Origin of the sequence: Pseudomonas mucoides, assembly GCF_015461845.1 — a bacterium.
In the GTDB taxonomy this organism is placed as follows: Bacteria; Pseudomonadota; Gammaproteobacteria; order Pseudomonadales; family Pseudomonadaceae; genus Aquipseudomonas; species Aquipseudomonas mucoides.
In genome coordinates, this window is the sequence record NZ_JACOPW010000009.1 from 56,248 (window position 1) to 113,918 (window position 57,671).

Here is a 57,671-nt window from a genome sequence, read left to right on the forward strand (position 1 = left end):
GCAGAGCTGGATCAACTGACCCGCGAGTTTTTCCACACGCGGCTGTTCGGACTGCCGGCAGCGCTGGCCAGTTATGCATTGGTCGGCTGGTTCCTCGGCACCCAGAACGCCCGGGCGCCGCTGGCGATTCTGCTGAGCACCAACCTGGTGAACATCGCGCTGAACCTGTGGTTCGTCCTTGGGCTGGAATGGGGCGTGGTCGGTGCCGCCCGCGCCTCGGTGATTGCCGAATGGAGCGGCGCACTGATCGGTTTGCTGATGACGCGCAAAGCCTTGCACGCCTACCCCGGTCATATCGTCTGGGCCGCGTTGGCCCTGTGGCAGAGTTGGCGGCCATTGCTGGCGGTCAATCGCGACATCTTCATCCGCAGCCTGGCGCTGCAATCGGTGTTTTTCCTGATCACCGTGCAAGGCGCGCGACTTGGCGATGCCACCGTTGCCGCCAACGCACTGCTGCTGAACGGCTTACTGCTGACGGCCCACGCACTGGACGGTTTGGCGCATGCCGTGGAAGCCCTGTGCGGGCACGCCATCGGCGCCCGTGATCGAGGGGCGCTGCGGCGTTCTCTGGTGGTCGCCTGCGGCTGGTCATTGCTGGCGAGCCTGGGCTTTGCCGTGCTGTTTGCGTTCGCCGGGCATGTGTTTATCGAGATGCAGACGAACATCCAGAGCGTGCGCGACACCGCCTTCATCTACCTGCCCTACCTCGCCGCGCTGCCGCTGATTGCGGTATGGAGTTACCTGCTCGACGGGCTGTTCATCGGTGCCACTCGCGCCCGGGAAATGCGCAACGGCATGCTGTTGACCGTGGTTCTGCTGCTGCCTTTCGCCTGGGCGCTGCAAGGCTTGGGCAACCATGGACTGTGGATCACCTTTCTGCTGTTCATGGTGTTGCGCAGCCTGACCCTCGGTGCGTTTGCCTGGTACTTGCGCAAGAACGACGGCTGGTTCACTGGATGATGGGGTCAGGGCCCTCTCTGGGTTGAGCGTTCTGCCACAGGGTGCGCAGGCTATCGAGACGCGCCTGCTGGGTGGCGCCCGACAAAGGCAGTTCAGGCTTTGCGCCGGGGTGCTGCAAACGTAGCCACAACCAGCCGTCGAGCACCGGTCGCTCGCTGAAGCCCAGCGCCAGCCCTTCCCTCAGATGGGACCATAGACGGGTGTAATCGCGACCGGTGGATTGGCTCCAGCGCCAGGCATGCTGCTCCAGCAGGCAGGTTTGCAAAGCGTCGCGCTGACGCGCACTGAGATCTTCCTCAATCCCTAGCGGTTTGACGACAAGCCCTGGATTGAACAACTGCTGCCAGCCCTGACAACCGATGGCCCGATCAGCCCAGGTTCCACCGAACCAGCGTATCTGCCGGATCGGACCGAGCCAGCGACTCAGTTCCGGGGCATCGCAGGCATCGAAAAAGTAACTGGCCGTGTGGGAGTTGTAGAAACTCAGCAAGGCGCGGTGGTGCAGGCCAACAGTGACGGTGAGCATGCGGCGTAAATGCTCGAGCAACTGTGACGCAGGCGCCTGACTGACCAGCCACAACCCGCTCCAGAGGTGGGGTTCGCGCAGACAACGCTCGGCCAGCGCCGGGCATCCCTTGAGGTCGACCAGCACGGGCCCGTGATCCCGTAACGACTGCCATTCGGTGTCGTCAAACAGCCCGTACTGGCGGACGTGGGCAAAGGGTTGCCGCAGCGTTGCTCCGGCCCCGGGTACGCCCGGCACATCGAGCAAGAGCCATTGTGAAGTTGGATCGGGAGCCTGGGCGGCAATCATGGTGCACCGCTCTGGCCAAGCTGTGTCGCTGCCCGGCACGCGCAAAGGACTTGTGTGCAATGTACGAAACTGCCCCCGCCGGGTAGCAGACACAGCAACACCAACGGTTCGCTGGACTGTAACAGGCGCAACAATCCATCAACCGACACATTGTTATCCGCCACCACAGCGGGCTGCGCATCGGCCAAGCCTGGCGCCTGGGCGACTGGCGGGCCGCAAAGAAATCCGGTGATGAGCGGTTGATCGGGATCGCCTTCGATAAAGCTCACCAGCACCTCAAGACCTTCTCTCATTGGCAGGGTGTGGGCGCCGCTCAATTCAGGCGCTATCGACAACCAACAGTGGCTGGGGGCCGCGCCTTCGCCCTGATAGAGCCAGTCAAATTGCACCGCGACAGGTCTGGCTACATCGGGTTGAGGCTCATCGACTTCGACCACCCAAGCCCGTTGCAGGCTGTGCATTCGGGGGCCAGTGGACAAATTCATCGGAGGCAACTCTGTGCCGTCCTGAACATGCCCGTCACCCAAGACCAGACAATGACCACGCCTGCGGTGCTCGAAGTGGTAATGCAGGCGTTCCTGCGCGCATAGCCGCTGGAAAAACTGCAGGTCCGATTCCTGATACTGCGTGCAGAAATCCCGAGGCGGGTAATCGCCGGTCAACTCGAAACGCCGATCCTTGCCGGCAATGCCATGTTCCTTGAGTACCTGGGCGAGGATCTCCGGGACCGAACGGTTGCTGAAAATACGCTGGCTGAATCGCTGGGCCAGGCAGGCCAGTTTCGGCTTCAGGCGTACACGACAGCGCCTGGGTGTGGCGCTCTGTCCGGCCTGGACCAGTTCATGCAACTGTCCGTGAAAACCGTTTCCCGGTGGACCGACATGCAAAAAGGCCGGCCGGTACAACAGGCTTGCCAGGTCCAGTGCCGGATCGTCAATCAGCAGCTCCATGTTGAACTCAAAAGGTTCGCTGATCGCGTCACTGCCGCTAAAGGCCAAGACCGCAAAGGGATCAGGCAGACCCTCTACATCCAGACGAAATGACGGCTCGTTGGCTGGATCGAACATCGGCGATTCTCTACAGGAGGGGCGGCTGGGGATTCTCTCTGAGAGAGTTGGCCGAGTAGAGAGCTGAACTACAACTTAGGAAATGACCTACGCGAAAAGAAGACCACATCGCAGGGATAGACGAGGATGTGAGTCATTTCGCGGGAAATCAAAGACGCGTCGCACCAGGTCATCTGAAATTTCCGCAGCGTGCGGAACATTTTCAGACAACCTGATGGGAGCGGTGCCCTACCTTACGAAGACAGGTAAGACGAACGGGTCAGGCCCAGGCGCAGAGCGTCGAGGAACTGGGTGCGCTCGGCCGCGGTGATGCGTGCACTGGCGCACTTGTCGCGGTAGTGGGTCATCAACTCTTCCGGCGACAAGTGCACGTAACGCAGCATGTCTTCGATGGTGTCGTGGGTTTCGATACCGGCGTGGTACACGCTGCCGTCGGCGTTCTGGTAGATGTTCACCGAGTCGGTGTCACCGAACAGGTTGTGCATGTCGCCGAGGATTTCCTGGTAAGCGCCGACCAGGAAGATCCCCAGCAGGTAGTCTTCACCTTCGTTCAGTGCGTGTACCGGCAGGCTGGTTTCGATGCTCTGCTCGTCGACGTACTGCTTGATCTTGCCGTCGGAGTCGCAGGTCAGGTCTTGCAGCACGGCGCGGCGCAGCGGCTCCTCGTCGAGACGGTGCAGAGGCAGGATCGGCAGGACCTGGCCGATGGCCCAGGTGTCCGGCAGGCTCTGGAACACCGAGAAGTTGCAGATGTACTTGTCGGCCAGCTTGTCGTTGAGTTCGTCGAGCACCTGGCGGTGCGAACGCTGACGGGCTTTCAACGAGTTGTGCAGGCGACGGCACACGGCAAAGTAGCATTGCTCGGCCAGGGCTTTTTGCGCCAGGGTCAGCTTGCCGTCGGCGTACTGGGTGGCCACGTCGCTCATGTAGTGCGTCGCGCGCCAGTAGGTTTCGGTGACCATCTCGATGTCGGTCGGGCCCAGCAGGTCAACCAGCCATTGCACGGTTTCCGGCAGTTCTTCCTTGTTGTCGATCTGCGGCACGTCGTCGTTGTGTTTCTCGACGTCGGTGACCTGCACCACCAGCATGGCGTGGTGAGCGGTCAGGGAGCGCCCGCTTTCAGAGAAGATGTTCGGGTGCGGCAGGTTCTGCGCGTCGCAGAATTCCTTGAGCATCCCGACCACGACACCGGCGTAATCGTCCATGTCGTAGTTGATCGAACTGGCGTTACGCGAATGCGTACCGTCGTAATCAACGCCCAGACCGCCGCCCACGTCGATGTGATCCACTGGCAGGCCGAGGTTGCGCAGTTCGCCGTAGTAACGAATCGCTTCCTTGAAACCGTGCTGGTAGTCCGCCAGGTTGGCGATCTGCGAGCCCATGTGGAAGTGCAGCAGGCGAATGCCCTGATCCAGGCCCGCTGCGCGGAAACGCTCAACCACCGACAGCAATTGTGCCGCCGACAGACCGAATTTGGATTTCTCGCCGCCGGTGTCCGCCCATTTGGACGAGGCCAGGGACGACAGACGTACGCGCAGGCCGACCTGAGGCTTGACCTTCAGCGAGGCCGCTTCTTCGATCACCAGGCCGACTTCGGATTCTTTCTCGATCACGATAAAGACGTTGTGACCCAGCTTCTGGCCCATCAGCGCCAGACGAATGAACTCGCGGTCCTTGTAACCGTTGCAAACGATGGTGCCGCCCTTCGGCGCCAGCGCCAATACCGCTAGCAACTCTGGCTTGGAGCCGGCTTCCAGACCAATGGAGACGTCCTGGGTCGCAATGATGTTTTCAATCACCGCTTCTTGCTGGTTCACCTTGATCGGGTACAGCGCGGTGTACTTGCTCTGGTATTCCAGACGCTCGATGTTCGCATCGAAGGCGCCGGTCAGCTGACGCACGCGGTCTTGCAGGATATCCGGGAAACGCACCAGCAATGGCAAGGACAAACCGCTTTTGCGCAGTTGGTCGACTTGCTCGAACAGATCAATAGGCGAACTGGTCGGACCGTTCGGACGAACTTCGACGCGACCGGCGTCATTGATCGCGAAATACCCGGCCCCCCAATGGCGAATCCCGTAAACACTGCGGCTGTCCGCAACTGTCCATTGGCTGCCATCGTCTTTGCGTGTGCGTCGTACGGACATTGAAGTCCCCTATAAAGAAGTCATAGAGCGTCGCCTGGGTTCAGGCCGGCGCAGTCTAAAGAATGAAAATGACGATTAGCCTGCATGCAAGGGCGATAGACCTCACATTCAGGTTTGAGTTTAGAAACCAGTCAGAACAGGCTCTGTGAAAACCATGTAGACGACGCCAGACCCGTTTTCAGGACTGGATCAAGCCGAGGGTGGTTTTCACAGAGGCTGCTAGCCGCCGGACTTCTTCGCTTTGAAACCGAGTTTGATCAGCTCGCCCAAGAGTAGCTCGACATGATCGCCCTGGATTTCAATGATCCCGTCTTTCAACGCTCCGCCTGTGCCACAACGTTTTTTCAACGTGGTGGCCAGTTCCTTGAGCGCGTCTTCGGCCAACGGCACGCCGGTGATGGTGGTCACCGTCTTGCCGCCACGGCCCTTGCTTTCGCGACGCACGCGAGCGATGCCGTCGCCGGCCGGGATAACGGTCTGTTTGCAGATACAGGCGTCCACCGGTTTACTGCAATCCGGGCAATGACGACCTGCGTCGGTGGAAAATACCAGGCCACCAAGGGCGGCGAAGGATGCGGCTTTTTTGGCCACCGGCAATCCTCTTGGGAGGACAAAGACTGGTCGCGGCAACCTGGGCAGGAGCCATCGACCGCGAAGCCCCACTCAGGCAGGGGCAGCGCTACTGAACCAGACGTGCGGGTTCAGCTTGAAAAGGTCGCGCAGTGTAACGGCAAAAAGCCGACTTGCTAAGAGCCAATCGGCGCCAATTTACAGCTCTTTTGCGACGCCATCCCGTTGCGCGCGCAGATAGCGCTTCAACGCCGCCAGAGAGTCCGGGCAATAAGGCTTTTGCTGGATTTCCAGCATGACCTGATCGATGGGCATAAAGCACGCTTCAAGCACCTCTTCGGGCTGCAGAATCAACGGCCCGTCCCAGACCGCCGAAAACGCCGAACACCAGAGCCGGTTGCCGGTGTCTTCAAAGAAGAAGTGATCGTGGGCGGTCAGTTCCACACCGCTCACGCCCAGCTCTTCTTCCAGCTCGCGGGCAGCTGACTCGGCGTAGGTTTCGCTGGCGAGCACCATGCCCCCTGCCGCCACATCCCAGTACCCCGGATAAATGGCTTTGCTCAAGGTTCGGCGGTGCACACAGAGATCACCGGCCGAATTGAACAGCATGATGTAGGTGCCGCGCCCGATCAGCCCACGCTCGCGCAAATCGGAACGGACCAGGGCGCCAAGCAGGTTGTCCTGCTCGTCGACCCAGGCGATCTGTTCGGCATCCGAGGCCGCGCGATGGGCGGCCTCTTTGGCGTTATCAACCATGACTCAGCCTTGATTGAGCAATTGACGCAGATCGATCACTGCAGCGTTGGCCCGGGAAATATAGTTGGCCATAACCAGCGAGTGGTTAGCCAGTACACCGAAGCCGCTGCCGTTGAGGATCATCGGGCTCCAGACCGGCTCCTGCGATGCTTCCAGCTCACGGATGATCTGGCGCACGCTGACCGTGGCGTTTTTCTTGGCCAATACGTCGGCGAAGTCGACTTCGATGGCGCGCAGCAGGTGAGACAGTGCCCAGGCCTGACCGCGAGCCTCGTAGAACACATTGTCGATCTGCATCCACGGCGTCTCGACGATTTCTTCGTCCACCTGTGGCACTTGCCCTGGCGTCAGGACTTCGGTTTTCAGCGAAGTGTTGAGTTTGACCCGACCGACGCTGGCCGACAGGCGTTGCGACAGCGAACCCAGGCGGGTGCCGACGTCACCGAGCCAGTTGTTCAGGTTGTCGGCGCGGGCATAGAACAGGGCGCTTTTCTGGTTAGGATCGGACAACCGCGCCTGATAGCGGCTCAGCGAATTGATGCCTTCCTGATACTCGGACTCACTGGAAGGCAGCACCCAGCTCTTGTTGTCGAAGTTGAAACGCGGTTCGGCCTTGGCCAGGTCGGCGTCTTCGGCCGATTGCGACTGGGAGCGGGCGAAGTCTTTACGCAGTGCACGGCTCAGGTCGCGAACCTGGACCAGCACGCCATATTCCCAGCTTGGCATGTTGTCCATCCACAGGCCCGGCGGGAAACGGTCGTTGGAAATGTAGCCACCCGGTTTGGTCAGCAACGTACCGGCGACGGTCTTGAGGGTTTCCACTGTGGTGTAGCCGACGACCATCTGCTTGCCTTCTTTCTCGGCAGCGATCTGGGCATTTTGCTGGACCGGGAACAGCGCGGGCTCCTCGCTCCAATACCAACCCAGGGCAATCGCCACCAGCAGGTAAAGGCCGATCAAGGTGGCCAGCGCCCGGCTGAACAGCAGGCCGCCGATATAACTGCGGGTGGCCGACTTCGGTTCAGCGGCACGTTCAGGGGCACTGCCCGCGCGGTTCTTCCAGTCCAGCATGGCGATATCCTTTCAATCACTTGAGTTCATCGGTTCGACCACAACCCTACGCCATCGTGCCTCGTTTTGCCGCGTATTAATCGGCGCGCTGCTGTGAGCCAGGATTGCATCGTCGAGGCGCCACTATAAAGGAAGCACACGCCTTGAGCCTATCCGACCAGCCGGTCACAAACTGAATGACGCCGCATTACAGATTATTGACGTACGACACTCGTGCAATTGCAAAGAGGTGCTAGCATAGAGCCACCAGTCGATCTCAGCTTTTACCCTAACTAGTAGTCAGGATATGACCGAGCCAGAAGACCCCAGCCGTGAGCGCCTCAAGCACCACTTTGCCCAGCGGGTAATTCATCAGGCACGTCAAATTCTTGAGATCTGGCAGCGCCTGCAACGCAGTGAGTGGTCCATCACCGACTTATCGGAACTGAGCGAGGCGAACCTGCGCCTGTTGCGGTTTGCCGAGCGCTTCGAACAACCGGAACACACTCAACTGGCGCGCCACATCGGCCAGTCGCTGGAGGCTGTCGACGCCAATCGCGGACGCCTGAGCAGCGGGCTGATCACCGACCTCAATCGCTTGATGCAGCGCCTGTCGCGTACCGGCCTGCGGCATGGCGATCAGTACGAACAAACCTTCCTGCCGCCGTTGCGCAAGCCGATCTACGTGATGCTGCAGGATCACGACCGCGCTGAGCGCCTGGCCAAGCAACTGGAATTTTTCGGGCTCAGCGCCCAATCCCTCGACAGCGTTGCCGCGTTCCGCGCCTCGATGGTCGAGCGTTTGCCCGCTGCAATCGTCATGGACGTGGACTTCAGTGGCCCCGGTATCGGCCTGAAACTGGCCGCCGAAGCCCAGGAAGGTCTCGATCATCGCCTGCCGCTGTTGTTCTTCAGCCTGCACGAAACCGACACCCCAACCCGTCTGGCCGCCGTGCGCGCCGGCGGCCAGGAGTTTCTCACCGGCACCCTGGAGGCTTCGAGCCTGCTGGAGAAAATCGAAGTCCTGACCTGCGTCGCCCAGTACGAACCTTATAAAGTGCTGATCATTGACGACTCCCGCGCCCAGGCCCTGCACACCGAGCGCCTGCTCAATAGCGCCGGGATCGTCACGCGCACGTTGATCGATCCGATTCAGGCCATGGCCGAACTCTCGGACTTTCAGCCTGACCTGATCATCCTCGACATGTACATGCCGACCTGCACCGGTACGGAACTGGCCAAGGTGATCCGTCACAACGACCGTTACGTCAGCGTCCCGATCATTTACCTGTCGGCCGAAGACGATCTGGACAAGCAGCTCGACGCGATGAGCGAAGGCGGCGACGACTTCCTGACCAAACCGATCAAGCCGCGCCACCTGATCACCACCGTGCGCAACCGCGCGGCGCGGGCACGCAATCTGAAAGCCCGGATGGTCCGCGACAGCCTGACCGGCTTGTACAACCACACGCACATTTTGCAATTGCTTGAAGACTGCAGTTTCCGCTCCCGCCGTGAGAACAAGCCGCTGAGCTTTGCGATGCTCGACATCGACCACTTCAAACGGGTCAACGATAGCCACGGGCATCCTATGGGCGACCGGGTGATCAAGAGCCTGGCGCTGTTCCTGAAGCAACGCCTGCGCAAGACCGACTTCATCGGCCGCTATGGCGGTGAAGAATTCGCAATCGTCATGCCTGACACCGACCTCGCATCGGCTTATGCCGTGCTGGATGAAATTCGTCAGCGCTTTGCCGAAATCCACTATCCGGCGCAGCCTCAAGACCTGTGGTGCACGTTCAGTGCCGGCGTGGTGGAGTTGTGCGAGCACTCCGACAGCCTGATGATGGCCAGCCAGGCAGACGAGGCGCTGTACCGCGCCAAGGACGCCGGACGAAATCGTGTTCAGGCGGCGCGAACGTCACAGCAAAGTGCCACTTTTTCATCAGAATCCACCGATTCGGTCATAACCCTGTAACACAAACGCAATAAATTCAGGCGCTTACCATTCTGCCGTTGGTAGACCCGCTATGCGCCTGAAGCTGCTGACCAATCTCAACACCCTCCTTTTAGTCGCTGTGTGCTTGGCCCTTGGCGCCACGCTGTGGTGGTCGCAAAAGGCCTTGGAGCGCCCCTATCTGTTGATGGAGCGTTACCTGGGGCTGTCCCAGCAATTTCAGAATGAAGTCGCGCGCAATATCGAGGACTACCTCGCCAGTGGCGATGCCCTGCGCCTGAGCAGCGCCAGCCAGGCGATTGATGTCTTGCAAAAAGATCTGGCCGAGCTGCCACCGGCACTGGCCGAGACCTTGCGCCCGAGCCTGTCGACGCTGGATGAGTTCAGCAAAACCGACCTGTTGGCCGCCGGCAAACTCGCGGGCGACCCGCAGGCATTGCTGCTGCAAGCCGAGCGCGAACTCGGCGCCAGTCTTGACCAGCTCAACCAGTACGCCAGCGCAAACGCGGCTTACCTGACGCCGCTGCTCGCCGCTTCTCAACATCTGGGCAAACTCTCTCTGGCCCGGGACAAACTGGTCAGCAGCGGCCGCAGCGAACTGGCCGCCGACGTCGAGCGTGAAGTGGCCAGCATCCGTGCTCAGGCGGAACTGCTGGCCAGCTTGCCGTTGCTCGGCGTAGCCGCCAAGACAGAATCCAGCACCGATGATTTCGCCTCGATGATGGGGTTGGAGAACAACGAGAAAGCCGCCGCGGAAGACGCTGGTGTCGGCCTCAAGCGTGAACTCAACAGCCTGCTCACACGCTACCCGGCCGAGCTGTCGCGCACCCGTGATCAGATCCAGAAACGCACCGACCTCAGTGCCGCCACACACCTGAAAATCGCCGCCGTGCAGCAAGCGATTGCCGGACTCGAACCGGTGGTCCGCGCGCAGCACGGGCAGATTCAGGGCGAAGTGCGCTTGATGCAGGGTGTGATGATCGGGCTGATCCTGCTGATCGCACTGCTCATCGATACCCTGCAACGACGGCTGGCCCGAACCCTGACCAACCTGGCGCCAGCCCTGTCCACCTGGGCCGAAGGCGACTTCAGCCGCGACATCGAGCTGGGCAATACCAATCGCGAATTGCATGACATCCAGGCGTCGCTCAATCGCTTGCGCGCCTACCTGGTGGATCTGGTCGGGACCATTCGTCTCAACGCCGAGCAGGTCGCCGGCAGCAGCCGAACCCTGGCCGACCTGAGTAACGACCTGCACAGCGGTGCCGAACATCAAGCCGGCGACACCGCCCTGATCCGCGATTCCCTTGGTGAACTGGAGGCGACCATTCAACAAGTCGCCGGCGATGCCAGCCAGGCCGCGGATGCCAGTCGCCATGCTGGCCTGGCGGTGGAACACGGTCAGAAAGTCATTGGCCTGAGCCTGACCGGCCTGCATGCGCTGGTGGGTGAAGTGCAGGGCAACGCGCAGATGATCGAGCACCTGGCGGAAGAGTCGGCGACCATCGGCGGCGTGCTGACAGTAATCCGCTCGATTGCCGACCAGACCAACCTGCTGGCCCTGAACGCCGCCATCGAAGCGGCCCGCGCTGGCGAGATGGGGCGCGGGTTTGCGGTGGTGGCGGAAGAGGTTCGCTCACTGGCGCAACGCACCGCAGGCGCGACAGCAGAGATCCAGACACTGATTGCCGGCCTGCAAACCGCCGCGCGTCAGTCGGTAGAGGGCATGCGCGCGCAGGTCGAACACGCCGAAGCCACGGCCAGTCAGGCGCAGGCGGCAGATGGTGCGCTGGATAAAATCGTCGGCGCGATCCAGACCATTGCCGACACGGCTGTGCGCATCGCCGATGTCACCGCCCAGCAGAGTGGCGCGGTCAGCGAGATTCGCGATCACAGTGAGCGCATCCATCAATTGGGTGGGGATAACTTGCTGCGCATTGGTGAAGGGCGTGAGCAAGGGGAGAATCTGTTGGTGCTGGGCGGGCGGCTGCGTACCGCCGTTCAGGCTTTCCGCGTCTGATAGACCCCTTTCGCGAGCAAGTTCGCTCCCTCAGGGATATGCGTTCCCCCTGTGGGAGCGAGCTTGCTCGCGATGGCGTCGGTACAACCACCACCGAACGCCCCGCCCTGCACACCCGCGCGCCGTCCGCTATCATGCCCCCAATTCCGATACGCGAGATTGTCATGCGCCGTTTGCTCTGCCTGCTGCTTTTAGTGCTCGCCCTGCCGGCCACCGCCGCCGGGTTGCTGGACACCCGACCCAGCTCCACCCTGGGCTCGATCAACAACAGCGCCGACTTCCTGCCGGTGCGCGAAGCCTTTCAACTGAGCCTGGTAGACAGCACGCCGCAATCGATCAAGCTGCGTTTCGTCGCCACCGAAGGCTATTACCTCTATCGCCATCGTTTCCAGTTTCGGGCTGACCCGGCCGAGGTAACGCTGGGCGTCGCCCAACTGCCCAAGGGCGAACAGAAGCACGACGAGTACTTCGGCGATGTCGAGGTGTATCACGGGATCATCGAGGTGGAACTGCCGCGCACCGATCAGCGCGCCTTCACGCTGGCCGTAACCTATCAGGGTTGCGCCGACAAAGGCCTGTGCTATCCGCCGGAAACCGAACGCCTGAGCATTAATGGCATCGGTGCTCCTGATCAGGCCCCGACGCAAAACTGGGGATGGCGTGAACTCGCGCTGTTTTTCCTCGCCGGCCTGGGTCTGACGTTCACGCCTTGCGTATTGCCGATGCTGCCCATTCTTTCCGGTGTGGTGTTGCGCGGTCAGGTCGGTGGTTTGCGCGGTTTCAATCTGTCTTTGGCCTACGTGCTGCCGATGGCCGCCTGCTTTGCCCTGCTGGGTGCACTGATGGGCCTGTTCGGCGCACAACTCAATCTTCAGGCGCGCCTGCAATCGGCCTGGGTGCTGGTGCCGTTCGCGACGTTTTTTGCGGTATTTGCCCTGGCCATGTTCGGCGTATTCGAACTCAAGCTGCCGCACGCCATCAGCAGTCGCCTGGATCGCATTGCCGGGCGCACGGAAGGCGGTTCGCTGTGGGGCGCCGCGGTGCTGGGCGTGGTGTCGAGCCTGCTGGTTTCGCCCTGCGTTTCGGCGCCGCTGGCCGGTGCGCTGCTGTACATCAGCGCCAGTGGCGATGCATTGGGCGGCGGTTTGAAGCTGTTCATGCTTGGCCTCGGCATGGGCGCGCCGCTGTTGCTGGTGGCTACCGGTGGCGCGGCCTGGCTGCCGAAAAGCGGGCCATGGCTGGTCTATGTGAAAAACGCGATTGGCGTGTTGTTACTGGGATTGGCGATCGGCCTGCTCAGCCGCGTACTGCCGGGCCAGATCACCTTGCTGCTGATCGGTTTGCTGGCCGGTGGTGTCGGCTTGTTCATGGGCGCGCTGGAGTTCGTCTACAAACCCCCTCGAAAACGCCTTGGCCAGTTGCTCGGGATGTTCCTGCTGTTTTACGCATTGGCCTGCTGGTTCGGGGCGTTCAGCGGACAGACCGATCCATTCAACCCCATCGGCCAATCGCGTGCGATTGCAGGTAACGCGCCTGCGCAAAACGCCGGTACCTGGCAAACCATCAACACGCCCTCAGAACTGGATCGCGTGCTCGCCGATGCTCAATCCTCCGGCACCCCGCTGTTGCTCGACTGGTACGCCGACTGGTGCATCAGTTGCAAAGTCATCGAACACGAAGTGCTCAACGACGCCAACGTCATCGAACGCCTGCAAGGCTATCGACTGGTTCGTTTCGATATCACCGCCAGCAATGCCGAACAACGCGCCCTGCTCGACCGTTACAAACTGTTCGGTCCTCCGGCCCTGATGTTTTTCGGCAAGGACGGTGTTGAGCGTGCCGATGTGCGAGTGATCGGCGAGATCAACGCCAAGGACTTCGCCGAACGTGTTGCGAAGGCAAATGACCGGATTTAATCAGCCGGTCACATATTTCGCGCAAACATCGGCTATCGTGCTGGCTATTGCATAGAACTGGACAGTCACAAAGGCTTTGCGGCATAGTCGCCGGGTTCTGACACTTGCACACAGATAACAAGGAACAGCAGATGGCGACCCTATTGGTGCTGCACGGCCCCAACCTGAACTTGCTCGGCACCCGTGAACCGGGCACCTATGGCGCTACGACACTGGCGCAGATCAACCAGGACCTGGAACGCCGCGCCCGTGAAGCCGGCCATCATCTGCTGCACCTGCAAAGCAACGCCGAGTACGAATTGATCGACCGCATTCACGCCGCTCGTGGCGAGGGTGTGGACTTCATTCTGATCAATCCAGCAGCTTTTACACACACAAGTGTCGCATTACGTGACGCGCTGCTGGCGGTGAGCATCCCATTCATCGAAGTGCATTTGTCTAACGTGCACAAACGCGAACCTTTCCGCCATCACTCTTACTTCTCCGACGTAGCGGTGGGAGTGATCTGCGGCCTTGGCGCCAGCGGTTATCGACTGGCCCTGGAGGCCGCCCTGGAACAGCTTGAACCACAAGCTATACGCCCCTGACCGACCCTTGGGAGTTGATGATTCATGGATATCCGTAAAGTTAAGAAACTGATCGAACTGCTGGAAGAGTCCGGCATCGACGAGCTCGAGATCAAGGAAGGCGAAGAGTCCGTACGTATCAGCCGTCATAGCAAGACGCCGGCTCAGCAATACTACGCACCTGCTCCAATGCAGCACGCTCCGGCACCTGCGCCTGTTGCTGCTGCTCCGGCTGCCGCCGCTGCACCTGCTGCACCGTCCGCACCTGTCCTGAACGGCACCGTAGCCCGTTCGCCGATGGTCGGCACCTTCTATCGCAAATCTTCGCCATCCTCGCCTTCGTTCGTTGAAGTTGGCCAGACCGTGAAGAAAGGCGACACCCTGTGCATCGTCGAAGCCATGAAGATGATGAACCACATCGAAGCTGAAACCAGCGGTGTGATCGAATCCATCCTCGTCGAAGACGGCCAGCCGGTTGAGTACGACCAACCGCTGTTCACCATCGTTTGAACCGCGGAGAAACTTTGATGACTGCGAAGTTGGAAAAAGTTCTGATCGCCAACCGCGGTGAGATTGCCCTGCGGATCCTGCGTGCCTGCAAAGAGATGGGCATCAAGACTGTCGCCGTTTACTCCAAGGCTGACAAAGAGCTGATGCACCTGGGCCTGGCAGACGAATCCGTCTGCATCGGTCCGGCCTCGGCCGCGCACTCTTACCTGCACATCCCGGCAATCATCGCCGCAGCTGAAGTGACCGGCGCTACTGCCATTCACCCAGGCTACGGTTTCCTTGCGGAAAACGCTGATTTCGCTGAACAGGTCGAGAACTCCGGCTTCGCCTTCATTGGCCCGAAAGCCGACACCATTCGCCTGATGGGCGACAAGGTATCGGCCAAGCACGCCATGATCGCTGCGGGCGTTCCAACCGTTCCGGGTTCCGACGGCCCGCTGCCTGAAGACGAAGAAACCGCTCTGCGCATCGGTCGCGAAGTCGGTTATCCGGTGATCATCAAGGCCGCTGGCGGCGGCGGTGGTCGCGGCATGCGCGTTGTGCATAAAGAAGAAGACCTGATCTCCTTTGCAAAACTGACCCGCACCGAAGCTGGCGCGGCGTTCGGCAACCCGATGGTCTATCTGGAAAAATTCCTGACCAACCCACGCCACGTGGAAGTCCAGGTACTTTCCGACGGCCAGGGTCACGCCATCCATCTGGGCGACCGCGACTGCTCGCTGCAACGTCGTCACCAGAAGGTTCTCGAAGAAGCGCCGGCACCGGGCATCGACGAGAAAGCACGCCAGGAAGTCCTCGCTCGCTGCGTCAAGGCGTGCATCGACATCGGCTACCGCGGCGCCGGTACCTTCGAGTTCCTTTACGAGAACGGCCACTTCTACTTCATCGAGATGAACACTCGTGTCCAGGTAGAGCACCCGGTTTCGGAAATGGTCACCGGCATCGACATCGTCAAGGAGATGCTCAGCATCGCCGCTGGCAACAAGCTGTCGTACACCCAGGACGACGTGGTGATCCGCGGTCACGCCCTGGAATGCCGTATCAACGCCGAAGACCCGAAAACCTTCATGCCGAGCCCAGGCACGGTCAAGCATTTCCACGCACCAGGCGGCAACGGCGTTCGCGTCGATTCGCACCTGTACAGTGGTTATGCCGTTCCGCCGAACTACGATTCGTTGATCGGCAAGCTGATCACCTACGGCGCAACCCGTGACGAAGCCATGGCGCGCATGCGCAATGCACTGGACGAAATCGTTGTCGACGGGATCAAGACCAACATCCCGCTGCACCGCGACCTGGTCCGTGATGAAGGCTTCTGCAAAGGGGGCGTGAACATTCACTACCTCGAGCACAAGCTGGCAGGCGAGAAGCACTAAGCTTCGACCCGATCAACAAAGCCGCCTTCGGGCGGCTTTGTTGTTTCTGGGTATTTCTTATGAGCTGCTACAGGGGCGCGTTGCACATGGCTTCTGCGTTTGGAGCCACCCCACTCCCACAAAACCTCCGCGCTCGCGTAAACTTGCGCGCTTCTCGCAGCCCGCTAGGCTGCAATCAATATTTTTCAAAGGTGCCCGCCATGCCTTGGCTGCAAGTCCGTCTCGCCATCAGCCCAGAACAAGCCGAAACCTACGAAGACGCTTTCCTTGAAGTGGGCGCCGTGTCGGTGACCTTCATGGACGCCGAAGATCAGCCGATCTTCGAGCCAGAACTCAACACCACGCCGCTGTGGTCGCACACGCACCTGCTGGCCCTGTTCGAGGGCGGCACCGAAGCCGCCAGCGTATTGGCCCACCTTGAGCTGCTGACCGGCAGCCCGCTGCCCGAGCATCACAGCGAAGTGATCGAAGACCAGGATTGGGAACGCAGCTGGATGGACGGCTTCCAGTCGATGCGTTTCGGTCAGCGCCTGTGGATCGTCCCGAGCTGGCACGCCGCACCCGAGCCTGACGCCGTGAATCTGCTGCTGGACCCGGGCCTGGCGTTCGGCACCGGCACCCACCCCACCACCGCGCTGTGTCTGGAATGGCTCGACGGTCAGGACCTGAAAGACTGCAACGTGCTCGACTTTGGCTGCGGTTCGGGGATTCTGGCGATTGCCGCCTTGCTGCTAGGCGCCAAGGAAGCCGTCGGCACCGACATCGACGTGCAGGCCCTGGAAGCCTCTCGCGACAATGCCGGGCGCAACAACATCGACGAAGCGCTGTTCCCGCTGTACCTGCCTGAAGACCTGCCACAGGTGAAGGCCGACGTACTGGTCGCCAACATCCTCGCCGGCCCGCTGGTTTCTCTGGCACCGCAACTGTCCAGCCTGGTCAAGCCGGGTGGTCGCCTGGCGCTGTCCGGGATCCTTGCAGAACAAGGCGAAGACGTTGCCGCCGCCTACGCTCAAGACTTCGATCTGGACCCGATTGCCAATCGCGATGGCTGGGTGCGCATCACCGGCCGTCGGCGCTAGAATGAACGCCTGCATAAACCGGATCGCCGCATGACCGACAGCTTCGTCACCCAGTGCCCGCATTGCCAAACCAGCTTCCGCGTCAGCCATGCTCAGTTGAGCGTGGCACGCGGAGTGGTTCGTTGCGGCTCGTGCTTGCAAGTGTTCAACGCGGCCAAGCAGCTGCTTGAGCAACGGGCCGACAAGGAAGCCGTCAAACCGGTAACCCCGGCCATTGTTGAGCCACCAGCGCCACGCGCGATCAGCCAAAAGCAGTGGACGGCCTCCGAACTGGATCTGGACAGCCTGGACCTGGACGAAGAACTCGCCCGGCTCGAACAGCGGGAGATCCAGCCGACCAAGGAGTTTGGCCGGCACCGCGAAGACGGCCTCAGCGCCCGGCGCGACTCTAGCGAGCACGACGAAGAACAGTGGTCCGACAGCCTCTTCAGCGAATCGGCCGCCGACCGCGCCCAACCGGTAGAGACCGAACACCCGGAAACAGCCCCCGAACCGGACAACCACGAACGCACCGAGCCTTCGTTTTCGCTGGAACCGGTTGATCTCGATGATGAACCCCAGGTGCCCCATCTGCGCCTGCACGACCCTCTCGACGCCCCGCTCAACCATGAACGCCTGTCGGCAACCGAGGCACTCGACGACGACCTGCCGTCGATCGAACCGCTGCGCAAACGTCGCGAGCGCAGCGAGCCGGGCGTGCGCGCCGAGGTATTGCAAGACCTGACCGATGACCCACTGCAACTGGACTGGCAAAAACGTCGCTCCCCCTGGGGCCGACGCTTGTTCTGGATGCTGCTGGTCTTGCTCGGCGCTGCGGCGCTGGCCGGCCAATACATTGCATACCATTTCGACGAATTGGCCCGCCAGGACCAGTACCGCCCCTGGTTCCAGCAGCTGTGCCCGCAACTCGGCTGCACGGTGCCATCCAAAGTCGACATTGCAAAAATCAAAAGCAGCAACCTGGTGGTCCGCAGCCATCCGGAGTTCAGTGGCGCGCTGGTGGTCGATGCGATTATCTACAACCGCGCGCCGTTCTCGCAGCCCTTCCCGCTGCTGGAGCTGCGCTTTGCCGACCTCAATGGCCACTTGATCGCCAGCCGTCGCTTCAAACCCGGCGAGTACCTCAACGGCGACCTCGAAGGCATGGCGGAAATGCCACCGCAAACGCCGATCCACATCGCGCTGGATATTCTCGACCCGGGCGCCAAAGCGGTGAACTACAGCCTGAGCTTCCACTCCCCCGAGTGAAACGCTTCACCGCTACAAGCCTGGCGGCAGATTTCTGACTGGGACCGTCCGTACCAAACTGCTGGCAATAACAGAATAACTGTTCAGATTTTGTTCAATTCAGCCTTTATCCAGTCATCGAGAGCGGGTATCATGCCAACCCTTTTTCGAACTCTAATGATCCGGCCCCACAACAGGGAAGTCCTATGTCGGCGGTACGCATCGGTCCATACACATTGCAAAACGGCTTGATTCTCGCCCCGATGGCGGGAGTCACCGACCAACCCTTTCGTCAGCTGTGCAAGCGATTGGGTGCGGGGCTGGTTGTCTCGGAAATGGTCACCAGCGACATGAGTTTATGGAACACCCGCAAGTCGCGGATGCGCATGATCCACGAAGGTGATCCCGAGCCACGCTCGGTCCAGATCGCCGGTGGTGATGCACAGATGCTGGCGGACGCGGCCCGGGCCAACGTCGAGCTGGGTGCGCAGATTATTGATATCAACATGGGCTGCCCGGCGAAGAAGGTCTGCAACAAGGCTGCCGGTTCTGCGTTGTTGAAGGATGAAGCATTGGTCACCGAGATCCTGCAGGCCGTCGTGGCTGCGGTTGATGTGCCGGTGACCCTGAAGATCCGTACCGGCTGGGACCGGGACAACAAGAATGGTTTGACGGTGGCGAAGATCGCCGAGCAGGCAGGCATTACGGCGTTGGCGGTCCATGGCCGCACCCGTGCCGACCTCTACACCGGTGAAGCCGAGTACGACACCATTGCCGCGATCAAGCAGGCGGTGTCGATGCCGGTCTTTGCCAACGGCGATATCGATTCACCAGAAAAAGCCCGGTACGTGTTGGACGCGACCGGTGCCGATGGCTTGTTGGTAGGCCGGGCAGCCCAAGGGCGGCCATGGATTTTTCGCGAGATCGACCATTTCCTGCGTACCGGCGAGAAACTCCCGGCGCTGGAATTGATCGAGGTGGAACGCATTCTGCTAGAGCATCTGGCTGCCCTGCACGTCTTCTATGGCGATGTCATGGGTGTCCGGATCGCTCGAAAGCATGTGGGCTGGTATCTCGCAACCTTGCCGGGCGCCAGGGAGTTTCGCGCCCACTTCAATCGTTTGGAAGATACGGAAGCACAATGCGCCAACGTTCAGGGCTTCTTCGCCGAACGTTACAAGAGCCTGACAGGGGACGGAGAAGGGGTGGCCGCATGACGATGATGACCGAGACTTTAGTGAGTGGAACAACACCCGTGAGCGACAACGTGAATTTGAAACAGCACCTCAATACGCCCAGCGAAGAAGGTCAGACCCTTCGCGGGAGTGTCGAGAAGGCGCTGCACAATTATTTCGCCCACCTTGAGGGCGCTGCCGTCACGGATGTGTACAACCTGGTGCTCTCCGAAGTCGAGGCTCCCCTGCTCGAGTGCGTGATGAACTACGTCAAGGGCAACCAGACGAAGGCCAGCGAGCTGCTCGGACTCAACCGGGGCACGCTGCGCAAGAAACTCAAGCAGTACGATTTGCTGTAAGCATTCAATCAAACCAGAAAGGCGCCCGCGTAAAAACGGTCGCCTTTTTTGCTGACTCCTTTGCTTTTGATGGAAATTGAAATGACCGACCAGACTACCCGCCTGCCGATCCGCCGCGCCTTGATCAGCGTTTCCGACAAGACCGGGATCCTCGAATTCGCCAAAGAGCTTGAAGCCCTGGGCGTCGAGATCCTCTCTACCGGCGGGACGTTCAAGCTGCTGCGTGACAACGGTGTTGCCGCAGTGGAAGTCGCGGATTACACCGGTTTCGCAGAAATGATGGACGGTCGGGTGAAAACCCTGCACCCGAAAATCCACGGCGGGATCCTCGGTCGTCGCGGTATCGACGACGCGATCATGAACGAGCACGGCATCAAGCCGATCGATCTGGTCGCGGTCAACCTGTACCCGTTCGAAGCCACCATTAACAAGCCAGGCTGCGACCTGCCGACCGCCATCGAGAACATCGACATTGGCGGCCCGACCATGGTCCGTTCCGCGGCCAAGAACCACAAAGACGTGGCCATCGTGGTCAATGCCAGCGATTACGCCAGCGTCCTCGAAGGCCTCAAGGCCGGCGGCCTGACCTACGCTCAGCGTTTCGACCTGATGCTCAAGGCGTTCGAACACACCGCCGCCTACGACGGCATGATCGCCAACTACATGGGCACCGTGAACCAGGCCGCTGACACCCTCAGCACCGAAGGTCGCAGCGAATTCCCGCGCACCTTCAACAGCCAGTTCGTCAAGGCTCAGGAAATGCGCTACGGCGAGAACCCGCACCAGAGCGCGGCGTTCTACGTGGAAGCCAAGCCTGCCGAAGTCGGCATCGCCACCGCGACCCAGCTGCAAGGCAAAGAACTGTCGTACAACAACGTGGCCGACACCGACGCCGCGCTGGAATGCGTGAAGAGCTTCGTCAAGCCGGCCTGCGTGATCGTCAAGCACGCCAACCCGTGCGGCGTGGCCGTGAGCCCGGACGCCGAAGGCGGCATCCGCCAGGCCTACGAACTGGCTTACGCCACCGACACCGAATCGGCGTTCGGCGGCATTATCGCCTTCAACCGCGAACTGGATGCCGAAACGGCCAAAGCCATCGTCGAGCGTCAGTTCGTCGAGGTGATCATTGCCCCGTCCGTCAGCGAAGAAGCCCGCGCCATCGTTGCAGCCAAAGCCAACGTGCGCCTGCTGGCCTGCGGCGAATGGTCGGCTGATCGCGCCGCTGCCTGGGATTACAAACGCGTCAACGGTGGCCTGCTGGTGCAGAGCCGCGACATCGGCATGATCAGTGCCGACGACCTGAAAGTCGTGACCAAACGCGCCCCGACCGAACAGGAAATCAATGACCTGATCTTCGCCTGGAAAGTCGCCAAGTACGTGAAGTCCAACGCCATCGTCTACGCCAAGAACCGTCAGACCATCGGTGTCGGCGCGGGTCAGATGAGCCGTGTGAACTCGGCGCGTATCGCTGCGATCAAGGCGGAACATGCTGGCCTGCAGGTAGCCGGTTCGGTAATGGCTTCCGACGCATTCTTCCCGTTCCGCGACGGTCTGGACAACGCCGCCAAGGCGGGCGTGACTGCCGTGATTCAACCGGGCGGTTCGATGCGTGATGCTGAAGTGATTGCTGCGGCCGACGAAGCCGGCATTGCCATGGTCTTCACCGGCATGCGCCACTTCCGTCACTGATTCAACTCGATCCAAATGTGGGAGCTGGCTTGCCAGCGATAGCATCCCCTCGGTCTAACTGATGAACCGAGTCGCCTGCATCGCTGGCAAGCCAGCTCCCACAGAAAAGCAGCTCCAACGCTGCCCACAGAATTTGCGTCATCCGAGGTTTTTGAAATGAATGTTTTGATCATTGGCAGCGGTGGCCGTGAACACGCACTGGCCTGGAAAGTGGCTCAGGATCCGCGTGTGCAGAAAGTGTTCGTGGCCCCTGGCAACGCCGGTACCGCCATCGAAGCCAAATGCGAAAACGTCGCCATCGACGTGTTGGCTCTCGAACAGCTGGCAGACTTTGCCGAGAAAAACGTTTCCCTGACCATCGTCGGCCCGGAAGTGCCCCTGGTGGCTGGCGTCGTCGATCTGTTCCGCTCCCGCGGCCTGGATTGCTTCGGTCCGACCGCTGGCGCTGCCCAGCTGGAAGGTTCGAAAGCCTTCACCAAGGACTTCCTCGCTCGCCACAAAATCCCGACTGCCGATTACCAGAACTTCACCGAGATCGAGCCAGCCCTGGCTTATCTGCGTGAAAAAGGCGCGCCGATCGTGATCAAGGCCGATGGCCTGGCCGCCGGTAAAGGTGTGATCGTTGCCATGACCCTGGCCGAAGCCGAAGACGCCGTGCGCGACATGCTCGCGGGCAACGCGTTTGGCGATGCGGGTTCGCGCGTAGTGATCGAAGAATTCCTGGACGGCGAAGAAGCCAGCTTCATCGTCATGGTCGACGGCAAGAATGTGCTGCCAATGGCCACCAGCCAGGACCACAAGCGCGTCGGCGACGGCGACACCGGCCCGAACACCGGTGGCATGGGCGCTTACTCCCCTGCCCCGGTCGTGACTGCCCAAGTGCACCAGCGGGTCATGGACCTGGTGATCTGGCCGACCGTTCGCGGCATGGCCGAGGAAGGCAACGTCTACACTGGCTTCCTGTACGCCGGCCTGATGATCGACAAGGCTGGTAACCCAAAAGTCATCGAATTCAACTGCCGTTTCGGCGATCCTGAGACCCAACCGGTGATGCTGCGTCTGCAGTCGAGCCTGGTATTGCTGGTCGAAGCGGCTCTGGCGCAAGCGCTGGACAAGGTCGAAGCGCAATGGGATCCACGTCCGAGCGTCGGCATCGTGTTGGCCGCTGGCGGTTATCCGGGTGACTACGCCAAAGGCGTGGCCATCAACGGTCTGGATGCAGCCGCCGCACTGGAAGGCAAAGTCTTCCACGCCGGTACTGCACTCAAGGACGGTCAAGTGGTCACGGCCGGTGGTCGGGTGCTCTGCGCCACGGCCATGGGCGCCAGCGTCGATGAGGCTCAGCAGCAAGCTTACAAACTGGCGGCAAAAATTGACTGGGAAGGCTGTTTCTATCGCAAGGACATTGGCTACCGTGCCATTGCCCGTGAACGTGGCGAAAGCCAGGAGTAAGGCCATTCATTCGGCCGGGCAAGGGCCGCTGGTCCTTGCCCCACTATTCCGGCACCGCGCATAGTTATAATCTGGCATCAACCTACGAAGGGATTTCGCCGTGCGCAGGCTCAGGATTGCCATCAGTCTCACCGTCACTCTGCTGACCTTGCTCTGCATGCTCCCGGCCCAGGCCGGTCAAGGCAGTGGCTGGGCAGTATTGCTCGACGAACAGGGCGACCTGCAGCTAAGCGACATTCGTTCTGCTCGCTACACCAATCAATTCAGCCCCATCGAACTCGATCGCCTCACGGCGGCCGAGCCCGATGGCGCGTTATGGCTGCGTTTCAGGCTGGCCCCCGGCAAGCATGAACAATTACTGCGGGTGTTCGCTCCCGACCTGTCGTCGCTCAAACTGTATGTACTCGATGGCGACAAACTGATCGATCAAGTGCAGACAGGAACCGTGCAACGCCAGGCTGACCGCCCCCTGCCCAGCAGCGATTTCATGTTGCCGCTGCCGCAAAGTGACACCCCCCTCGACGTCTACTTGCGACTGGTCTCCGACCATCAGCTACGGCCCTACATCACCCTGCAATCGGCGGTCATGACCGCGGCCGATCAGAATCAGACATTGCTCTATGGTCTGCTGTTCGGTTGCCTCGGCATGCTGATCCTGCACAACTTTGTCCGTTATGCCTACACACGCTCGCGCAGCAGCCTCTGGCTGGCCTGGTGTGAAGGGTTGTTGATGCTCAGCTTGCTAATGCTGCTGAACCTGGCCGGGCCATGGTTGCCGAACTGGCACGCCATCCAGACGCCTGGTGCCTACCTCGCGTTACTGATGACAGCGCCGAGCGGCCTGATGCTCGCCTGTCGCTTCTTCGCCCCGCTTGGCCCGCACCCGCTGAACAAACTGCTGCTGGCGGACATTCTGTTCATCATCGTCTGCGGCCTGCTGTTATTGTTCGTCAACACACTGCCGCTGAATATCATCACCTATGCCCTGGTTGCTCTGGCAGGCCTGAGCATGTTGTTCGTCAGCGCCTATCACTGGCAAAAAGGTTATCGTCCGGCGCGGTTTTTCGTTGCGGCGATGGTGGTGTTCAACATTGGCACCCTGATCATCCTGCCCGCCCTGTTGGGACTGACTCAGGTCGCGCCGCAAGGCCTGATCACTACGCTTCTGGTGTTCGTTTGCATCAGCGGCCTGCTGATGAGCATTGCCCTGAGCGAACGTCAGCGCAGCATCACTGAAGATCGCTTCAGCGTCAGTCGCGACCTGGCGGCCAGCAACGCGGAGATCAACGCCAAGGCCGAATTCCTGGCGAAAATCAGCCACGAAATCCGAACCCCCATGAACGGCGTGCTCGGCATGACCGAGCTGCTGTTGGGCACACCACTGTCGGTCAAGCAACGCGACTATGTGCAAACCATCCATAGCGCCGGCAACGAACTGCTGACGCTGATCAACGAGATCCTCGACATCTCCAAGCTCGAGTCAGGGCAGATCGAACTGGACGACGTGCAATTCGACCTCAACGCCTTGATCGAAGACTGCCTCAGCATCTTCCGCGCCAAGGCCGAGCAGCAAAATGTCGAACTGATCAGCTTTATTCAGCCGCAAGTGCCACGCGTCATCAGCGGTGACCCGACACGCCTGCGCCAGACTCTGCTGAGCCTGCTGGAAAACGCGCTGAAGAAAACTGAAGAAGGCGAGATCCTGATCGTTGTCGCCCTTGACGAACGCAGTGCCAAACCACGGCTGCGCATCGCCGTGCAGGACAGCGGTGTGCCGATGGAAGCCGAAGAACGCGATGCCCTGATGCACGCCGAACTGCACAGCAAGCACTTCCTCTCGGCGACGAGTCTGGGCGGCAATCTGGGGCTGGTGATCGCGCGCCAGCTGATCCGCCTGATGCAGGGCGAGTTCGGCATCAAGACCGGCGCCAACCAGGGCAGTACCTTGTGGCTGACGCTCCCCCTGGACCCGGACCGGCTTGAACACCCGACCTCCGACCTCGATGGTCCGCTGCAAGGGGCGCGCGTGCTGGTGGTGGACGATAACGACACCTGCCGCAAAGTACTGGTGCAACAATGCAGCGCCTGGGGCCTGAATGTCAGTGCCGTACCGTCCGGCAAGGAAGCCTTGGCATTGCTGCGTACCAAGGCTCATTTGCGCGACTACTTCGACGTGGTCTTGCTGGACCAGAACATGCCCGGCATGACCGGTATGCAACTGGCCGCCAAGATCAAGGAAGACCCGAGCCTCAATCACGACATTCTGCTGATCATGCTGACGGGCATCAGCAATGCACCGAGCAAGATCATTGCACGCAACTCCGGGATCAAACGCATTCTCGCCAAACCCGTGGCTGGCTACACCCTCAAGACCACCCTCGCGGACGAGCTGAATCAGCGCAACAAAGGCCTGGCGGTTTCACATCACCTACCTGCCGGCCCTGCACTTCCGGTCAAGGTCCCGAGCGACTTCCGCATCCTGGTGGCGGAGGACAACACGATCTCGACCAAGGTGATTCGCGGCATGCTCGGCAAGCTCAACCTGCAACCGGACACCGCCAGCAATGGCGAAGAAGCCTTGCAGGCGATGAAAGCCCAACGCTACGACCTGGTGCTGATGGATTGCGAAATGCCGATCCTCGATGGCTTCTCTGCCACCCAGCAACTACGCGCCTGGGAAGTCAGCAATCAACGCACCCGCACACCGGTGGTGGCATTGACGGCCCACATTCTCGCGGAGCACAAAGAGCGTGCGCGCCAGGCCGGCATGGACGGGCACATGGCAAAACCGGTGGAGTTATCGCAGTTGCGCGATTTGATCGAGCATTGGGTGGCGCAGCGGGATGAGCAAAACCGGGTAGCCGTTAATACGCCCTGAGCGGACAGTGCAGTAGTGCCAAAGCGACGAAACCTCGTCGGTAAGCGTGCCTTACCACTCGGTGTTTGGCGAGGACACCGCCCGTATCTGCTCTTCACGAAAAGGAGCCACAGCCATCGCAATCCGTCCACGCCACGAGTCATAAGCAGCTGAATCCAGCACAGCGACACACCCTTTAAACTCGATTTCCCCGACGATGTCATCGGTTAGAAAGTTTTGCTCGATGATCGAACTCGAAAACGCTTCACGGGTAATGAAACTTACCGTCAGATAGATTAGCCGAGCACCCGCCACGACAATTCCAAACTGCAACCGGACCGTGGTCAGTTTCGAGACCGGATCTTCGGCTATCGAATAATATCGCAGTAACGTACGGGCCAAATGGTGCGGTGAAAGTCTGGACACTTCGATAAACGCGCGACCCACAGCATCGACATATTCAGCGGAAAGAAAACGACGGACTTTGGACGCCACTGCCTGGCTGACCGTCTGGGGCAATAGATCTGGATCAGACCTGAACGAGCCTTCGAAATCCTGAATACGCGACCAACCAAATTTATTAAGCTGCGAGCGATAACCCCCCCACCACTGCTCATACCCGACCAATCCTGGCTGCTCTGCCGCCGCCGCAAGCTGCATGAATAACGTTGAATCCAGTACATCAGTACACTCACGCGCACTGAGCTCATGCGACAGGAGTAAAACGCTCCCACCATCAATATAAACGGCGTAATTAAAATCCAGCATAAGATTCACTTCCGGACTAAAAAAACCGGAGACAAATGCCTCCGGCCTTTTTGTTACTTACTGGCTAAAATGGCTTGAAACGCACGCTCATCAAGCTCGTCCAGATAGGCATTCACCGTCGTCTCCCTTGTACCAGGGTAGTCTTCCTCATGAATGACCAAATACGCCGTGTCCTGGTAAACGTCCACCTCGGAACTTTTCCATTCAACGAACAGCACACCGCCATCTTTACCAGGCTCTTTGGAATAGTTGACTGCTGCGACAGCCATGTTGACGGAACCCTCCTTGTCCTGTGCACAGGAGGCCACACCAAAGCGGCGACCCTGATCTTTCTCTACAGAGCGATTGAAAAGGTTGAGCGCCTTTTCATCCTGTTTGAGGGATCCCAGTGTGTCAGCGACAAGCGAGGGGATACCAATACCTCCAGCGACGCCCTTCACTACGCCGCTAATAATATCGACCGCTACATTGGCCATGGTCAGACTTTGTGTCTTCTTTTCATACGCCTTGGACACCTGAACGACTTTGGTCCACTTCATCGCTGTCAGTACACTGATCAGAAACTGAAAGCGTTGTTCGATCTGATGCTTGGCCGGGTACTTGTTAGTGGCCATGATTTCGGCAAACCGATAAGTATTTAGCGCGATTCGTTTGTTGCGCCGACTCATCCCGTCAAACATACCGATGACGTTAGGGCCGTCGACAACTGCTTGAATATCGTCGAGATTGATAATGCTCGACCCCGAACGTGCGGAAAAACCTGCAACCCGCGGTTTAGCCATTGAAGCAGGGTAACTTTTAACCAAGTCAGAAATAAACGCTGCTTGTTCCGACTCAGCCAACACTTGTACTTCATTCACAATTTAACTTCCTGTTAATTAATATGAGCAAATCCAGCTCGAAGACAACACTACCTAACCCCAGCCTACAACTCAACTCAGAACACATACAAATAATTACCGCCCCAGAAAACAGCACATGAACAACCAAACTAATATTCAACTAACTTGTTTGACCATGCGTTAGCCGCGAGACAGCAAATCCATAAACTCCTTACCCTCCAACTCCGTTAACGCGTCCTGCAACTCCTTGCGGTTTTGCTCAATGACCCGCTGCCGAATGGTAAATTGTCGAACACGGATATCCAGTTGCGCCATCGAATGCCCCACGCTCCAAAAGCCCGTGGACCAATCCAGTTTCAGTAGACGAACATGGCTCAAAAATATCCCCAGGGAGCCGTCCGGCTCACGGTCGGTGGGCAATACTTCAAACGCACCGAAGGCTCTCACTCTGGCGGCGAACGTTCCTTGCAACACTTCATCGCTCTGCAGCATGTTTAAGGCATTTTCAAGCGTTGCAAGCTTGCTGCGTGCAACCCTGCTGGACATGACGTCCAGATACGCTCGCGTCACACTTCCGGAGAACTTCCTGTCAATCACCTCCACCAGGGGTTGATCAAGCCCCCAGCCGATAGACCACATTACCCCGGAGTAGTATTCGAACCACTCAGCCGCCTGTTTGACACTGTTGTATTTTTGGTCCGCCCGGGCTTTGGCATATCGAACGCTGTTTTTGACGAACTGCCTGTCCTGACTCGACAGCTGAGCGCTTAAACCCAGCAAACTATTGTGCAAAACCGCGGCGCCATTTTGCGGCGTAATACCCCGAGTAATGTCTTGTGATGCAAATTCCATTTTGATGCTCCTTTTTTTCATTCCATTGATTGATTTAACGCTGCGCAGAATCTTCTCCTGCGATTGAAAAAACGCGGCACAACTCCCCGTCTGTTAGCCGACAGCCCCCGTACCGCCTGATAGACTCCCCTCGACTTCCCTGACCTGAGAGCGACCACCATGCTCCACGTGTTATTCAGCGTTTACCTGAAGATGCTGGTGCTCTACAGCCCGTTCTTCGTGTTGTCCTGCTTCATCAGCCTGACCCGCGGTTATTCACGCAAGGAACAGCGTCGGCTGGCCTGGAAAGTGGCCACCGCGACGCTGGTGTCCAGCGTCTTGCTGTACTTGTTCGGACGGGTGATTTTCAGTGTCTTCGGCATTACCGTGGATGCGTTCCGCATCGGTGCCGGCAGCGTGCTGTTTATCTCGGCACTGGGCATGGCCCAGGGCAAGTCGGCGGTGCAGACCGACAATGTGCAGCAGGACGTGACGATCGTCCCGCTGACGATTCCATTGACGGTCGGCCCCGGCACCATCGGTGCCTTGCTGGTGATGGGCGTGAGCCAGCCACACTGGGACGACAAACTCACGGCCATTCTCAGCATTGCCCTGGCCAGCTTCACGGTCGGCGTGGTCCTTTATTTGTCCAACCGCATCGAACGGATTCTCGGAGACCAGGGCTTGCAGATTGTCAGCCGATTGATGGGATTGTTTGTGTGCGCGCTGGCGGCACAGATTATCTTCACGGGTGTGAAAGGTTATCTGGTGCCGTAATCAGTGCGGGAACGCTACGCCCTGGATTTTGCCGGTTCTGCGACCACCTCGACCTGAGAACTCGACATCAGCTCCGTTAACGTGGCGCTGCCGGCAACGCCTTTTAGCCTCAGTAACTCGGTCACTATTTCCGAAACCGCCCGTGACCGATAGCCATTGAGCGAAAGGAACACGTCACCCCGCAACGCCACATCCGCAGAGTAAACACCGCGAAAAATCAGGCTGTGCCCGCTGTCCAGGCCGTTCATCACCAAGTGTTCATCGACCAGGCTGACCCATAACTGATCCATGATCGAAGGGTCCAGAATCAGTTTCCCGGGAATCGAGGGTGGCCGCTCAAGCGAATAACGACAATCGACGATGACCGATTCAAGTTTCAACCAGGCCGCTCGGGTCAGTCGGCTTGTCGTGGTCCCCTGACCCATTTTGAGCACCAGGATGCTGACATCATCAGCAATCAACGGCAGAAGGTCATGGGCCCTCTTCGGCCCCTCGACCACCAGCACTTGGGCGTTACGCTGGATATAGTCGAGCGGTCCGACCGTGCTTTTTTGCGGATAGATGTACAACAAACCATCTTCGCGTTCGTGCAGCATCGCACTGGTTTGATCCCGGGTGCCCACCAGCGTGTAGTGCGCAGTAACGGCGGCCTTCGGAATCCGGATCAATCGTCCGCTGCGGACCACATACCATTGAAGGCTGTCGGGGTCTTTGACGGACAGGAAATCGGCGCAGCGATATTCGTTCGCCAGCGCCGCCAGCCCCTCACTCAATGGCCCTTCCAGTGCCGCAACCCAGCGGCTGCCCACCCCCGTAATCCGGACCGGTTCGTTGTGCTGTAAATCCATCTCCAGGCCATCAAGCGTTGTTGCCTTCAGGCCGGCACCCTCCACTTTCACGTCGGTAAAGACCCAGGGCGCCCATTCCTGCATCGGAGCGGGCAATGCCTCAGCCTGCAAAAGCCGGGTTCCCGGGCCAAATGCAGCGTTCAAGTGTGTCGTTTCGATAAAGCGCTGGCTGAAAATCCTGCCCGTTGAAAGATCGAATAACCAGGCAGCCTGATTGTCCGGAACACTACTCAGCAACCGCACTTCTTTGCCATGGCCCAGGTCCGCGAGCAACAGCCGATCCTCCACATACCAGGCGCATAAATCGCCGCTACCCGTAAAGTTGCTCAACCCAAGAAGGGCGAGACTCGACACCGGATACTGCGTCGACACCGCAGGCAGTTCGGACCACCACCGGGCCCGATCCTTGAACCAGGTGCCCGTCAATCCGCCCAAGCGCAGATAGCCTTCCGACGTCATCGTGAAGAACAGGCCCGAGTCGGTCAGGGCAAGATGCCCCTGCTCGACCGCGACAACATTTTTCAGCCCTGTGGGGGCAATTTCTCTGGAAGACCATTGCACGCGCCCCTCGACCATCGACCTTTGCTGGCGCACGAGGCTTTGAATGTCCTTGTCGTAGGTCACAAACACCTCGCCCTCGGCACCGTCGGGCGCAATGAGTAAAAGGGTATCCAAGGCCTTGATCGAATCCTTCCAGCCTCGCACATGGTGACGCCGGGCGGGTGCACGGATGATCAACCCGTCAAGATCGCGGACCCAGACCAGATCACGGGAGTTGTCTTCGCGCTGCCAACAGATCGAAACCAGCGCACCGGGGCGCCAGTCCACGGTATCAACGAACGCTCCCGGCAACACATAATTGCCCAGTATCCGCTTCCAGTCCGTCAGCGTGTCAGCCTCTAAAACCGCCTGCAGTGCTGGATCCTGACCCAGGGTGATCGAGGCGAGCAACACCGTTTGCTGATGGATCAGGAAGGTCAGTTCATCGCGCTGGCCATCCTTGCGAACGTGCTGCTGCACGATCTGAATGCCGCCGTTGGCCACGGCCTCACAGCGGCCAATGGTCAAGCCATCCCTGAACAGCAAACGGTAGCGCTGAACCAGCGTGCCGGTGATCGCGTCGACCTGCCAGACATCAAAACTCGCGGGGTGATAGAAATAGGCCGAGCCCTCGACCACGGCGCCCAGCACGGCTTCATCGGCCAGCAGGACATTCGGGTCGCGGATATACAGAAAACGATCCTGCGCCGAGTCGTAATACGCAGCCACCGTTCTCGGTTCGTCCGGTTTTTCAAACGGCACCACGAAGTTGTGAACGGGGGTGTAAGGCATGGCCAGTCGATGTTCGCGGGCCAATGACTTGAAGTGATCCAGCAGCGCTTGTTCCCCGAGCGCCGGATCGGCGTCTTCCTCGACCACCTCCAACTTCAGGGCAACAAGATCAACGCGCACGATTGTGTTCCCCGCCAGCTTGAGCAACACATTGTGAACGCCGCTGCCACTGAACTTCACACCCAGCGTGTCCGAAACGAGCCTGCCCGCAGTGGCTATCCGGATGTCTGCCTCCGTCAACCAGGGCGCCTGCAACACCCAGCGCATGGCCGTGTGACCGGGTGCGTCGAGTACAAGGCTCACCCCGGGATTGAGCAGTACGGAACATTGGGCGCCGGCGCCTTCGATCCGGTAGGAAACCAGTCCGTGCCACGCTTTTGGCAGGGCTGGCACCACCAGCGAACGTTCGATGTTGTCGAGACGCACGTTGAACACCGTGGGCTTGTAGACCGGGTTCAGCCGGCTGACCACGTACTCGCCGGGAAACGAGTAGAACGAAAACAGAAACTGCCATTGTCCCTGTTCATTCTTTTTCTCCAGCCGACGGGCCGTATCGAAGCCGCCGGCATGACGAAACGTGACAAACGGCAGCAATGTGTACTCATAGCCGTACCAGGTTTTGGGTGTGCCGGGCAAAACGATCGCCTGCCCGGGCGGCGGCGCGAAAGGCGCCGAGTCGGGCAACCCGAGGCCCACGCGGATGTCGGTGGCGCGGTCGTAATCCACATCGAAATCGGGAACCCCGAAATGGTCCCGTAGCGGGAACAGCCTGGGGCTGTCGAAACGGACGCAGGATGCGTGCAAATCGAGCTCGGCAAATACCGGCAAGGGGTGCGCAAGCCAGGCGTTCGAGGCCTTGTCCAGATGATAGCCGCCCTCTCGATAAGCCTTCTCCACCCCCTCAAAAAACCGGGCGACCTCCTTGGCTTCTTCGGCAATGGTGGCAAACCCTTCGGCCAGCGCAGCGACGCCCACCGCCAGCCCACCCAGAATCACCCCGGCACCGCCCAGCACCGCCGCCACCGTTCCCGCCCCGGCCAATGCCGCACCCAGTCCGGCGGCGCCCAACATGGCGCTCGCGGAGTCGAACGCCAGCTGCGTGCCGAATTGCGCCTTCTCAATGTCATTGGTGGCACGGCTTAACTGGTAAATATCAAACCCGACATTCACCATCCCCAACACCGTGCCGACGCCTTCATTGGCCACATGCCCCAACGCCTTTTGCACCAACGGTGCGCTGGTGCGGGCGATCAGTTTTTCATCGTCCAGTGCCTGACGCACCAGCGTCACGACGCCAACCACATCCACCACGTTGCCGTGGACCAGTTGGGCGTAATTGACATAGGCATGCAAGCGAATGGCCGTGGTCAGCGCCTTGTCACCCCCGCTGGCCGCGCCCTCGTGATGACGCAGCGCATTCATCAAGGCTTGCACAGTGAAACCGGCATTGAGCGTATGGACGCTGCCCGCCTCCGTAGGGTCAGGCAAGCTGGCCGACTCATGCGGTTGCGCCGCCAGCGTACGGAAGGTTTCCGAGAGGTAATTCTTGATTCTCAGGAATCGCGGATCATCGGTGGTGACGCGCACAATGGTCTGCGCTGGATCGGTATCGACCAGACTGATTTTGTACTCGCCTGCGGGGGTGATCTCCAGCGTCTCGAACAACGCAACTGCGCTCGACGACAGCCCGTGCTGCGCCTGCAACTGCCGGGTCGCCTGGGCGATCTGATCACCCCACCAGTGGGCGTCCAGTTCCAGCAACGAACTGCCCAGCACCCCATTGCTGACCAACGACTGCCCTCGCGCGCTGGCCAGCCGCTGTCTTACCCGCGGCGCCTGGTCTGGCAGGCTGCCCGAATCGGAAAGACTCGACACCGGGACACCCGACGACAACACCTTTGCATTAAGACGGCCTGCGTCCAGCTCAATCAAATCAAAGGCTGGACGACCGGGCTCCCCATAAGCGGCGTAAGGCCCTGCCATCTCTTGGCTAATGAAAAAATGGGTCAATGCTGCACTGAGCGCTTGCGCGGTATTGAACTCGAAAACACCAAAGTTCGGATCGTAGAAATGATAAGTACTGCGCTCGTCCACCCTACTCTTGGCCAGCAGCATCGAGTGGTTATCCGAATTGAGCATCAACGTGCTGCTGCCGGTTTTCGCTTCAAGCGTCGCGATCACCTGTGCCAGATCGGAGCGCACGACCAGCCCGCCGAGGTCACGGATGTCGACGTCACGAAGTTCTTCGATAACGCTCACGAATGCATTCGAATCTCGGGTACCGGGTTCAATGACCGCCAGGTAAAACCGCTCGCGAAGCATGTTGGCCGCTTCGCTCCCCTTGCTGATCGCCGCCGCCATGGCCAATGCCAACGGATAGCAACGCCCGGCGATCCGGTCACCGGCGCCCTGGAGCAACAAATCCTGTGGCACCAGTTTGAAGGTGCCTTGATCGAAGCTTTCCAGTACATCGGTCATGCGCTCGCTGATGCGATCACGGAATTCGAGTTTGGCGACCTGCTGAATCCGGGCAACCTGGCGTCCCCATTGCAGCAAGGTCAGCGATTGCTCCAACGCCTGCTTCTTCAGTTCAATGCTGGTCTCGGACAATGTCACGGACGGTGTCGAGGCGCGGGCCAAACCGTCAACGAACGCCGGATGACTTTCTTTGAACAGCTCCCGTTCAATCGCCCCGTACCGGTGTGACACGCCCAATTCAGACACGTTGTTAGCGAGGTTTTCCAGCCGCGCGCGGACGTGATCAAAGTTGCGTTGATCCATCGCCCGCGCGCCCAGCAACGAACCGATCAGTAGCCGCTGTCGCGGATCAAGTTGCTCTACCTGCAACATCCCTCGGCCAATTCGGTGAAGCAATTCATCCAGAGCCAACTCCGCGGAGGCCGGCTCACCGACCAGCACCGGCGGTGGCGCGATCTCCTGCGCAAGGATGGATTGACGCTCGTCAAAACCCAGCTGCAATGGTTTGTCGAAAGCCACCTCACCGCTGGTCTGCTGACTCATTGCACGAAAGAAAGGTTCGCCAAGCTGTTCCGCCAGGGATTGCAGCAGTTCAGTCGACAACACGTGTCGACCTTCGATGACGGGCCAGCCATGGTCGAAAGAGAGCGTCTGGCTCTTCAGCAACTGATCCACTTTGCCCAGGTAACGCGCCTTGAACTGCCCGGTTTCCCACCGTTGTTTTTCGTTCTTGAACCACTCCTCGGTGTCGCTTTCGTTTTCTTTCCAGGAGTGGTCCAACTCCTCTTCGGTGGCCCGGTTCACCGTTGCGGCGGGGTCAATTGCCACATCCGTTCGCCAGGCGCCCGCTGCTCGTGGGGTGAAATGCCTGCTTGCGTAATCCGCGAGCGCATCGCGCATCGCAGCGGGCCCGGTCAGATAGATGGTCACTTCGCTTTGGGGGCGAATACCGTCGCTGTAGTAGGAAGCTGCAGCCAGAGCCAGAAGATACTGCGCAGGTTCTACATCCCCCGGCGAAGCACCCAAGAGGGCGAATTTTTCTTCGACGACATCCAACGCAATTTGACTGATGGCCTCAACATCGATAGCGGCGACTTGACGCTCCATGGCCAAACGGGCCGTGGCATCAACGATCTCATAATTGAGTTTGAAGCGATCAATCACGGCGCTGACCATCGCCGATCCTGGATGCGCCATGAGAAACGCATTACTCAGGCTGCCCCCTTCGGCAACCGCTCGCAGTCCGTCCGGTCGTACAAGGCGCTCTGCGGGCTCGCGAAAAACGCTATTCAACGGCGGATGACTGTTGGCGAACTGCTCCAGCGCCGGGCGATGTTCTTCAGGTATGCGCTCGAAGTAGCTTGTGTACTTGCTTCTTGATGCCTCACGACCCGGCATCCACTCCGGGTTCTGATCCAGCAACAACTGCAAGACGCCCAGGCGCGCATCGCTGCTGAATTGACTGATGTCCACCCCGCCCAGCGTCTTCAGAAGAGGCGGCAGGTTATCGACATCCGCATAACTTCCGCCTTCAGCCATCAAGGCCTCAATGCGCACCACATCGGAAGCCGCGGCAAAGTTGCCTCGCAGACTGATTTCCCGTTGGTAAATATCCTGCAAGTGCAACGGTGTTCCATTCGCTGCAATATTACGAAGCTCCACACCGCCCTCGCCCATTGCCGAAATACTTTGATTATTCTTGTCCCGCAAGGCTTTCAAGCTGGCTTCATTCTGACCATATCCACGGACCAGATAATCAATTCGTGCATCATCCGCATTAACACCACGCGCTACCGCTTTGTTGATATGCGCGAACATTTGTTGTTTGAGAACAATGGCCCGTTCCTCATATTTATCACTCAGATCAAGAAACGATTCGCTGCCATGACCGCCATTGACCATTGCATCGGCCTTCGCGGCCTCGACAATGATCCGGTTGGTTTCATAGGCCAGTAATGCATCGCTGTCGTACCAGAGCTTCACGGTATAGCCCTGCCCGGCCAACACCTTTTGCCAGACATTAATATAGTCGCGCTGAATGTTTCCCAAGCCGCCCCCCAGCCAGACGAAGTGGAGATTTTTCGGCACTTCGGTGGCGGCGGTACTCAGCTGCTCAATGCTATTGGACAAGCGCGAGTGAAAGCCTTCGACCCTGTCGCGGATCTCCGTCAGCCCCGGCGCTGCATCGCCCGGCTGTGCTGTGGGCCGCTCCACACCGGCTGCGCGTCGACGCCGGCGCTTGGGCTCGACAAAAGACCCGAGGGCCTCGCGCAGCAAACCCAGCGGCGCAAGCATTCTTGGAAAATCGAGCACTGAGATACAAGCAAAGTAATATCGAAATACTGCGTCATATTCCTCTGCACCTTTATGCTCTTGTAACGCCTGCTCAAGATCAGACAGTTTGAATAGATCGATAAAATCGACGTAGCCGTTTACATGACCAGTTGTTTGTTCACTCATAAAGATACTTCCCTGTAAAAATAAAAGCGGGCCTCCACCCGAACGGAGAACCCATCCGGTTATAAAACAACACTAACCGAACGATTTATCCGCTTCAAAGAAGAAAACAAACAATTAATGACCCGCCAAACATCCAGAAACTTTAGACATTCAAAAACAACAGAAAAAAGACCAGATAAAGGACAACCATCAACAAACTCGACAGTTTCCTTACACGTGAACAAAACATCGACTTACATCAACACATCGAACGACCTGCCGCAATGACATCCTGTTCATTAACGGCAGACCGTTATAAAAGCGGCTTCAGAACGAGGCCGCCGACTTTCACGAAGAGGGCTTGTCACCGTACCAGCGTGGCGTATACACCCACTGGCCACCCTCGGCACGCGGGAACACGCAGGTGGTGGAAGAACCGACCAGCACCATGGTGCGCATGTCGACCTGATCGGGGGTCAGATCACCCAGCGTGGTGACACGCAACGTCTGGCCCGGACGACCAATGTCCCGCCCCAACACCACCGGCGTTTCAGCGGAGCGGTGCTGCGCGACAATCTCCAGTGCCCGCCCCAGTTGCCACGGGCGCGACCGCGAAATCGGATTGTAGAATGCCAGCGCCAGGTCGGCCTGAGACGCCAGGTCCAGCCGCTTCTCGATCATTGCCCAAGGCTTGAGGTTGTCTGACAGGGACATCACGCAGAAGTCGTGCCCCAATGGCGCGCCGGCCTGAGCCGCGGTTGCCAGGGACGCGGAGACGCCGGGAAGAATCTCCAGATCGACGCTGTGCCAGCCCGGCTCACTCGACTCATGCAGCGCTTCGAGTACGGCGGCTGCCATGGCGAATACGCCCGGATCCCCCGACGAAACCACCACCACCGACCGCCCTTGGGCCGCCAGCTCAAAGGCGTGGCGAGCGCGCTGCATTTCCTCGCGGTTGTCGGTGCAATGCAGCACTTGATCCTCGCGAAATGGCCCGGCCATGCGCACGTAGGTTTCATAACCCAGCACGTCATTGGCGCGCGCCAGTTCGGCCTTGACCGCCGGCACCATCAGTTCGGCAGCGCCTGGGCCCAGGCCGATCACGGCCAGACGACCGCGTGCACGCCCGATCTGTGCAAGCTCCAGTGGCTCGTTGGCCACCGCGATGGCGATGCCCGTCTCCGCCGACACAATGGTAGCGTTCGGCACGGTGTGGCGGGCCAGCTCGCTGACGCCGCCGTTGAACGACGCAAACCGCAGCGGCACGCCCAGTTCAAGCGCCGCTTCGCGCAACGCAGGATCGGCCATGTGCCGATCGCTGGCCAGCAAGCACGCCAGCGATTGCACGGCGATGTTTGCCTGATGCAACGCCCCGCGAATCGCGTTCGGCAGATCCGCCACCTCGGCGCTCACCGCCACCAGCACGCTGCGCGGGTAGATCAGCAATTCATTGGCCGCCGGCGTGCGCTCGGCACTGCCAACATGAATCGACAACGGCGCCTCCGGGTCTTCCGGCAACTGCGCTTGTGCCAGCCAAGGGGCCGCCCCTTCGATGCGCACGCTGTGGCCCGCGAGCAGATCCGAAACAAAACGTTTGCCCAGTTCCAGATCGCCGAGGGCGTAGCCGTTGGGTGGATTGAGCAGGCAGGTGCCGAAGCGCAATTCACCGCTGGTGGTGATCGCCGCCGCCACGTCGAGACCGGCAGCAATCTGCCGCGCCATGACGTTCACGCCACCGAGACCGCCCAGCAGCGGCACCACGGCGCTGCCGTCTTCGGCCACCGCGAGCACTGGCGGTTCGGCGCCCTTCTCAAGCAGCAACGGCGCCAGGGTGCGGATCACGATCCCGGCCGCGCACAAGGCAATGATCGGTGTGTCCTGCTGATAGAACTCGCGCACGGTGGCGCCAAACTCGTGATAAACACGGTCCGCGCCTTCAACCCGTCCGGCCAGGCCATGAATCAGGGCGCCGGGGTAGACCTGCTGGATTTTGCGTGCGGTCGCGAGGCTGCCGTTGCCCAGAATGACAATCGCCGGAGCTGGACGGGCCATCAGCCTTGCCACCTTTCGCCGGGAACGATGATCAGCGAGAAGTATGGCGACGACATCGGCTCGACCTGGTCCAGTGGGACGATTTTCTGATTGGCCATGGTCGCGCGTTCGACGTAGAGCGCACGTTCCGCCAGACCGAGTTCTTCAAGCACTTGGCGGACCTTGGGGAAATTGCGCCCCAGCTTCATGATCACCGCCGCATCGGCATCGGCCAGCCGACGCTTGAGATCGTCGTGAGGCAGCACGCCGGACAGCACCGACAGACTCTGATTGCGGTACACCAACGGCGCACCCAGCACCGAAGCGCCGCCAAGCATCGAGCACACGCCCGGCACCACTTCGGCTTCATAGCGTTCGGCCAGCCGATCGTGCAGGTACATGTAGGAACCGTAGAAGAACGGATCACCCTCGCAAATCACTGCCACGTCACGGCCCGCGTCCAGATGCGCCGCGAGCTCTTCGCCGGCCGCATCGTAGAAATCGCTGATCACTTGCTCGTACGACAGCGGTGCCGGCAGTGCTTCGGTGGTCACCGGGTACACCAGCGGCAGCAGGGTTTGCGCGTCCTGCAAATGCGCCTCGATGATGCCGAAGGCGTTGCCCTTTTTGCCCTTGGCGACGAAGTACGCCACCACTGGCGATTCGCGCAACAGGCGCAGGGCTTTGACGGTAATCAGTTCCGGATCACCGGGGCCGACGCCCAGGCCGATCAAGCGTCCAGGTTGCTGCATCATTCGATCTCCGTGGCGAGGGCGTTGACGGCGGCGGCGGCCATGGCGCTACCGCCCAGCCGGCCTTGCATGATCACAAACGGTACACCGCGACTGTCGGCGGCGAGCGCAGCCTTGGATTCAGCGGCACCGACGAAACCCACCGGGAAGCCGAGGATCAGGGCCGGTTTCGGCGCACCGGCGTCGAGCATTTCCAGCAGGTAAAACAGCGCGGTCGGCGCATTGCCGATCACCACCACGCTGCCTTCCAGGTGCGGACGCCACAGCTCCAGCGCAGCGGCGGAGCGGGTGTTGCCCAATTCGCGAGCCAGCTCCGGAACGCTGTCATCGCGCAGGGTGCAGATGACCTGATTGTTCGCCGGCAACCGCGTGCGCGTGACACCTTCGCTGACCATCCGCGCGTCGCACAGGATCGGCGCACCGGCGGCCAGCGCCTCGCGCCCGGCCTTGCCCGCGCCTTCGGAAAACTGCAAGCCGTCGATCGCATCGACCATGCCGCAGGCGTGGATCACGCGTACCGCGAGTTTCTCCAGATCGGCGGGGATGCGTGCGAGGTTGGCCTCGGCGCGAATGATCGCGAAGGAGTTGCGATAGATCTCCTGACCGTCGCGGATGTAATCAAGCATCTAGGGGGCTCCGTGAGCGGTCGTCGAGTAAGGCTGCGACCGCTTCAATAGTAAGATTGCGTGCGTGCAGCGCGCCGAAACCGGGCTGTGCTGCGTCGCGAAAATAGAGGTCGTAATGACCGGCGGAAACCGCCAGCAAGGTCATCGGCGCGATGTGCGCAGCCGCGCAGGAGCGCGAGCAACCCGACAGGTGAACGTTCAGCGCCAGCCCTTGGCGTTGCAGCAGCGCGGCCAGTTGCCGGGCATCGCCCTTGGTGTCGGCCAGGCCTTTGCCGCAACCGATCGAGCCGGTGCAGGCGATCAGGTGGGCCAAGGCGTCATCGGCCGAGCAGCGCAGGCCGAGTTGTTCGAGGCTGTGGATAACTTGCGCTGCCTTGTCGAGCGGCACGCCGGGCAGCAACAGGCTTTGCCACGGCGTGAATCGCAGGCTGGTGTCACCGTGTTCCCGTGCCAGTTGTGCGACCCCGCGCAGCATCGCGGGGTCGAGACGTCCCAACGGCGGTACTGCGCCGATGTACACGCGCTCGGCGTCACGCTGCGCATGAGCGCCGATGTGCAAGGCATTCGGACCTGCGATACGCTGCCAACCCTCGATGGCTTTCAGCGGCACTCGCTCGGCCAGTCGAGCAAGAAACGCGTCGAGTGGACATTCAGCGAGCAAATGGCGCATGCGTGTCTGCTCGGGACGTGCCCCTTCAAGAAACAACTCCAGCACCGCCACGACCAGCGCATGGCCCTGATCCAGCGCCACCGAACCGGCAGGCACGTCTGTCGGGCACCCGGCCAGACCGAAGGCCCAGCGTTGTTCGCCGTCACGCTCAATCGCTGCCAGCCACAGGTCATGGGGATGTTCGAGCATCGCCAAGGCTTCGCCGCCATCCAGTTGCACGGCAAATTTGGCGCTGAGGTCATGCAAGCGTGCATCGCTTTGCAGCGTGGCGAGAACCTGCCCGGCCAACGGGCGCGTGTCGATCAACCGGTGCCGATCGATCCCGGCGCTCGGGCTGAGCATCAGGTTGCGCACATCATCGCCAGCGGCGCTGCTCGGGCCGAGTCCGGCCGCCATCAGGCTGTCGATCAAGGCTGCGTGTTCACCGCCAATCCCGCGAATTTGCAGGTTGGCGCGGTTGGTCGCCTCGATCACGCCCCCGGCATAGCGTTCGGCAGCACTCGCCACCGCGTCGGCCTGATCGGCGCTGATCGAACCACCATTCAACTTGATCCGGCAGATGCCGCCGTCCAGCGCCTGGACAATACGCAGCAACCCCGGGCAAGCCGAGGGGCGTAAGGCAGTGGACATCGGACGTTCGTTCAAGGGGGCGACCGGCTGTGTGGGAAAGGCGCTTCGCGGGCGAAGGCGCGGTATTATGCCTGCTTTGTCAGGCGGCATGAAAAGCCTGCCCGTCGGAACCGTCCGATTGAGGACTATTTTTAAGGACTGCAGATGTCACCCTGGCTGACAGTAGTGGGAATCGGTGAAGACGGCTTCAAGGGCCTGGGCAGAAACGCCCGGCATGCCCTGCTGCGCGCTTCGCGGATTATGGGCAGCCAGCGGCAACTGGATCTGCTGCCAGTGTGCATCCGTGGCGAGCGCCAGGTGTGGCCGAGCCCTTTTTCCCTTGAGCCGCTGTTGGCCCGTCGCGGTGAGGCGGTGTGTGTGCTGGCCAGCGGCGATCCGATGTTCTTCGGCGTGGGCGCCAGCCTTGCGCGCCAGGTGTCGGCTGAAGACATGCAGATCCTGCCGGCGCCTTCCTCCTGTTCGCTGGCAGCCGCGCGAATGGGCTGGCCGTTGCAGGAGGTGGTGACGCTTTCAGTCGTTGCCCGGCCGCTCGCCGCCCTCAATGCGCAGGTGTTCAGTGGCGTGCGTTTGCTGGTGCTGAGCAACGACGGTCAAAGCCCGGCGGCGATTGCCGCTCTGCTGCGCGAACGCGGTTTCGGTCCGAGCCGCCTCACCGTGCTGGAACATCTGGGCGGTGCAGCCGAACGGCGCATCGATGGCGTTGCCAATGACTGGAATGATCCGCTGATCGCCGACCTGAACCTGGTTGCCATCGAGTGCATCGCCGAGCCGAGCACAGCGAACCTTTCGCGATTGGCCGGGTTGCCGGACTCCGCGTTCAAACACGACGGTCAACTGACCAAGCGCGATGTGCGCGCCATCACCCTAGCGCGCCTCGCGCCGGTGCCGGGTGAGCTGCTGTGGGACGTCGGCGCTGGCAGCGGCTCGATTGGCATCGAATGGATGCGCGCCCACCCGACATGTCGCGCACTGGCCATTGAAGCCGATGAAGGTCGACAGTCGCTGATCGAACACAACCGCGACGCCCTCGGCGTGCCCGGACTGCAACTGATTCGCGGCAACGCACCCCAGGCCCTGGCCGGGCTCGAACGCCCGGACGCGATTTTCATCGGGGGCGGCGTCACCCGTGAAGGCGTGCTCGACACCTGTTGGGCGCAACTCAAACCCGGCGGTCGATTGATCGCCAACGCGGTCACGCTGCAAAGTGAAATGACCCTGATGGCCTGGCGCGAACAGCATGGCGGCGAGCTGACCCGCATCCACATTGCCCAGGCGCAGCCGTTAGGCGAGTTCGACACCTGGCGCCAGGCGCTGCCGATTACCCTGCTGGACGTGACGAAGCCCTGCGATGCGTGACGAAACCGCCGAACAACCCGCCCCGTTGCGCAGCGGCCTGACCACCGGCAGCTGCGCCACCGCCACCAGTCTGGCCGCAGCGCGTCTGTTGTTGGGGGGCATGGGTGCTGACGCGGTCGAGATCGTATTGCCCAAGGGCAAGCACGTGCAGATGCGCCTGGAATTTTGTCGCCTGACCGACGACGGCGCCGAAGCCGGAACAATCAAAGACGCGGGCGACGACCCTGACGTAACGCACGGCGCCCTGCTGTACACACACGTGCGCCTGAGCGTCGAGCCGGGCATTCATTTCAAGGCGGGGCGTGGTGTCGGCACGGTGACGCGCCCCGGCTTGGTACTGGCCGTCGGCGAACCGGCGATCAATCCGGTGCCGCGCAAAATGATCACCGATCACCTGACCTTGCTGGCCGAAGAACTCGGCTACCGCGGCGGCTTCGAGGTCACCGTCAACGTCGAGGACGGCGAAGCCCTGGCGCTGAAAACCATGAACCCGCGCCTGGGGATACTGGGCGGGCTGTCGATTCTCGGCACCAGCGGCATCGTCCGGCCATTTTCGTGTGCGGCGTACATCGCCTCGATCCACCAAGGCATCGACGTCGCCAAAACCAACGGTTACCTGCACATCGCCGCCTGCACCGGCAACGCCAGCGAAGACACCATGCGCCGGGTCTACGACTTGCCGGAAATCGCCCTGATCGAAATGGGCGACTTCGTCGGCGCCGTACTCAAGCATCTGCGCAAAGTGCCTGTGGATAAACTCAGCCTGTGCGGCGGCTTCGGCAAGATCAGCAAACTGGCGGCCGGGCACATGGATTTGCACAGTCGGCATTCGAGCATCGACCTGCCGCAACTGGCGGAATGGGCAGCAGCGGTCGGCGCGGATGAAGCACTGCAACAGGCCATTCGCGAGGCCAATACCAGCCAGCAAGCCTTGGCGATGGCTGCCGCTGCGGGCATCGCCCTCGGTGATGCGGTGTGTCAGCACGCCCTGGAATTTGCCCGTAGCGTGGTGCCGGCGCAGGTTCAGGTCGAAGTGTTTGCCATCGATCGTCAGGGCGGCATTGTCGGCCATGCGGGGGCTTTTCAATGAAGCGCATCTTGCTGCTCGGCGGCGTGACGGAAGCGCTGGCCATCGCTCGCACCCTTGGCCCTGAACACATTTACAGCCTGGCCGGTGTGGGTCGGGTGCCAACGGATCTGACCTGTCAGGTGCGCGTCGGCGGCTACGGCGGCGCGGAAGGTCTGGCGCAGTTCATTCGCGAAGAAGGCATCGACCTGCTGCTGGACGCGACCCATCCCTACGCCGCCCAAATCAGCCACAACGCCGCGACGGCCGCACAGCTGACCGGCATCACCTGCTGGGCGCTGCGCCGTCCGGCCTGGCGCCCCCTGGCCGGGGATGACTGGCGCGAAGTCGCCGACTGGTCCGAACTGATCGAAGCCCTGCAACCCTTCCACCGCCCCTTATTCACCCTCGGTCGCGAACCCTTGCAGCACCTGCACGAAATCCCGCCGGAGCAATTCTGGACGTTACGTGCGCTGGACGTTTACCCCGGCAACGACCGCTGCGAAGTCATCGGCGCACGCGGCCCGTTTGTTATCGAGGAAGAACGCGAGCTGTTTGAGTGCCGACAGATCGATGTGCTGATCAGCAAGAACAGCGGCAGCACCGCGACCGAGCCGAAGCTGGAAGTGGCGCGGGAGCGGGGGGTGCCGGTGATTGTTTTGAAACGGCCGGCGTTGCCACAAGTTGATCGAGAGTTCAGTACGCTGGCGGACGTGCTGGCAGCCTTGCGCAAGAGTTCGACACAAAACCTGTAGCAGCCGGACGCAACCTTCGGCAGCGGCTACAAAAAATGCGCGCCCCTCGCTGGTCGGCACTGGCAATCTGAAATTCGCGACTATCATGAAGTTTATGAAAGCGTGGCACTGCGACACCACACCGCACGCCGCTTTTTTACTTATCGGCCCTGATCAGGCTAAATAGCTGCGCTTGATCGCCCACCCAAACGGATTTCCCCATGTCCCGACATCGGCTTGCAATTGCCTGGATCGCCTGCTTCGCAGTGCTGTTCAACATGCTCGCCATGCCGATGAGCAATGCGATGGCGCAGTCTGCCAAATCGCCTGCCGAGCAATTGTTGTGGGGCAGTTTCTGCACGTCCAGCGGCACCAAGATGGTAGCGATTTCCCTGGGCGATCTCGGGCAGAAAGCGCCGCAAGGCGACGATCACTCCAACATGCAGCATTGCTGGTGTTGCTCGGGCGCAGCGCCTGTCGTGGCGCTGCCAGGGCATGAGCCGCAGCTGTACTTCGCGCAGTTCGAGGCCAATCGAAGCCTGCCTGCCGTCACACTCGATATCCCCACACCGCGCCAGCAATGGCCCAACCTCAACCCCCGCGCTTCCCCTCTGGTGTGATTCCTTCTCGCAATTGATCTGCGTTTTGAATCGCTCTGGAGAACTGCCATGTTGAACAAACTCATCGTTCTGGCCGCGTTGCTGCTGCCTGCCTGCTTTGCCAATGCCCACGAATACAAAGTCGGCGAGCTGGAAATCGCTCACCCGTGGTCGCAGGAGTTGCCGCCGAACGCGCCAACCGTTGCCGCCTATTTCGTGATTCACAACAGCGGCAAAACTGCTGATCGCCTGCTGAGTGTCGACTCGCCGATTTCGGCCGTAGCCGAGCTGCACGAACACGTGATGCAAGGCGATCTGATGAAGATGCAACAGGTGCCGAGCGTTGATATTCCGGCGGGCGGCAACGTCATGTTTGCGCCGATGGCCTATCACGTGATGCTGGTCAACCTGAAAGACCGTAGCCTGTTGAGCGACGGCAAACGCTTCCCGCTGACGATGCATTTCGAGAAGGCCGGTGACGTGACGGTCGAAGTCTCGGTGCAGAAGAAGCCGCCCGAAGACATGCAGATGCACGCTCACGCCCAGTAACCGGCTGAGCAAATGCGCCCGCCTAGCGCCAGGTCATCCGCGACACGCCGTCAGTCATTGAGCCTGACGCGCGGCAGCTGGATCAGCCTGTTCGCCATGCTGATGATCTTTATCGGTCCGCTGATTTCTCAGTCGATGCCGATGGATCAACGCGCCTCGGCAATGGCCATGAACATGTCGATGGACATGAGCATGGACATGTCAGCGATGGAGCACGCCGACCACGGCGCGCAACCCGCTGCCGAGCACTGCCCGCCCACCCCGTCGCACCACGCGATCTGGGAAAAATGCGGCTATTGCAGCCTGCTGTTCAACTGCCCGGCGCTGACCGGCGGTGTTTCATTCACAACTTTCAACACCCCGCTCCCCCACACCTTCACTACTCCGTCCCCCCGCCTGGGCCACGCCCGGCAAACCGTCTTTCCCGGCGCCCGAACCCGCGCCCCGCCCATCGTCGCGTAAACACCCACCTCTGATCTCACACGGATTCGAAGACAGCTTCAGGCTGTCGGCCGTGTCGTTTATGCCGCTCGATGGAAATTGTCATGTCCAGGTTTTCTGCTGACTCACGCTTGAGCACTGCCCAAGCTTCTTTTGCCCTGAACGACGCCAGTGTTCGTTTCAGGCACGCCACCGCCTTCCTTTGTGGCGCTCTATTAACACCCATGGCGCTGGCCGATGAACACGCGGGCCATATCGAAGAACTGAGCCCGACGGTGATCACCGCGATCGCCCCCAGCTCACCGCTGACCATCGTCACCCACCCCAAGGACCCGCGCCAGCCGGTGCCGGCCAGCGACGGTGCCGACTATCTGAAAACCATCCCCGGCTTCGCCCTCGTGCGCAACGGCGGCACCAACGGCGACCCGGTGCTGCGCGGCATGTTCGGCTCGCGGATGAACATCCTCACCAACGGTGGCCAATTGCTGGGCGCCTGCCCCGGCCGGATGGACGCGCCAACTTCGTACCTCTCGCCGGAAACCTACGACACACTCACCGTGATCAAAGGTCCGCAAACCGTGCTTTGGGGACCGGGTGCATCCGCCGGGACCATCCTCTTCGACCGTGAACCGGAAAGCTTCGGCGAACTCGGAACGCGGGTGAACGCCAGCGTCTTGGGCGGCTCCAACGGCCGTTTCGACAAAGTGGTGGACGCCGCTGCCGGCGGGCCACTGGGCTATGTGCGAGTGATCGGCAACACCGCGCACGCCGACGATTATCGCGATGGCAACAATGACACCGTGCCCTCGCGCTACGACAAGTGGAACGGCGACGTCATGCTCGGCTGGACCCCGGACGCCGACACCCTGCTGGAACTGACTGCCGGCAAGGGCGATGGTGAAGCGCGTTACGCCGGGCGCGGCATGGACGGTTCGCAGTTCAAGCGTGAAAGCCTGGGCCTGCGTTTCGAAAAGTCGAACATTGGCGACGTGCTGGACAAGGTCGAAGCGCAGATCTACTACAACTACGCCGACCACGTGATGGACAACTACACCCTGCGCACGCCCTCCGGCACCGGGATGATGTCCGGCCCGATGGCCTCGAACGTCGACCGCCGCACCCTCGGCGCAAGAATCAAAGGCACCTGGCGCTGGGCCGATGTGCAGTTGATCAGCGGCCTCGATGCGCAAACCAGCGAACACCGCCAGCGCGGCGGCATGGGCGTCGACACTTACAAAAACCTGCCGTACACCGAGGACGCCGACTTCCACAATTACGGTGTTTTCAGTGAACTGACCTGGTACGCCGCCGACCGCGACCGGCTGATTACCGGCGCGCGCCTGGACCGCGCCTCGGCCAAGGATTACCGGCAAACCACCGGCTCAGGGATGACGACCCGCCCCAACCCGACCGCCGACGACACCCGCGCCGACACCCTGCCAAGTGGCTTCGTCCGCTATGAGCATGACCTGGCCGACAGCCCGACCACCCTCTACGCCGGCATCGGCCACACCGAGCGTTTCCCGGATTACTGGGAGCTGTTTTCACCCAAGCTCGGCCCCGCCGGTTCGGTGAATGCCTTCGATTCGATCAAGCCCGAGAAAACCACCCAGCTCGACTTCGGTCTGCAATACAAAACCGAAAACCTCGACGCCTGGGCCTCGGGTTACGTCGGCAAAGTCCACGACTACATCCTGTTCAACTACCTCCCGACCCCGATGGGCACCACCTCCCAGGCGCAGAACGTCGACGCGCGAATCATGGGCGGCGAGCTCGGTGCGGCCTACAAGCTGACCTCCAACTGGAAGGCCGACGCGACCCTGGCCTACGCCTGGGGCAAGAACAGCAGCGACGGCAACGCACTGCCGCAAATGCCGCCACTGGATGCGCGTTTCGGCCTGACTTACAGCGAAGACAACTGGAGCGCCGGCGCTTTGTGGCGGGTGGTCGCGGCGCAAAACCGCATCGATCAGAACAAGGGCAACGTCGTCGGCAAAGACTTCGACAAGACCCCGGGCTTCGGCGTGTTCTCGCTCAACGGTGCCTACCGAATCGACAAGCACTGGAGGGTCAGCACCGGCGTCGACAACCTGTTCGGCAAGGCCTACGCCGAGCACTTGAACCTGGCCGGCAACGCCGGTTTCGGCTACCCGGCCAATGACCCGCAGGCCATTAAAGAACCGGGACGAACGCTCTGGACCAAGGTGGACATGAGTTTCTAAAGGCATCGCGGGCAAGCCCGCTCCCACATGGACAGTGTGAAACCTGTGGGAGCGAGCTTGCTCGCGATCGGTTGCGCAGCAACCGCCAACAAACAACTAAAAGATCCATGCCAAAGCGGAGCACACGTGATGAAACAGCCCAAAGTGAATTTCTACAACCTGGCCTGGCGCTGGCATTTCTATGCCGGTCTGTTCGTGGCCCCCTTCATGGTGATGCTGGCCCTGACCGGCACCCTTTACCTGTTCAAACCGCAACTCGATCCGTTGATGTACGGCAGCCTGATGACCGTCCCGGCCGATCACCACACGGTGTCCGCCGACGACCTGCTCAAACGCGTGAAAGAGGCGTATCCACAAGCCACGATCAAACAGTACCTGCCGCCGGTCAACGCCGAGCGCAGCGCGCAATTCGTCGTGATCAACGGCGGCACCGAACTCAACGTGTTCATTGATCCGTACCACGGCGACATCCTCGGCGAGCAAGACGCCAAGAACAACCTGCAAGCCATAGCGAGGGCGATTCACGGCGAGCTGATGATCGGCACCGTCGGTGATCGACTGATCGAAATGGCCGCCGGTTGGGGCATCGTGCTCGTGGTGTCCGGGGTGTTCCTGTGGTGGCCCCGTGGTCAGGCGGCCGGCATTTTGTGGCCACGCCTGAGCAGTCGCGGTCGCGTGTTGTGGCGTGATCTGCACGCGGTGACCGGGTTCTGGGGCGCCTCGTTGCTGCTGGTGATGCTGCTCAGCGGCATGACCTGGACCGGGTTCTGGGGCCAGCAATACGCTGGCGTGTGGAACGTGTTCCCGGCCGCCATGTGGGACAACGTGCCCACGTCCGATGTCGAAGCGCGCAGCCTCAACACCGCCACCCGACAGACCGTGCCTTGGGCAATGGAAAACACGCCGATGCCAATGTCTGGCGGCGACCACGCCGAACACATGGCCCAAGGCGGCGCGCAAGCCGGCCCCGCCGCCCCGACCATCAGCCTGCAAGACGTGCAAAACATCGCCGTGCAACGCAAGGTCGAGCCGGGTTACAGCATCACTTTCCCGAAAACCGCCACCGGCGTGTTCACCATTGCCGTGTTCGCCGACGACCCGCGCAACGACGCCACCCTGCACGTCGATCAATACACCGGCGACGTCCTCGCCGACGTGCGTTATGAACAATACGGCCCCGTCGCCCGCGCCACCGAAATCGGCGTGATGCTGCACGAAGGCAAGATGTTCGGTGTGGTCAACCAGATCATCGTGCTGCTGATTTGCCTGATGATCCTGCTCAGCGCCGTCAGCGGCGTGGTGATCTGGTGGAAGCGTCGGCCACAGGGCAAATTCGGTGTTCCACCGCTGCGCCATGACCTGCCTAAATGGAAAACAGCGATGGTCATCATGTTCGCCCTGGCGGTGATGTTTCCGCTGGTGGGGGCTTCACTGGTGGTGGTCTGGGTGCTGGATCGCGTGCTGTTGTCGCGCCTCACCCGACAAACTGAATCGGCCTCATCTTCATCATGAAACAGGCGAGATGCGCGGGTTAGACAGGCCTGTAGACTTCCCGCGCTTATCTCGCGCTTATCTTTAGTGTTACTGTATAACTATAAATTCATCGTTTGTTTCAAAACCGCCATCGCGGGCAAGCCCGCTCCCACAGGGACTGCGCAATACCTGTGGGAGCGGGCTTGCCCGCGATGACGTCATCCGCATCACCAAAATCTCCGAGCAAACGCATGACCTCGCTGACCCTCAAAAACCTCGCCTGGACACCCCTGGGCCACGGCCATTGTCATCACCAGTTCCAACTGCGTGATGCCTCCTTGCACGTGGCCGCCGGCGAGTTCGTCGGGTTGATCGGCCCCAACGGCAGCGGCAAGACCAGCCTGTTGCGCTGCGCCTGGCGCTTCAGCAAACCCGAGAGTGGCGAGGTCCAGTTCAATCACCACAACGTCTGGAAGCAATCCTCCCGTTGGTGCGCGCAACGCATCGCCGTGGTCTTGCAAGAATTCCCCGACGCCTTCGGCCTGACCGTTGAAGCAGTGGTCGCCATGGGCCGCACGCCGCACAAAGGCCTGTTCGATGGCGACACCCTCGAAGACCGGAACCTCGCGACTCAGGCGCTGGAATCGGTCGGCCTCAACGGCTTTGAAGACCACGCTTTCGCCACCCTCTCGGGCGGTGAAAAGCAGCGGGTGATCCTCGCCCGCGCCCTGGCGCAACAGCCGCAATTGCTGATCCTCGACGAGCCGACCAATCACCTCGACCCGCGCTATCAACTGGAACTGCTGCAACTGGTCAAACGCCTGAAGATCGGCACCCTCGCCAGCATCCACGACCTCAACCTCGCCGCGGCTTTCTGTGATCGGCTGTACGTGATCAACCACGGCCGCATCGTCGCCAGCGGCACCCCCAAAGAAGTCCTGACCGCCCCGCTGCTGCGCAATGTTTTCGGCGTCGACGCCTTGATCGACGACCATCCTCTGCACGGCTACCCACGAATCACCTGGATAACCCAACCATGACGTTGCGTCCCCTGCTGTGTGCCGCCCTTCTGCTGGGCAGTGCCCAAGCCTTGGCCGAGGCCACTCATTACCCGCTGACCGTGCACAGCTGCAACCGCGAAGTGACCTTCAAGCACGCGCCAAAACACGCGGTCAGTCACGACATCAACATGACCCAGATGATGCTCGCCCTCGGCCTAAAACCGAGCATGGCCGGCTACAGCGGCGTGAGCGGCTGGAAGTCGGTGACGCCCGAGATGCAGAGCATCCTCGACGGCTTGCCGGAGCTCGCCGCCAAGTACCCGTCGGTGGAAACCCTGCTCAACGCCAACGTCGATTTCTTCTTCGCCGGTTGGGATTACGGCATGCGCGTAGGCGGCGACCTGACGCCGCAAACCCTGCAACCGTTGGGCATCAACGTCTATGAGCTGACCGAGTCCTGCGCCTTCGTGATGAAGCGCCCGGCCGCCAGTTTGGAAGACACCTACAACGACCTGCGTAACCTCGGCAAAATCTTCGACGTGCAAGACCGCGCCAACGCCTTGATCGCGCAGATGCAGGCGCAAGTCGACGAGGTGCGCCAGGACCTGCCGGCGGACAAGCCGCGGGTGTTCCTGTACGACAGCGGTGAAGACCGCGCCATGACCTCCGGGCGCCTGGGCATGCCGCAAGCGCTGATCGATGCGGCGGGCGGGCGCAACATTCTCGATGACGTCGACGCGAGCTGGACGCGGGTCAACTGGGAGAGCGTGGTCGAGCGCAATCCGCAGGTGATCGTGATCGTCGACTACGGCGAAGTCACTGCCGAACAAAAGGAGCAATTCCTGCTCGACAACAAGGCGCTGCAATCGGTGGACGCGATCAAGAACCAGCGCTTTATCGTCATTCCCTACGTGCAGGCCACGCCCGGCATCGACAACGTGTTGGCGGTAGAAACCCTGGCCAAAGGGTTCCACGGCGAATGATCAATCGTCGCTACGGTTTGTTGCTGCTGGCCCTCGGCGCGTTGCTGCTGGTGTCGTGCGTGGTGTCGCTGGGCTTCGGCCCGGCGCGAGTGCCGGTGGACGTGGTGTGGCAGATTTTGCTGCACAAGGTCTTTGGGCTTGGTGAGGTGAGCTGGAGCGCCGGGCAGGAACATATCGTGTGGCTGATCCGTGTACCGCGCATGTTGCTCGGCGCGATGGTGGGCGCCGGGCTGGCGTTGATCGGTGCGGTGCTGCAAGCGGTGACGCGTAATCCGTTGGCCGATCCTCACCTGCTTGGGGTCACGTCCGGCGCGACCCTCGGCGCGGTGATTGTGGTGCTGCATGTGGGTGAGATTGTCGGGCTGCTCACCTTGCCGATGGCGGCGTTTATCGGTGCGTTGGTCAGCATGCTGATCGTGCTGGTGATCGCCCATCGGCACGGGCGGCTGGACAGTGATCGGCTGCTGCTGTGCGGTGTGGCGGTGTCGTTTGTGATGATGGCGATGGCCAATCTGCTGCTGTTTCTTGGCGATCACCGCGCCAGTTCGGCGGTGATGTTCTGGATGCTCGGCGGGCTCGGGCTGGCGCGCTGGGAATTGCTCGCGGTGCCGGCGGTTAGCGTGTTGCTGGGGTTGGTGTTGCTGCTGGGCATGGCCCGGCCGTTGAATGCGTTGATGGCCGGCGAGCAGACGGCGGTGACCCTCGGGCTGAATGCGCGCAGTGTGCGGTTGCGGGTGTTTTTGATTGCGTCGCTGATGACCGGGGTGCTGGTCTCGATCAGCGGGTCCATCGGCTTTGTCGGGCTGATGGTGCCGCACATTGCGCGGCGGCTGGTCGGGGCGGAACATCGGCGATTGCTGCCGGCGTGCGTGTTGCTCGGCAGCCTGTTCCTCGTCTGGGTCGACGTCGCCGCCCGCACCCTGATTGCCCCGGAGGACCTGCCCATTGGCGTCGCCACTGCGGCCATCGGTGGGCTGTTTTTCATTGGCCTCATGCGCCGCCGCTGAGCCGTGCCAGCGCGGAAGGCACGGTTCATCCGGCACTCAGATCAATAAGTGCTGCACTTCACAGTTCGTCACGATCCGGCTTCGCCGCCGACTGCACAGGTGGCTGCCAGGTCGACTTCAATCGCCCGCGAAATTGCCAGTAGCCGTCGGTGTCCACGACCTCAAGCCGACCAACACCGGCGAGCGCGGCGAGGTAAGCCGCCACCCCGTCCTTTGCCTCCTCGTTGAACAAGGCCGTTTCCTGCGGCGAGAAGCTGGGGGTGAATTTGAACAGGGCCCCGCCACGACCGGTGAAATAACAACTGCCCCCGGAGACGCCGCTCTTTTTCACGACGTCTCTGCAAAACCACAGATCGGCCAGCGCCAGGTTGTCCATCAGTAGACGATCAGACGCAGTGGGGTCCCACACGAACAGGTTGAAGCGTTTGTAGAACTGATGAACAGCCACCCATTTGTAGTCCTGCGGAAAAACCGGCAACAGCAAGGGCTGCGCGCCCGGCACGGTGACCGGTGCAATGGGCCCGCCCGGTCCTGAGTAAAACAGCGCACTGACAGCCCCACTCTCGACGCCGTCCTCAAGCGGCTCGACGGCCACGAACGACGATGACGCCGGGTGTATCAGCACGCCACCCAGATACTGCTGGCCGACGTATTCGCCAATCTGACTTTGGGCCGAGCGAGCCGCATCATCGGCATGTGCGAATACAGGCCCGAGAGCAAAGCGGTTATCCGACGCCCACCTCACCAACCCGATGCCGGTTTTGACACCCCGGGCATCAACCCTGAACGGCGACCAGAAAGCACTGCGCACCACGACCTGCAATTCACCGTTGGCGATCACTTTGCGCAGATACTCGAACAGCGACTCCTGCCCTGATTGCACAATTCTCTCGTAGGCCTGCGTGGTATGAAACAAGGTCCATTCCGGGGCCTTGCTCCTAGGGGCGTAACGCAACAAGGCGCCATCGGAGCAGGACAAGTAGACGTTGAGGTACGTGGATCCTTCAGCCGTGCGCACACCGACAGCATCCAGCCCGTAGGACAGATCCCGAGGCGATATGAAGCTGTGCGTCACGTCATGGGGCAATCGTCCCGGACGGGTCGACGGACACAAATAGAGGCCCTCGACTCGATACCCCAACGGTAATAAACCTTCGGGAAACACCCGCTCGACCGTGAGATGCCCTTGTCCCCCGTCGATCGGCAACGTCGTCACGTACCGTTCACCGTTCAGCGCCTTGAGCACAAAGCCGAACATCAGGCTGGCACGGGCGCCCACCGTGCGATGGACATGCCGCACAGCGTCGTCCATCTGTGTGAAGACCGGGCTGAGCGCCGGCTCGGCAATGGCAAATCGCTTCACTTGCGACGAAACAATGCCGGGATAAGCACTCCAGTGCGACAGTGGCCTGGCCTCTCCCCACAGTCGGCTCCCCTGAACCACTTGCAACCGCCCGGCGCTTGCAACCTGATTGACGTATTCACTCGGGGTTCGCGTACCGTTGCGCATGTGCAGTTCAATCGGTGTGTGCTGGCGCTGCAACGGGCTGGGTGACGCCAATGCCCGGGCGAGCTGCTTTTCGCTGGCACTTGCACTGAGGGTGTAGCTGATCAGGCTGCCGTCGAGCCCCAGCAGGTATTCCTTGCCGGGCGACAGAGACGGGGAGCGCCCGGAGCCGGTCAGGATGTCCGCCAGAAAGTCGGTAGAAAACATGTTCAGATACACGTCCCGTTCGCGGTTCGACAGGGCGAAAATCGGTTCGATCTGAATTCGGGAATGGTAGCGGGCGACGACCGTACTCCCTGCCAAAAACAACCCCTGTTCAGCCAACTCGTCCAGACGAATCCAGCTGGCAGGGAAGTTCTCGACTTCGACGGCCACCGGCAACGTTGCGACAAACAAACCGTCGGCGCGACGCAGCACCAGGCCACCGTAGACCCGCTCACGCCGCGCGCCCAACTTCGCCAGCGCAAAGCGCGCGGCATCGTCCTGCGACAGAAAGACCGGGCTGAGCGCTCGCCGCTGGATCTGCACGAAAGGTTTCCAGTCAGGACCGACACTGCCCGGCTCGTCCCACAGTTCACTGGTGCGCAGCACCTTCAGTTCGCCGGCCTTGGCGACCATTTGAATGACGCTGGCATAGGGTGGTGTTTCCTTGCCCAATGCTGACGTCAGTTGCTGCACCCCCTTATTGTCGAATTGTGTTGAAGAGGCCGAGTATTGGTACTGCAACAATGCCCCATCCAGTGTCGCGATAAAAATCTTCAGGTCCTGAAAATGCGTCAGACGTTGCGTGCCCTTGTCGTCGTATATCGCTGCTGCCAGATCGCTGACGGGCGCTAAATGCCGGGCTAACCAGGCGTCCGTTGTTGATGACCCTTTAGGCATCCAGCTTGCCGCGTAGTAAAGCCCGAGGGTCCTAAACTCGTCGATCAACACGGGAGCGCCGAAGTCGCTCGCCTGGTTGAGCGTCCCCAGGCGCCCGGTCGTAACCGTTTCGGTCGCCACGTACTCCTCGCGCTCTTTGTGCTTGAGGATAAACCCCCAACCCGCCGCGGCTGCGCGGTAGTCGAGCCGGGCTCGATGACGGGCGTTCAGCACCGCGTCTTCGGCGCTGGTAAAAATTGCCCCCAGCGCCGGAGCGGAGATGTCTGTGCGGGTGGCGTCGTTATCTGGTTCATCACCCAGCAGCGCTCCCCGCGGCCCCCACACGTCGCTGCCGACCACCACACGCAATCTGCCCGTGCCGGCCAGTTCATCGACCACTGCACCGGGCTCCAGAGTGCCGGCCGTCAGCTCCCGATCTATTAGCGTGTTGCCATCAGCGAGTACGGCCACCCGCTGCTGCAGGCGGTTGCGAGCCGCCACTTTCGATACGTCGGGGCTATAAACCAATAGAGAGTCGGCCGAGCCAGACAGGTAAAAATCGACAACATGCGCGTGGCTGTCGAACATCGAGCGAATGTCTTCGGCGGTAAACATTTGCACGTGCGTCAGTTGCCCGTGCAAGTCTGTACGTGTGATGCCCACGGCATCGGCTTGCCAGCGCGAAGCGTAAAGCCCATGAAACGAGTGCCCCTGGACCAGCACAATCGGTGCGCCGTTAGCGTCGAGGGGGCAAAGCATGTCCAGTGCGAACCGTTTTGCGGCAAACACCGGCTCGGTGGCGACGAAGCGTTTGTTTCGATCCTGCAAAATCATCCCGACAAAGCCCTGTTCACGCCGGCTGCCGATGTACTCATGGGCAAAACGTGCGGCATCGTCCGCCATGAGGAACGCAGGACTCAAACGCCGCGACCTGGCATAGGCTTGCCAGTCAGGGCCAACGATCCCGACCACATCCCACAACGCGCTGTCCTTCAGCACCGTCAGTTCGCCGGCTGCGACCACCAGCCTGATGTAGTCCGCAGGCTTGAGCGTGCCAGCCTGCAGTCGGACATTGAAATCCGCGCTGTCCTTCAGCGGAGCTTCACGCTGGTGCGCCGAGGGGCGGTACTGCAACACGGCACCGTCGCGGGTCCGGGCGTACACTTTCAGGTAGTCCGGGTATTCCTGCCGGTGAACATCCCACAGCGAAAATTTGATGCCCGCCGCCAATTCGTCCGGTGAAAAAAACCGCTCATAAAGCCAGGGCTCACTGGCACTCTGAGCCGCATCGCCCTGCGGCACGAAGTAAACGCCGTTCAAGTCGAAATCGAGCAGGCGCTCCAGCGTGCGATCAGCTTTCATCGGAAAAGTCTTGAACAATTCGGCTGCCGGCTCGCTGGAAAGTACCGGATAGGTCGCCATGCACTCCGAGCTGTCGGCAGAGGTCACAACAAACCCAAGATAAACGCTGCCGGTGGACAGGGTTACTGTCGCGGCGGCGGCTTCGATGGCCTTGTCCACTTGGTTGAACACCGCACAAAAAAACGGTTGTACCGGGGTCGGACTTCGCACCGCTGCGGTACCGAGCGTCCAGTTCGCCGGCACGTTTCCTCTTACGCCGCCCCACGGCGCATTGGCGACCAGTACGCTAAGCGTGCCAGTCTGGGCAACTTTTTGAATCAGGTGTTCAACGTCGGAGAACGGACCGAAAGCCTTGAACCCTTGCTCAAAGAGTTTTTTCTCTTCTGCCGGCTGAGTGGACTCGTACTTGATCAGTGAACCATCCGGACCCGACAGATAATGACGCTGGCCATAGGCACCCGGGTCCTGCATATGACTCAGAATATGTCCTCTGGAAAAAAATCCGAGGCTCAACGTGATCTGCTCGCTCGTCCAGCCTGGGTGAACACGCAGGACTTCAGCGTGATTGGCCGAATGGGACAGGTAATACGCCGCGCCACTGTAGCCCGGTGGAGCAAACAGCTCTCGGGGGGCTTCAGTAGACAGCAGGAAGTCGAATTCGAAATGCCCCATCCTCCCCGCCACTGGCAACGTGGGCTGAAATTTTCCGTCGCCACGCTGCACGATTACACCGCCGTAAGCCTTGTCGCGGCGCGCGCCGATCTGCCGGTGAACCCAGTAGGCCGCGTCGTCCGCGCTGGTGAATGTCGGCCCCAGGGCAGGAAAGGTTGCCGCCCTTCGGGGTGTTGAAGGTGTGCTGATTGAGGTGCCGTTCATGTGCTGCTCACTCGATTGAGAAGCCACGATGATCAGGATCCCGGAGCGCAGCAGGTGGTACATATGTATCGCCCTCCGGTGTTGCGCTTTTGACGCAGCCAGCACCAATGCTGCGCACGCCGGCGCACCGAAAATAAATCTGTCCCCTTTTTTCTGGTCCCCTTTCTGACGAGTTTATTTTTTGTTTAATTGATGTGTCGAAATCTGGAAGTTTCCCACGGCTTTTTCAGGTTGTTCGTCGGACGTGGGCTGTCTAGTCTGGGGCTGTCACTGAAGACTCAGTGATCGGGTGTGAGAACCCGGACAGGTTTCAATCCAACGCTAGCTCCACCATAATTGCCGCCAGCTTATTCGCTGCCGGCAATGACTATGGCGGCTGTGTGCGGGCGGACTTCGGTTCGGCCGGGTTGATTCCTACCGGTTTCTCACTCCGCACATAGCTGCCACCCCTTCGTCGCGTGAGAAACGACAAGTGATGGCTCCAATTGCTTCAAGGGAATCATTACCATGTCTAAGAAAATCGTACCCGATCCACCCATCGACACCACCACACCCGAACCCGAAACATCTCGCGACGAAGACCTGCTCCGAGACCGCGAAGCCATCAAACGCGCCCTCGACTACTACCTGGATCCGCCTGCGCTCTACACCGAAAAACCCCGCCGCCCCAGCACGATGTACATGATCGCCCCGGACAACGACAGCGAAAGCCTGTTGGTCCATGCCTGTGAATCCCTGGCGTCCGCCAGTGTCCTGGCCAGCGACTTCGCCGCCGACCTGATCGGCCCGCAGCGCCACAAGGCGATGGCCATCCAGCAGATCATCATGCTCGCCGAACTGGCCGTGAACCGCGCGGTGGATAAGGTCGTTCCCACCTGAATACACCGCAAGAAAAAATGTGGGAGTGAGGCTTCTCGCTCCCACCGGGGCTCAACATTCCTTACACTGCGCATCTCACGACCCTCAGGATGAGCCTCATGCTGAAATCTGTTTTCCTGTCGTTGCTGGTATTCGGCTCCAGCGCCGCAATGGCCGATACCACCGTCGATGTCTCGAAGATTTA

43 protein-coding genes (2 of these 43 only partly in view) are annotated in these 57,671 nt (G+C 60.6%); 28 read left to right on the forward strand and 15 right to left on the reverse strand.

The features are described 5' to 3' along the window. Positions 1-960: the 3' portion of an MATE family efflux transporter gene (locus tag H8F22_RS27745; protein ID WP_194940946.1), read on the forward strand. It extends 381 nt beyond the left edge of the window; only the last 960 of its 1,341 coding nucleotides appear in the window; its start codon lies beyond the left edge, outside the window; it ends in the stop codon at positions 958-960. Here the strand turns inward: H8F22_RS27745 and H8F22_RS27750 are convergent. From H8F22_RS27750 to H8F22_RS27775, 6 genes are all read right to left on the reverse strand, one after another. After that, positions 950-1,774, reverse strand: a complete 825-nt coding sequence (locus H8F22_RS27750; protein ID WP_194940947.1) for a DUF4123 domain-containing protein — start codon at positions 1,772-1,774, stop codon at positions 950-952. The genes H8F22_RS27745 and H8F22_RS27750 overlap by 11 nt on opposite strands. Beyond that, positions 1,771-2,841, reverse strand: coding sequence for a contractile injection system protein, VgrG/Pvc8 family (locus tag H8F22_RS27755; RefSeq protein WP_194940948.1), 1,071 nt, complete (start codon positions 2,839-2,841; stop codon positions 1,771-1,773). The genes H8F22_RS27750 and H8F22_RS27755 overlap by 4 nt, the downstream gene beginning before the upstream one ends. A 233-nt stretch (positions 2,842-3,074) precedes the next feature. Then, positions 3,075-4,988: an arginine decarboxylase gene (speA, locus tag H8F22_RS27760; RefSeq protein ID WP_027921890.1), complete on the reverse strand. Its 1,914-nt coding sequence runs from the start codon at positions 4,986-4,988 to the stop codon at positions 3,075-3,077. 219 nt (positions 4,989-5,207) lie between these two features. Further along, positions 5,208-5,579, reverse strand: a complete 372-nt coding sequence (locus H8F22_RS27765; protein ID WP_027921891.1) for a translation initiation factor Sui1 — start codon at positions 5,577-5,579, stop codon at positions 5,208-5,210. 177 nt (positions 5,580-5,756) lie between these two features. Next, positions 5,757-6,314 (reverse strand): NUDIX hydrolase, encoded by a 558-nt coding sequence (locus H8F22_RS27770; RefSeq protein WP_027921892.1) that lies wholly within the window; start codon positions 6,312-6,314, stop codon positions 5,757-5,759. Between the two features lie 3 nt (positions 6,315-6,317). After that, the gene (locus H8F22_RS27775) at positions 6,318-7,385 is read right to left on the reverse strand and encodes a DUF2333 family protein (RefSeq protein WP_027921893.1); all 1,068 of its coding nucleotides are present in this window, start codon (positions 7,383-7,385) and stop codon (positions 6,318-6,320) included. 286 nt (positions 7,386-7,671) lie between these two features. On the opposite strand from H8F22_RS27775, the gene H8F22_RS27780 reads away from it, so the two are divergent. From H8F22_RS27780 to H8F22_RS27840, 13 genes are all read left to right on the forward strand, one after another. Then, on the forward strand, positions 7,672-9,342 hold the full coding sequence (locus H8F22_RS27780; RefSeq protein WP_027921894.1) for a response regulator: 1,671 nt from the start codon (positions 7,672-7,674) through the stop codon (positions 9,340-9,342). Positions 9,343-10,297: 955 nt separating this feature from the next. After that, positions 10,298-11,341 carry a methyl-accepting chemotaxis protein gene (locus tag H8F22_RS33215; protein WP_371258933.1) on the forward strand — a complete coding sequence of 348 codons (1,044 nt, stop codon included), beginning with the start codon at positions 10,298-10,300 and terminating at the stop codon, positions 11,339-11,341. A 164-nt stretch (positions 11,342-11,505) separates the two neighbouring features. Further along, a complete protein-coding gene (locus H8F22_RS27790; protein ID WP_027921896.1) occupies positions 11,506-13,257 on the forward strand; it encodes a protein-disulfide reductase DsbD in 1,752 nt (583 codons plus the stop codon). 131 nt (positions 13,258-13,388) lie between these two features. After that, the gene (gene aroQ / locus H8F22_RS27795; RefSeq protein WP_027921897.1) at positions 13,389-13,844 is read left to right on the forward strand and encodes a type II 3-dehydroquinate dehydratase; all 456 of its coding nucleotides are present in this window, start codon (positions 13,389-13,391) and stop codon (positions 13,842-13,844) included. 24 nt (positions 13,845-13,868) lie between these two features. After that, positions 13,869-14,333, forward strand: coding sequence for an acetyl-CoA carboxylase biotin carboxyl carrier protein (gene accB / locus H8F22_RS27800; protein ID WP_027921898.1), 465 nt, complete (start codon positions 13,869-13,871; stop codon positions 14,331-14,333). Between the two features lie 17 nt (positions 14,334-14,350). Then, positions 14,351-15,709 carry an acetyl-CoA carboxylase biotin carboxylase subunit gene (gene accC, locus H8F22_RS27805; protein ID WP_027921899.1) on the forward strand — a complete coding sequence of 453 codons (1,359 nt, stop codon included), beginning with the start codon at positions 14,351-14,353 and terminating at the stop codon, positions 15,707-15,709. A 200-nt stretch (positions 15,710-15,909) separates the two neighbouring features. Continuing rightward, positions 15,910-16,788 carry a 50S ribosomal protein L11 methyltransferase gene (gene prmA, locus H8F22_RS27810; protein WP_194940950.1) on the forward strand — a complete coding sequence of 293 codons (879 nt, stop codon included), beginning with the start codon at positions 15,910-15,912 and terminating at the stop codon, positions 16,786-16,788. A 30-nt stretch (positions 16,789-16,818) separates the two neighbouring features. After that, a complete protein-coding gene (locus H8F22_RS27815) occupies positions 16,819-18,036 on the forward strand; it encodes a DUF3426 domain-containing protein (RefSeq protein WP_027921901.1) in 1,218 nt (405 codons plus the stop codon). Positions 18,037-18,221: 185 nt separating this feature from the next. After that, positions 18,222-19,232 (forward strand): tRNA dihydrouridine synthase DusB, encoded by a 1,011-nt coding sequence (gene dusB / locus H8F22_RS27820; protein ID WP_027921902.1) that lies wholly within the window; start codon positions 18,222-18,224, stop codon positions 19,230-19,232. Further along, positions 19,229-19,549, forward strand: a complete 321-nt coding sequence (fis, locus tag H8F22_RS27825; RefSeq protein ID WP_007907419.1) for a DNA-binding transcriptional regulator Fis — start codon at positions 19,229-19,231, stop codon at positions 19,547-19,549. Before dusB ends, fis begins: the two co-directional genes overlap by 4 nt. A gap of 81 nt (positions 19,550-19,630) precedes the next feature. After that, positions 19,631-21,238: a bifunctional phosphoribosylaminoimidazolecarboxamide formyltransferase/IMP cyclohydrolase gene (gene purH, locus H8F22_RS27830; RefSeq protein WP_027921903.1), complete on the forward strand. Its 1,608-nt coding sequence runs from the start codon at positions 19,631-19,633 to the stop codon at positions 21,236-21,238. Between the two features lie 156 nt (positions 21,239-21,394). After that, positions 21,395-22,690: a phosphoribosylamine--glycine ligase gene (gene purD, locus H8F22_RS27835; RefSeq protein WP_027921904.1), complete on the forward strand. Its 1,296-nt coding sequence runs from the start codon at positions 21,395-21,397 to the stop codon at positions 22,688-22,690. 100 nt (positions 22,691-22,790) lie between these two features. Further along, on the forward strand, positions 22,791-25,568 hold the full coding sequence (locus H8F22_RS27840; RefSeq protein WP_027921905.1) for a hybrid sensor histidine kinase/response regulator: 2,778 nt from the start codon (positions 22,791-22,793) through the stop codon (positions 25,566-25,568). A gap of 51 nt (positions 25,569-25,619) precedes the next feature. Here H8F22_RS27840 and H8F22_RS27845 read toward each other — a convergent pair whose 3' ends face one another. From H8F22_RS27845 to H8F22_RS27855, 3 genes are all read right to left on the reverse strand, one after another. Next, complete coding sequence (locus tag H8F22_RS27845) at positions 25,620-26,315, reverse strand: hypothetical protein (RefSeq protein ID WP_194940951.1); 696 nt, start codon at positions 26,313-26,315, stop codon at positions 25,620-25,622. Positions 26,316-26,368: 53 nt separating this feature from the next. After that, the gene (locus H8F22_RS27850; RefSeq protein ID WP_194940952.1) at positions 26,369-27,175 is read right to left on the reverse strand and encodes a hypothetical protein; all 807 of its coding nucleotides are present in this window, start codon (positions 27,173-27,175) and stop codon (positions 26,369-26,371) included. Between the two features lie 162 nt (positions 27,176-27,337). Further along, a complete protein-coding gene (locus H8F22_RS27855; RefSeq protein WP_059181698.1) occupies positions 27,338-28,009 on the reverse strand; it encodes a ShlB/FhaC/HecB family protein in 672 nt (223 codons plus the stop codon). Between the two features lie 159 nt (positions 28,010-28,168). Here H8F22_RS27855 and H8F22_RS27860 point away from each other — a divergent pair, with 159 nt between their 5' ends. Beyond that, a complete protein-coding gene (locus H8F22_RS27860; protein WP_007937197.1) occupies positions 28,169-28,765 on the forward strand; it encodes a MarC family protein in 597 nt (198 codons plus the stop codon). Between the two features lie 14 nt (positions 28,766-28,779). Here the strand turns inward: H8F22_RS27860 and H8F22_RS27865 are convergent, their stop codons facing one another. The 5 genes from H8F22_RS27865 to cobG all read right to left on the reverse strand — a co-directional run bounded on the left by H8F22_RS27865 (position 28,780) and on the right by cobG (position 40,571). After that, positions 28,780-35,883: a TcdA/TcdB pore-forming domain-containing protein gene (locus H8F22_RS27865; protein WP_194940953.1), complete on the reverse strand. Its 7,104-nt coding sequence runs from the start codon at positions 35,881-35,883 to the stop codon at positions 28,780-28,782. Between the two features lie 327 nt (positions 35,884-36,210). Continuing rightward, entirely contained in the window at positions 36,211-37,914 is a 1,704-nt protein-coding gene (gene cobJ, locus H8F22_RS27870) for a precorrin-3B C(17)-methyltransferase (protein ID WP_194940954.1), read from the reverse strand. After that, positions 37,914-38,645, reverse strand: coding sequence for a precorrin-2 C(20)-methyltransferase (locus H8F22_RS27875; protein WP_017336332.1), 732 nt, complete (start codon positions 38,643-38,645; stop codon positions 37,914-37,916). The genes cobJ and H8F22_RS27875 overlap by 1 nt, the downstream gene beginning before the upstream one ends. Then, positions 38,645-39,271 (reverse strand): precorrin-8X methylmutase, encoded by a 627-nt coding sequence (locus tag H8F22_RS27880; protein ID WP_027921911.1) that lies wholly within the window; start codon positions 39,269-39,271, stop codon positions 38,645-38,647. Before H8F22_RS27880 ends, H8F22_RS27875 begins: the two co-directional genes overlap by 1 nt. Then, the gene (cobG, locus tag H8F22_RS27885; protein WP_027921912.1) at positions 39,264-40,571 is read right to left on the reverse strand and encodes a precorrin-3B synthase; all 1,308 of its coding nucleotides are present in this window, start codon (positions 40,569-40,571) and stop codon (positions 39,264-39,266) included. The genes H8F22_RS27880 and cobG overlap by 8 nt, the downstream gene beginning before the upstream one ends. A 144-nt stretch (positions 40,572-40,715) precedes the next feature. Between cobG and H8F22_RS27890 the strand changes: the two genes are divergently transcribed. The 11 genes from H8F22_RS27890 to H8F22_RS27940 all read left to right on the forward strand — a co-directional run bounded on the left by H8F22_RS27890 (position 40,716) and on the right by H8F22_RS27940 (position 52,002). Continuing rightward, on the forward strand, positions 40,716-41,927 hold the full coding sequence (locus H8F22_RS27890; protein WP_027921913.1) for a bifunctional cobalt-precorrin-7 (C(5))-methyltransferase/cobalt-precorrin-6B (C(15))-methyltransferase: 1,212 nt from the start codon (positions 40,716-40,718) through the stop codon (positions 41,925-41,927). After that, the gene (locus tag H8F22_RS27895; protein ID WP_194940955.1) at positions 41,920-43,017 is read left to right on the forward strand and encodes a cobalt-precorrin-5B (C(1))-methyltransferase; all 1,098 of its coding nucleotides are present in this window, start codon (positions 41,920-41,922) and stop codon (positions 43,015-43,017) included. The genes H8F22_RS27890 and H8F22_RS27895 overlap by 8 nt, the downstream gene beginning before the upstream one ends. Continuing rightward, a complete protein-coding gene (locus H8F22_RS27900; protein ID WP_194940956.1) occupies positions 43,014-43,748 on the forward strand; it encodes a cobalt-precorrin-6A reductase in 735 nt (244 codons plus the stop codon). The genes H8F22_RS27895 and H8F22_RS27900 overlap by 4 nt, the downstream gene beginning before the upstream one ends. Positions 43,749-43,948: 200 nt before the next feature. Further along, positions 43,949-44,347, forward strand: coding sequence for a DUF2946 domain-containing protein (locus H8F22_RS27905; protein ID WP_027921916.1), 399 nt, complete (start codon positions 43,949-43,951; stop codon positions 44,345-44,347). Between the two features lie 48 nt (positions 44,348-44,395). Further along, the gene (locus H8F22_RS27910) at positions 44,396-44,875 is read left to right on the forward strand and encodes a copper chaperone PCu(A)C (RefSeq protein ID WP_027921917.1); all 480 of its coding nucleotides are present in this window, start codon (positions 44,396-44,398) and stop codon (positions 44,873-44,875) included. Between the two features lie 12 nt (positions 44,876-44,887). Beyond that, positions 44,888-45,337, forward strand: coding sequence for a DUF2946 domain-containing protein (locus H8F22_RS27915; protein ID WP_027921918.1), 450 nt, complete (start codon positions 44,888-44,890; stop codon positions 45,335-45,337). 83 nt (positions 45,338-45,420) lie between these two features. After that, a complete protein-coding gene (locus H8F22_RS27920) occupies positions 45,421-47,538 on the forward strand; it encodes a TonB-dependent copper receptor (protein ID WP_027921919.1) in 2,118 nt (705 codons plus the stop codon). A 129-nt stretch (positions 47,539-47,667) separates the two neighbouring features. After that, complete coding sequence (locus H8F22_RS27925) at positions 47,668-49,050, forward strand: PepSY-associated TM helix domain-containing protein (RefSeq protein WP_194940957.1); 1,383 nt, start codon at positions 47,668-47,670, stop codon at positions 49,048-49,050. Positions 49,051-49,262: 212 nt separating this feature from the next. Beyond that, positions 49,263-50,051, forward strand: a complete 789-nt coding sequence (locus H8F22_RS27930; protein WP_027921921.1) for an ABC transporter ATP-binding protein — start codon at positions 49,263-49,265, stop codon at positions 50,049-50,051. Beyond that, positions 50,048-50,995: an ABC transporter substrate-binding protein gene (locus H8F22_RS27935; protein WP_027921922.1), complete on the forward strand. Its 948-nt coding sequence runs from the start codon at positions 50,048-50,050 to the stop codon at positions 50,993-50,995. Before H8F22_RS27930 ends, H8F22_RS27935 begins: the two co-directional genes overlap by 4 nt. Then, positions 50,992-52,002: a FecCD family ABC transporter permease gene (locus H8F22_RS27940; protein ID WP_059181709.1), complete on the forward strand. Its 1,011-nt coding sequence runs from the start codon at positions 50,992-50,994 to the stop codon at positions 52,000-52,002. Before H8F22_RS27935 ends, H8F22_RS27940 begins: the two co-directional genes overlap by 4 nt. 58 nt (positions 52,003-52,060) lie before the next feature. Here H8F22_RS27940 and H8F22_RS27945 read toward each other — a convergent pair whose 3' ends face one another. After that, positions 52,061-56,671, reverse strand: coding sequence for a DUF4329 domain-containing protein (locus H8F22_RS27945; RefSeq protein WP_194940958.1), 4,611 nt, complete (start codon positions 56,669-56,671; stop codon positions 52,061-52,063). 444 nt (positions 56,672-57,115) lie between these two features. Between H8F22_RS27945 and H8F22_RS27950 the strand changes: the two genes are divergently transcribed. Together H8F22_RS27950 and H8F22_RS27955 are read left to right on the forward strand one after the other, a co-directional pair. Beyond that, positions 57,116-57,487: a DUF6124 family protein gene (locus H8F22_RS27950; RefSeq protein WP_194940959.1), complete on the forward strand. Its 372-nt coding sequence runs from the start codon at positions 57,116-57,118 to the stop codon at positions 57,485-57,487. Positions 57,488-57,585: 98 nt separating this feature from the next. Continuing rightward, positions 57,586-57,671: the beginning of a hypothetical protein gene (locus tag H8F22_RS27955; protein ID WP_194940960.1), read on the forward strand. The gene runs 214 nt beyond the window's last position; 86 of the gene's 300 nt are visible here — the first part of the coding sequence; its start codon is at positions 57,586-57,588; the stop codon falls past the right edge of the window.

Coding starts and splice junctions, on each gene's coding strand:
- accC (WP_027921899.1), top strand. CDS start 14,351: ATGACTGCGAAGTTGGAAAAAGTTCTGATCGCCAACCGCGGTGAGATT.
- speA (WP_027921890.1), bottom strand. CDS start 4,988: ATGTCCGTACGACGCACACGCAAAGACGATGGCAGCCAATGGACAGTT.
- H8F22_RS27895 (WP_194940955.1), top strand. CDS start 41,920: ATGCGTGACGAAACCGCCGAACAACCCGCCCCGTTGCGCAGCGGCCTG.
- purD (WP_027921904.1), top strand. CDS start 21,395: ATGAATGTTTTGATCATTGGCAGCGGTGGCCGTGAACACGCACTGGCC.
- H8F22_RS27880 (WP_027921911.1), bottom strand. CDS start 39,271: ATGCTTGATTACATCCGCGACGGTCAGGAGATCTATCGCAACTCCTTC.
- H8F22_RS27900 (WP_194940956.1), top strand. CDS start 43,014: ATGAAGCGCATCTTGCTGCTCGGCGGCGTGACGGAAGCGCTGGCCATC.
- H8F22_RS33215 (WP_371258933.1), top strand. CDS start 10,298: ATGATCGGGCTGATCCTGCTGATCGCACTGCTCATCGATACCCTGCAA.
- cobJ (WP_194940954.1), bottom strand. CDS start 37,914: ATGGCCCGTCCAGCTCCGGCGATTGTCATTCTGGGCAACGGCAGCCTC.
- H8F22_RS27815 (WP_027921901.1), top strand. CDS start 16,819: ATGACCGACAGCTTCGTCACCCAGTGCCCGCATTGCCAAACCAGCTTC.
- H8F22_RS27930 (WP_027921921.1), top strand. CDS start 49,263: ATGACCTCGCTGACCCTCAAAAACCTCGCCTGGACACCCCTGGGCCAC.
- H8F22_RS27770 (WP_027921892.1), bottom strand. CDS start 6,314: ATGGTTGATAACGCCAAAGAGGCCGCCCATCGCGCGGCCTCGGATGCC.
- dusB (WP_027921902.1), top strand. CDS start 18,222: ATGTCGGCGGTACGCATCGGTCCATACACATTGCAAAACGGCTTGATT.
- H8F22_RS27925 (WP_194940957.1), top strand. CDS start 47,668: ATGAAACAGCCCAAAGTGAATTTCTACAACCTGGCCTGGCGCTGGCAT.
- H8F22_RS27845 (WP_194940951.1), bottom strand. CDS start 26,315: ATGCTGGATTTTAATTACGCCGTTTATATTGATGGTGGGAGCGTTTTA.
- H8F22_RS27775 (WP_027921893.1), bottom strand. CDS start 7,385: ATGCTGGACTGGAAGAACCGCGCGGGCAGTGCCCCTGAACGTGCCGCT.
- accB (WP_027921898.1), top strand. CDS start 13,869: ATGGATATCCGTAAAGTTAAGAAACTGATCGAACTGCTGGAAGAGTCC.
- H8F22_RS27860 (WP_007937197.1), top strand. CDS start 28,169: ATGCTCCACGTGTTATTCAGCGTTTACCTGAAGATGCTGGTGCTCTAC.
- H8F22_RS27945 (WP_194940958.1), bottom strand. CDS start 56,671: ATGTACCACCTGCTGCGCTCCGGGATCCTGATCATCGTGGCTTCTCAA.
- H8F22_RS27910 (WP_027921917.1), top strand. CDS start 44,396: ATGTTGAACAAACTCATCGTTCTGGCCGCGTTGCTGCTGCCTGCCTGC.
- prmA (WP_194940950.1), top strand. CDS start 15,910: ATGCCTTGGCTGCAAGTCCGTCTCGCCATCAGCCCAGAACAAGCCGAA.
- H8F22_RS27935 (WP_027921922.1), top strand. CDS start 50,048: ATGACGTTGCGTCCCCTGCTGTGTGCCGCCCTTCTGCTGGGCAGTGCC.
- H8F22_RS27890 (WP_027921913.1), top strand. CDS start 40,716: ATGTCACCCTGGCTGACAGTAGTGGGAATCGGTGAAGACGGCTTCAAG.
- H8F22_RS27780 (WP_027921894.1), top strand. CDS start 7,672: ATGACCGAGCCAGAAGACCCCAGCCGTGAGCGCCTCAAGCACCACTTT.
- H8F22_RS27755 (WP_194940948.1), bottom strand. CDS start 2,841: ATGTTCGATCCAGCCAACGAGCCGTCATTTCGTCTGGATGTAGAGGGT.
- H8F22_RS27905 (WP_027921916.1), top strand. CDS start 43,949: ATGTCCCGACATCGGCTTGCAATTGCCTGGATCGCCTGCTTCGCAGTG.
- H8F22_RS27855 (WP_059181698.1), bottom strand. CDS start 28,009: ATGGAATTTGCATCACAAGACATTACTCGGGGTATTACGCCGCAAAAT.
- H8F22_RS27875 (WP_017336332.1), bottom strand. CDS start 38,645: ATGCAGCAACCTGGACGCTTGATCGGCCTGGGCGTCGGCCCCGGTGAT.
- H8F22_RS27750 (WP_194940947.1), bottom strand. CDS start 1,774: ATGATTGCCGCCCAGGCTCCCGATCCAACTTCACAATGGCTCTTGCTC.
- H8F22_RS27940 (WP_059181709.1), top strand. CDS start 50,992: ATGATCAATCGTCGCTACGGTTTGTTGCTGCTGGCCCTCGGCGCGTTG.
- H8F22_RS27950 (WP_194940959.1), top strand. CDS start 57,116: ATGTCTAAGAAAATCGTACCCGATCCACCCATCGACACCACCACACCC.
- H8F22_RS27865 (WP_194940953.1), bottom strand. CDS start 35,883: ATGAGTGAACAAACAACTGGTCATGTAAACGGCTACGTCGATTTTATC.
- H8F22_RS27920 (WP_027921919.1), top strand. CDS start 45,421: ATGTCCAGGTTTTCTGCTGACTCACGCTTGAGCACTGCCCAAGCTTCT.
- aroQ (WP_027921897.1), top strand. CDS start 13,389: ATGGCGACCCTATTGGTGCTGCACGGCCCCAACCTGAACTTGCTCGGC.
- fis (WP_007907419.1), top strand. CDS start 19,229: ATGACGATGATGACCGAGACTTTAGTGAGTGGAACAACACCCGTGAGC.
- cobG (WP_027921912.1), bottom strand. CDS start 40,571: ATGTCCACTGCCTTACGCCCCTCGGCTTGCCCGGGGTTGCTGCGTATT.
- H8F22_RS27915 (WP_027921918.1), top strand. CDS start 44,888: ATGCGCCCGCCTAGCGCCAGGTCATCCGCGACACGCCGTCAGTCATTG.
- purH (WP_027921903.1), top strand. CDS start 19,631: ATGACCGACCAGACTACCCGCCTGCCGATCCGCCGCGCCTTGATCAGC.
- H8F22_RS27790 (WP_027921896.1), top strand. CDS start 11,506: ATGCGCCGTTTGCTCTGCCTGCTGCTTTTAGTGCTCGCCCTGCCGGCC.